This window comes from Phyllobacterium sp. 0TCS1.6A (assembly GCF_026420825.1).
GTDB lineage: Bacteria > Pseudomonadota > Alphaproteobacteria > Rhizobiales > Rhizobiaceae > Phyllobacterium.
This window is the reverse complement of record NZ_JAPMAB010000005.1, coordinates 66,343-122,345: the sequence shown is the minus strand read 5'-3', so window position 1 is coordinate 122,345 and position 56,003 is coordinate 66,343. Positions and strand designations below refer to the sequence as shown.

53 protein-coding genes and 1 tRNA gene (1 of these 54 running past the window's edge) are annotated in these 56,003 nt (G+C 62.7%); 25 read left to right on the top strand and 29 right to left on the bottom strand.

The features are described from left to right. Positions 1-805, top strand: partial view of a class II fumarate hydratase gene (gene fumC / locus OSJ75_RS12915; RefSeq protein WP_267228362.1) — the 3' portion only. 587 nt of this gene lie to the left of the window's left edge; the window shows 805 of its 1,392 coding nt (coding positions 588-1,392); its start codon lies beyond the left edge, outside the window; it ends in the stop codon at positions 803-805. 99 nt (positions 806-904) lie between these two features. Further along, positions 905-1,300 (top strand): DoxX family protein, encoded by a 396-nt coding sequence (locus tag OSJ75_RS12910; protein ID WP_250015189.1) that lies wholly within the window; start codon positions 905-907, stop codon positions 1,298-1,300. 51 nt (positions 1,301-1,351) lie between these two features. On the opposite strand, the gene msrA is transcribed toward OSJ75_RS12910, so the two are convergent. From msrA to OSJ75_RS12880, 6 genes are all read right to left on the bottom strand, one after another. Beyond that, positions 1,352-2,041, bottom strand: a complete 690-nt coding sequence (gene msrA, locus OSJ75_RS12905; protein WP_267228361.1) for a peptide-methionine (S)-S-oxide reductase MsrA — start codon at positions 2,039-2,041, stop codon at positions 1,352-1,354. Positions 2,042-2,045: 4 nt separating this feature from the next. Continuing rightward, entirely contained in the window at positions 2,046-2,564 is a 519-nt protein-coding gene (gene msrB / locus OSJ75_RS12900) for a peptide-methionine (R)-S-oxide reductase MsrB (RefSeq protein WP_267228360.1), read from the bottom strand. Positions 2,565-2,699: 135 nt separating this feature from the next. After that, positions 2,700-3,398: an ATP phosphoribosyltransferase gene (gene hisG, locus OSJ75_RS12895; RefSeq protein WP_267228359.1), complete on the bottom strand. Its 699-nt coding sequence runs from the start codon at positions 3,396-3,398 to the stop codon at positions 2,700-2,702. Further along, entirely contained in the window at positions 3,395-4,525 is a 1,131-nt protein-coding gene (locus tag OSJ75_RS12890) for an ATP phosphoribosyltransferase regulatory subunit (RefSeq protein ID WP_267228358.1), read from the bottom strand. The genes hisG and OSJ75_RS12890 overlap by 4 nt, the downstream gene beginning before the upstream one ends. A gap of 8 nt (positions 4,526-4,533) precedes the next feature. Beyond that, positions 4,534-6,042, bottom strand: a complete 1,509-nt coding sequence (hisS, locus tag OSJ75_RS12885) for a histidine--tRNA ligase (protein WP_267228357.1) — start codon at positions 6,040-6,042, stop codon at positions 4,534-4,536. A gap of 108 nt (positions 6,043-6,150) precedes the next feature. Beyond that, on the bottom strand, positions 6,151-6,798 hold the full coding sequence (locus OSJ75_RS12880) for a DNA-3-methyladenine glycosylase I (RefSeq protein WP_267228356.1): 648 nt from the start codon (positions 6,796-6,798) through the stop codon (positions 6,151-6,153). A 194-nt stretch (positions 6,799-6,992) separates the two neighbouring features. Between OSJ75_RS12880 and OSJ75_RS12875 the strand changes: the two genes are divergently transcribed. Next, positions 6,993-7,781 carry a L,D-transpeptidase gene (locus tag OSJ75_RS12875; RefSeq protein ID WP_416362561.1) on the top strand — a complete coding sequence of 263 codons (789 nt, stop codon included), beginning with the start codon at positions 6,993-6,995 and terminating at the stop codon, positions 7,779-7,781. 110 nt (positions 7,782-7,891) lie between these two features. On the opposite strand, the gene glcF is transcribed toward OSJ75_RS12875, so the two are convergent. From glcF to OSJ75_RS12860, 3 genes are read right to left on the bottom strand one after another with little or no spacing between them, the layout of a single operon-like run. Then, the gene (glcF, locus tag OSJ75_RS12870; RefSeq protein WP_267228355.1) at positions 7,892-9,208 is read right to left on the bottom strand and encodes a glycolate oxidase subunit GlcF; all 1,317 of its coding nucleotides are present in this window, start codon (positions 9,206-9,208) and stop codon (positions 7,892-7,894) included. A gap of 2 nt (positions 9,209-9,210) precedes the next feature. Beyond that, on the bottom strand, positions 9,211-10,422 hold the full coding sequence (glcE, locus tag OSJ75_RS12865; protein WP_267228354.1) for a glycolate oxidase subunit GlcE: 1,212 nt from the start codon (positions 10,420-10,422) through the stop codon (positions 9,211-9,213). Then, positions 10,422-11,918 carry an FAD-linked oxidase C-terminal domain-containing protein gene (locus OSJ75_RS12860; protein ID WP_267228353.1) on the bottom strand — a complete coding sequence of 499 codons (1,497 nt, stop codon included), beginning with the start codon at positions 11,916-11,918 and terminating at the stop codon, positions 10,422-10,424. The genes glcE and OSJ75_RS12860 overlap by 1 nt, the downstream gene beginning before the upstream one ends. An 81-nt stretch (positions 11,919-11,999) precedes the next feature. Between OSJ75_RS12860 and OSJ75_RS12855 the strand changes: the two genes are divergently transcribed. Beyond that, positions 12,000-12,734, top strand: coding sequence for a metallophosphoesterase (locus OSJ75_RS12855; protein WP_267228352.1), 735 nt, complete (start codon positions 12,000-12,002; stop codon positions 12,732-12,734). A gap of 11 nt (positions 12,735-12,745) precedes the next feature. Here the strand turns inward: OSJ75_RS12855 and OSJ75_RS12850 are convergent, their stop codons facing one another. Next, complete coding sequence (locus OSJ75_RS12850) at positions 12,746-12,886, bottom strand: hypothetical protein (protein ID WP_250015210.1); 141 nt, start codon at positions 12,884-12,886, stop codon at positions 12,746-12,748. 174 nt (positions 12,887-13,060) lie between these two features. After that, positions 13,061-13,759: a type 1 glutamine amidotransferase gene (locus OSJ75_RS12845; RefSeq protein ID WP_267228351.1), complete on the bottom strand. Its 699-nt coding sequence runs from the start codon at positions 13,757-13,759 to the stop codon at positions 13,061-13,063. 58 nt (positions 13,760-13,817) lie between these two features. Between OSJ75_RS12845 and OSJ75_RS12840 the strand changes: the two genes are divergently transcribed. Beyond that, positions 13,818-14,432, top strand: coding sequence for a hypothetical protein (locus OSJ75_RS12840; protein ID WP_267228463.1), 615 nt, complete (start codon positions 13,818-13,820; stop codon positions 14,430-14,432). Here the strand turns inward: OSJ75_RS12840 and OSJ75_RS12835 are convergent. Beyond that, entirely contained in the window at positions 14,422-15,312 is an 891-nt protein-coding gene (locus OSJ75_RS12835) for a DMT family transporter (protein ID WP_250015215.1), read from the bottom strand. The two genes, OSJ75_RS12840 and OSJ75_RS12835, sit on opposite strands and share 11 nt — an antisense overlap. Positions 15,313-15,451: 139 nt before the next feature. Here OSJ75_RS12835 and OSJ75_RS12830 point away from each other — a divergent pair, with 139 nt between their 5' ends. The 6 genes from OSJ75_RS12830 to OSJ75_RS12805 all read left to right on the top strand — a co-directional run bounded on the left by OSJ75_RS12830 (position 15,452) and on the right by OSJ75_RS12805 (position 21,014). Continuing rightward, on the top strand, positions 15,452-15,889 hold the full coding sequence (locus tag OSJ75_RS12830; protein ID WP_250015217.1) for an Lrp/AsnC family transcriptional regulator: 438 nt from the start codon (positions 15,452-15,454) through the stop codon (positions 15,887-15,889). Positions 15,890-15,907: 18 nt separating this feature from the next. After that, on the top strand, positions 15,908-16,642 hold the full coding sequence (locus OSJ75_RS12825; protein ID WP_250015219.1) for a 16S rRNA (uracil(1498)-N(3))-methyltransferase: 735 nt from the start codon (positions 15,908-15,910) through the stop codon (positions 16,640-16,642). A 103-nt stretch (positions 16,643-16,745) separates the two neighbouring features. After that, positions 16,746-18,119, top strand: coding sequence for a glutamate--cysteine ligase (locus tag OSJ75_RS12820; protein WP_267228350.1), 1,374 nt, complete (start codon positions 16,746-16,748; stop codon positions 18,117-18,119). Positions 18,120-18,189: 70 nt separating this feature from the next. Continuing rightward, positions 18,190-18,936: an SDR family oxidoreductase gene (locus tag OSJ75_RS12815; protein ID WP_250015224.1), complete on the top strand. Its 747-nt coding sequence runs from the start codon at positions 18,190-18,192 to the stop codon at positions 18,934-18,936. A gap of 69 nt (positions 18,937-19,005) precedes the next feature. After that, positions 19,006-19,944, top strand: coding sequence for a phosphoribosylaminoimidazolesuccinocarboxamide synthase (locus OSJ75_RS12810; RefSeq protein ID WP_267228349.1), 939 nt, complete (start codon positions 19,006-19,008; stop codon positions 19,942-19,944). 53 nt (positions 19,945-19,997) lie between these two features. Beyond that, on the top strand, positions 19,998-21,014 hold the full coding sequence (locus OSJ75_RS12805; protein WP_250015229.1) for a DUF937 domain-containing protein: 1,017 nt from the start codon (positions 19,998-20,000) through the stop codon (positions 21,012-21,014). Positions 21,015-21,117: 103 nt separating this feature from the next. On the opposite strand, the gene OSJ75_RS12800 is transcribed toward OSJ75_RS12805, so the two are convergent. Further along, positions 21,118-21,405: a DUF1127 domain-containing protein gene (locus tag OSJ75_RS12800; RefSeq protein WP_250015231.1), complete on the bottom strand. Its 288-nt coding sequence runs from the start codon at positions 21,403-21,405 to the stop codon at positions 21,118-21,120. 192 nt (positions 21,406-21,597) lie between these two features. Between OSJ75_RS12800 and OSJ75_RS12795 the strand changes: the two genes are divergently transcribed. After that, positions 21,598-22,554, top strand: coding sequence for a LysR substrate-binding domain-containing protein (locus tag OSJ75_RS12795; RefSeq protein ID WP_250015233.1), 957 nt, complete (start codon positions 21,598-21,600; stop codon positions 22,552-22,554). Here the strand turns inward: OSJ75_RS12795 and OSJ75_RS12790 are convergent, their stop codons facing one another. Beyond that, positions 22,555-23,145 (bottom strand): DUF2585 domain-containing protein, encoded by a 591-nt coding sequence (locus OSJ75_RS12790; RefSeq protein WP_267228347.1) that lies wholly within the window; start codon positions 23,143-23,145, stop codon positions 22,555-22,557. It lies immediately after the preceding gene. A gap of 112 nt (positions 23,146-23,257) precedes the next feature. Between OSJ75_RS12790 and xseA the strand changes: the two genes are divergently transcribed. Next, positions 23,258-24,835, top strand: a complete 1,578-nt coding sequence (gene xseA, locus OSJ75_RS12785) for an exodeoxyribonuclease VII large subunit (RefSeq protein ID WP_267228346.1) — start codon at positions 23,258-23,260, stop codon at positions 24,833-24,835. Positions 24,836-24,838: 3 nt separating this feature from the next. Here the strand turns inward: xseA and OSJ75_RS12780 are convergent, their stop codons facing one another. Genes OSJ75_RS12780 through OSJ75_RS12765 form a run of 4 tightly spaced genes read right to left on the bottom strand, consistent with a single transcriptional unit; the run spans position 24,839 to position 28,912 of the window. Continuing rightward, positions 24,839-25,939 carry an ABC transporter substrate-binding protein gene (locus OSJ75_RS12780; RefSeq protein ID WP_250015240.1) on the bottom strand — a complete coding sequence of 367 codons (1,101 nt, stop codon included), beginning with the start codon at positions 25,937-25,939 and terminating at the stop codon, positions 24,839-24,841. After that, positions 25,936-27,321 carry a sensor histidine kinase gene (locus OSJ75_RS12775; protein ID WP_323748431.1) on the bottom strand — a complete coding sequence of 462 codons (1,386 nt, stop codon included), beginning with the start codon at positions 27,319-27,321 and terminating at the stop codon, positions 25,936-25,938. Before OSJ75_RS12775 ends, OSJ75_RS12780 begins: the two co-directional genes overlap by 4 nt. Further along, positions 27,311-27,988 (bottom strand): response regulator transcription factor, encoded by a 678-nt coding sequence (locus OSJ75_RS12770; RefSeq protein WP_250015244.1) that lies wholly within the window; start codon positions 27,986-27,988, stop codon positions 27,311-27,313. The genes OSJ75_RS12775 and OSJ75_RS12770 overlap by 11 nt, the downstream gene beginning before the upstream one ends. 54 nt (positions 27,989-28,042) lie before the next feature. Then, entirely contained in the window at positions 28,043-28,912 is an 870-nt protein-coding gene (locus OSJ75_RS12765) for a LysR family transcriptional regulator (RefSeq protein ID WP_267228344.1), read from the bottom strand. A gap of 96 nt (positions 28,913-29,008) precedes the next feature. Between OSJ75_RS12765 and OSJ75_RS12760 the strand changes: the two genes are divergently transcribed. The 4 genes from OSJ75_RS12760 (at position 29,009) to OSJ75_RS12745 (ending at position 31,931) form a co-directional block, all read left to right on the top strand. After that, positions 29,009-29,155, top strand: coding sequence for a hypothetical protein (locus tag OSJ75_RS12760; protein ID WP_250015246.1), 147 nt, complete (start codon positions 29,009-29,011; stop codon positions 29,153-29,155). Between the two features lie 133 nt (positions 29,156-29,288). After that, positions 29,289-30,368, top strand: coding sequence for an AbrB family transcriptional regulator (locus OSJ75_RS12755; RefSeq protein ID WP_267228343.1), 1,080 nt, complete (start codon positions 29,289-29,291; stop codon positions 30,366-30,368). A gap of 124 nt (positions 30,369-30,492) precedes the next feature. Next, complete coding sequence (locus OSJ75_RS12750; RefSeq protein ID WP_267228342.1) at positions 30,493-31,233, top strand: glycosyltransferase family 25 protein; 741 nt, start codon at positions 30,493-30,495, stop codon at positions 31,231-31,233. Continuing rightward, positions 31,230-31,931, top strand: coding sequence for a polysaccharide deacetylase family protein (locus tag OSJ75_RS12745; RefSeq protein ID WP_267228341.1), 702 nt, complete (start codon positions 31,230-31,232; stop codon positions 31,929-31,931). The genes OSJ75_RS12750 and OSJ75_RS12745 overlap by 4 nt, the downstream gene beginning before the upstream one ends. 95 nt (positions 31,932-32,026) lie before the next feature. On the opposite strand, the gene OSJ75_RS12740 is transcribed toward OSJ75_RS12745, so the two are convergent. Then, positions 32,027-32,103: transfer RNA gene (locus OSJ75_RS12740), tRNA-His, on the bottom strand. A 219-nt stretch (positions 32,104-32,322) separates the two neighbouring features. Further along, positions 32,323-32,775 (bottom strand): phasin, encoded by a 453-nt coding sequence (locus tag OSJ75_RS12735; RefSeq protein WP_250015249.1) that lies wholly within the window; start codon positions 32,773-32,775, stop codon positions 32,323-32,325. Positions 32,776-33,060: 285 nt separating this feature from the next. Here OSJ75_RS12735 and OSJ75_RS12730 point away from each other — a divergent pair, with 285 nt between their 5' ends. Further along, positions 33,061-36,066, top strand: a complete 3,006-nt coding sequence (locus OSJ75_RS12730; protein WP_267228340.1) for a PAS domain S-box protein — start codon at positions 33,061-33,063, stop codon at positions 36,064-36,066. Between the two features lie 166 nt (positions 36,067-36,232). Next, a complete protein-coding gene (locus OSJ75_RS12725) occupies positions 36,233-38,113 on the top strand; it encodes an AsmA-like C-terminal region-containing protein (protein WP_267228339.1) in 1,881 nt (626 codons plus the stop codon). A gap of 26 nt (positions 38,114-38,139) precedes the next feature. Here the strand turns inward: OSJ75_RS12725 and OSJ75_RS12720 are convergent, their stop codons facing one another. The 5 genes from OSJ75_RS12720 to OSJ75_RS12700 form a co-directional block, all read right to left on the bottom strand. Then, complete coding sequence (locus OSJ75_RS12720) at positions 38,140-38,967, bottom strand: ABC transporter permease (RefSeq protein ID WP_250015256.1); 828 nt, start codon at positions 38,965-38,967, stop codon at positions 38,140-38,142. A 1-nt stretch (position 38,968) separates the two neighbouring features. Next, positions 38,969-39,877 carry an ABC transporter permease subunit gene (locus tag OSJ75_RS12715; protein WP_250015258.1) on the bottom strand — a complete coding sequence of 303 codons (909 nt, stop codon included), beginning with the start codon at positions 39,875-39,877 and terminating at the stop codon, positions 38,969-38,971. Positions 39,878-39,888: 11 nt separating this feature from the next. Beyond that, positions 39,889-41,034 carry an ABC transporter ATP-binding protein gene (locus OSJ75_RS12710; RefSeq protein WP_267228337.1) on the bottom strand — a complete coding sequence of 382 codons (1,146 nt, stop codon included), beginning with the start codon at positions 41,032-41,034 and terminating at the stop codon, positions 39,889-39,891. Between the two features lie 185 nt (positions 41,035-41,219). Further along, positions 41,220-42,305, bottom strand: coding sequence for a polyamine ABC transporter substrate-binding protein (locus tag OSJ75_RS12705; protein WP_250015467.1), 1,086 nt, complete (start codon positions 42,303-42,305; stop codon positions 41,220-41,222). A gap of 217 nt (positions 42,306-42,522) precedes the next feature. Further along, the gene (locus tag OSJ75_RS12700) at positions 42,523-43,962 is read right to left on the bottom strand and encodes a helix-turn-helix domain-containing protein (RefSeq protein ID WP_267228336.1); all 1,440 of its coding nucleotides are present in this window, start codon (positions 43,960-43,962) and stop codon (positions 42,523-42,525) included. A gap of 235 nt (positions 43,963-44,197) precedes the next feature. Between OSJ75_RS12700 and aceA the strand changes: the two genes are divergently transcribed. The 3 genes from aceA to OSJ75_RS12685 all read left to right on the top strand — a co-directional run bounded on the left by aceA (position 44,198) and on the right by OSJ75_RS12685 (position 47,030). Then, on the top strand, positions 44,198-45,487 hold the full coding sequence (gene aceA / locus OSJ75_RS12695; protein ID WP_267228335.1) for an isocitrate lyase: 1,290 nt from the start codon (positions 44,198-44,200) through the stop codon (positions 45,485-45,487). 15 nt (positions 45,488-45,502) lie between these two features. Continuing rightward, the gene (locus OSJ75_RS12690) at positions 45,503-45,736 is read left to right on the top strand and encodes a hypothetical protein (RefSeq protein WP_250015263.1); all 234 of its coding nucleotides are present in this window, start codon (positions 45,503-45,505) and stop codon (positions 45,734-45,736) included. Between the two features lie 169 nt (positions 45,737-45,905). Beyond that, a complete protein-coding gene (locus OSJ75_RS12685; protein ID WP_267228334.1) occupies positions 45,906-47,030 on the top strand; it encodes a beta-ketoacyl-ACP synthase III in 1,125 nt (374 codons plus the stop codon). 4 nt (positions 47,031-47,034) lie between these two features. On the opposite strand, the gene OSJ75_RS12680 is transcribed toward OSJ75_RS12685, so the two are convergent. The 4 genes from OSJ75_RS12680 to OSJ75_RS12665 form a co-directional block, all read right to left on the bottom strand. Next, on the bottom strand, positions 47,035-48,321 hold the full coding sequence (locus OSJ75_RS12680; protein ID WP_267228333.1) for an NAD(P)/FAD-dependent oxidoreductase: 1,287 nt from the start codon (positions 48,319-48,321) through the stop codon (positions 47,035-47,037). 51 nt (positions 48,322-48,372) lie between these two features. Further along, entirely contained in the window at positions 48,373-49,809 is a 1,437-nt protein-coding gene (locus OSJ75_RS12675) for a glutamine synthetase family protein (protein WP_250015266.1), read from the bottom strand. A 100-nt stretch (positions 49,810-49,909) separates the two neighbouring features. Continuing rightward, positions 49,910-50,752: an oxidoreductase gene (locus tag OSJ75_RS12670; RefSeq protein ID WP_267228332.1), complete on the bottom strand. Its 843-nt coding sequence runs from the start codon at positions 50,750-50,752 to the stop codon at positions 49,910-49,912. A 94-nt stretch (positions 50,753-50,846) separates the two neighbouring features. Next, the gene (locus OSJ75_RS12665) at positions 50,847-51,596 is read right to left on the bottom strand and encodes an SDR family oxidoreductase (protein ID WP_267228331.1); all 750 of its coding nucleotides are present in this window, start codon (positions 51,594-51,596) and stop codon (positions 50,847-50,849) included. A gap of 279 nt (positions 51,597-51,875) precedes the next feature. Here OSJ75_RS12665 and zwf point away from each other — a divergent pair, with 279 nt between their 5' ends. The 3 genes from zwf to edd all read left to right on the top strand — a co-directional run bounded on the left by zwf (position 51,876) and on the right by edd (position 55,950). Then, positions 51,876-53,348, top strand: coding sequence for a glucose-6-phosphate dehydrogenase (gene zwf / locus OSJ75_RS12660; protein WP_267228330.1), 1,473 nt, complete (start codon positions 51,876-51,878; stop codon positions 53,346-53,348). A gap of 10 nt (positions 53,349-53,358) precedes the next feature. After that, positions 53,359-54,063 carry a 6-phosphogluconolactonase gene (gene pgl, locus OSJ75_RS12655; protein WP_267228329.1) on the top strand — a complete coding sequence of 235 codons (705 nt, stop codon included), beginning with the start codon at positions 53,359-53,361 and terminating at the stop codon, positions 54,061-54,063. Between the two features lie 63 nt (positions 54,064-54,126). Continuing rightward, positions 54,127-55,950, top strand: a complete 1,824-nt coding sequence (edd, locus tag OSJ75_RS12650; RefSeq protein ID WP_250015274.1) for a phosphogluconate dehydratase — start codon at positions 54,127-54,129, stop codon at positions 55,948-55,950. Positions 55,951-56,003 lie beyond the last annotated feature (53 nt).

Here is a 56,003-nt window from a genome sequence, read left to right as displayed (position 1 = left end):
CCTCGGCCAGGAATTCTCCGGCTACCGGGCGGCGCTGGAATATGCGCGCAAGCGGATCGAGCAGAGCCTTGGCGACGTCTTCCTTCTCGCCCAGGGCGGCACCGCCGTCGGAACGGGACTGAATGCACCGGTCGGCTTCGACACCGGCTTTGCCGAAGCCGTGTCCGACATCACCGGCCTGCCCTTCAAGACGGCGCCCAACAAGTTCGAGGCACTCGCCAGCCATGGCGCGCTTGCCAATTTCCATGGCGCGCTCAACGCCCTTGCCGCCGATCTGTTCAAGATCGCCAATGATATCCGCTTCCTCGGCTCCGGGCCGCGTTCGGGTCTCGGCGAGTTGAAGCTTCCGGAAAACGAGCCGGGCTCCTCGATCATGCCGGGCAAGGTCAACCCGACACAGGCGGAGGCGCTCACCATGGTGGCGGCGCAGGTTTTCGGCAACCACACCACCGTGACCGTGGCCGCCAGCCAGGGCCATTTCGAACTCAACGTGTTCAAGCCGGTGATCGCCCTCAACGTCCTGCAATCGATACGGCTGCTTGCCGATGCCATGGTCTCGTTCGCCGATAATTGCGTCGAGGGCATCGAGGCCGACGAAGTGCGCATCACCGACCTGCTCGAACGGTCGCTGATGCTGGTAACGGCGCTCGCGCCCGCCATCGGCTACGACAATGCGGCGAAGATCGCCAAGACCGCGCACAAGAACGGCACCACCCTGCGCGAAGAAGCGCTGGCCAGCGGCCACGTCTCGGCGGAAGATTATGACCGCCTGGTAAGGCCCGAACGGATGATCGCACCTGAATAAACCAAGGATCCGTTGAACAATCTGTTGTCAAATACGCGTCTTTGGTAAACAGATAAAGTCGCGTATTGACCCACGGTCCTTTACTCAGGAGAAAGTCGTATGGCTAACAATAGCATACTGGTACTTATAGGTCGTATTCTACTATCGTTCATGTTCATCATGGCGGGATGGGGCAAGCTGACTGCCATTGGCGGCACGGCGGGCTATTTTGCCAGCCAGGGCCTGCCGGCTCCGACGATCGTCGCCGTTCTCGTCGGTCTCCTGGAGTTCTTCGGCGGCATCGCGGTGCTCGTCGGCTTCCAGACCCGGATCGCCGCCCTGCTTCTCGGCCTGTTCACCCTCGCCGCCACCGCGGTCGCCCACCTCGACTGGAGCGGCGATGCGGGCATGGCGCAATTCATGTTCTTCCAGAAGAATCTCGGCGTCGCCGGCGGCTTCTTCGTTCTTGCAGCCCATGGCGCCGGTGCTTTCTCGCTCGACGCACGTCGCGCGTAAGACCAGCGTTCGCAAAACAAGAAAAGGCCGCTTCCGCGGCCTTTTTCATTGTCAGTTGGTGGGCTTTCCATCCCCGACGAGCACCGGCTTTTCGCGATAGACCTCCGGGAACAGCTTGCTCAGGTTCTCGATCTTCGGCAGGTCATTATAGGCGATATAGGGCTGCGTCGGATGCAGCGTCGCATAGTCCTGATGATAGGCTTCCGCCGGATAGAACGCCGTCAGCTTCGATAGCTTCGTGACGATGGGCGCCGAATAGACCTTCGCCTTGTCGAGCTGGGCGATATATTCACGGGCGATGCGTTGCTGTTCGTCGGTCGTCGTGAATATGGCCGAGCGATATTGCGTGCCGACATCCGGCCCCTGGCGGTTCAGCTGCGTCGGGTCGTGCACGACGGAGAAATAGGCCTGCAACACCTTGCCGAGCGACACGACTTTCGGATCGAACGTCACCATGACGGCTTCGGCATGTCCGGTGTCGCCATTGCTGACGCGGTCATAGTCGGCGCTCTCCCTGGTGCCGCCGGAATAGCCAGAAACGGCGCTGGTGACGCCCTTCATATGCTGGTAGACGCCCTGCACGCCCCAGAAACAGCCGCCGGCGAGCACGATCGACTGCACGTCCAACGGCGTTGCCTGGTCCAGTGCCGGCGGCGGCGCCATCACCGCAGTCTCGGCCGCAATGGCCGGCGCTGCAAATCCGAGGCAGGCGGCCGCAAACAGAATTCGGGAAAGTCTCATCGGATTATCCTTTCACCTCGGCCGCTGCCGGATTGAACTTCATGGCAATGCCATTCATGCAATAGCGCAGGCCGGTCGGTTGCGGCCCGTCGTCGAAGACATGGCCGAGATGACCGCCGCAGCGCCGGCATTCCACCGCCGTGCGGATCATGCCCCAGGATGTGTCGGATTTCTCGATGACGGCATTCTGCAGCGGTTGCCAGAAGCTTGGCCAGCCGGTGCCGCTGTCGAATTTCGTCGCGCTGTCGAATAATGGAAGATCGCATCCGGCGCAGGCGAATATGCCCTTGCGCTTCTCGTGGTCGAGCGGGCTGGAAAAGGCGCGTTCCGTGCCCTCCTGCCGCAATACTTCATATTGATCCGGCGACAGCAGGGCCCGCCATTCGGCGTCCGTGCGCTCGATTTCAAACTTGCCTGCCGCCTTGCCTGCCGCTCGGGATGGGCTTGGGCCCATGAACCGCGAGAGCGCAGCGACTGCCACTCCCGTCAGCGCGGTTCCAAAAAGCATCCGCCGTGTCATCATCCTGGCTCTCCCTGCATGATCTTACCGCACTTGGCGGCGATATGCAGGAATACGTATCGGCGGGATAAAAGTTACAGATCGGGCTTGCCGTTCACGCAGACTTGATGGGCCCGGCCCGAGGACCATGGGAAAAGGTCAGGCCGATGCGAGGCTGGTCTTGATGCGCTCGGCCACCTCCGCGACACCCGCCGCGTCGCTGACGGCGCGCGAGGCGACAAGACAGGCCTCGGACCGCAGGATGACGCCGTCCTCCAGTATCTTCAGGTGGTTTGCCTGCAGGGTGGACCCCGTGGAGGTGATATCGACGATGATATCGGCGGCGCCCGAGGCCGGAGCGCCTTCGGTAGCGCCGAGGCTTTCGACGATGCGATAGACCTGGATGCCGTGCATCTGCGAGAAGAACTGCTGGGTCAGCCGCCAGTATTTCGTCGCTATGCGCAGGCGCCGTCCGTGGCGCTGGCGGAAATCGGCGGCGACATCGTCGAGGTCGGCCATCGTCGAAACATCGTACCAGACTTCCGGCACCGCCACGACGACATCCGCATGGCCGAAGCCGAGGCGCGCTTCGATGCCGACGCGCTCGTCGGCGGCGGCGAGTGTCTCGCGAACGAGGTCTTCCCCGGTCACGCCGAGGTCGACGCTGCCATAGCCGAGTTCGCGGGCGATCTCCGATGCCGAAAGGAACAGGATATCGATGCGGCTCTCGCCGCGCACGCTGGCGCGGTAATTGCGCTGGTCCTTGGGCAGGACGACTTCCAGGCCGGCTTTTTCAAGCACGGCGAGCGCCTGCTCCTTGAGGCGCCCCTTGGATGGCAAGGCGAGCGTGATCGTCATTCGGTCTCTCCCGCGATGCGCTCCAGCCGATCGAGCCAGATCGAAAACCCTACTCCGGGGATGGAGCCGACCGCGCCGAGCATCGTCAGCAGCCGGTCATAGCGGCCGCCGCCGACAATGGCGCCGATACCCGGCTTGCCGACGCAGACGACCTCGTAGACAAGGCCGGTGTAATAATCGAGCGGGCGCCCGAAGGCGGCGTCGTAGATGATCGTCTCATGCCCGATACCGGCTTCCATGATGGAGGCCGACCTTGCTTCGAACTGTTCGAGCGCCGGGCCGAGGTCGAAATCATTGGCGCGGGCAAAGCGCAGCAGATCGCCCGCGGCCGAGCGCAGCGGCACGCGGATGGCGAGGAAGGATTCCAGCGCCGAAAGTGCCCGCGCGGGCAGGCGGATCGAAGCGAGATCGGCCTTTTCGATCAGGCGCCGGGCAATTTCGAGCGGCGTGCGGCCCGCGCCGGGCGAAATGCCGGTATCCTGCATCTCCGTTTCCAGCCCGGTGGCGAGCGCAGCTTCGTCATGCTGCGCCACATGGCGGGCCAGATGCTCCGGCAGTTCGTCGCTGCGCCTGTCGGAGGCAAGGTCGGCGATGAGCGCCTTCAGCTGGCCGGGATTGCCGAAGGAGCGCGCAAGCCGCTTCTGCCAGCCGCGCGGCAGGCCGAGGGCGGCGAGAACCGCCTCGAATATGGCCTGGTCGCCGAGCAATGTCTCAAGCTCCGCCGCCGGTGCGACGAGACGGACGGCGGCAAGCGCATCGGCAAGCGAGCGGGCATCGGCGCGGGCGCGGTTGGCATCGCCAAGATCCTCTATGCCGGCCTGGAAGAACTCGCTGTCGCCCTCGCGCCGCTGCCGGAACACTTTGCCGAGATAGGCATAGCGCTTGGGCGTCTCGGCGTTGCGGTCGATATGGTCGCGGCAGACCGGAATGGTGAATTCGGGACGCAGACAGAGGCTTTGGCCGTTTTCGTTCTCGGTCAGGAAAATGCGCCGCCGCAGATCCTCGCCCGCCATGTCCAGGAACTGGTCGGCCGGCTGGATGACCGGAATATCCACGAGTTCGGCCTCCCGCGCGCTGATCAGCGCGGCAAGCTCATTGGCGAAGGCCGGGGCGCGGAAAGCGTTCACGTCTGACCTTATCCCAATCCGTTGGCGCGGTCTTCCGCCTGCGCCTGCAATATCTTGCGGACCTCGGCCACCAGTTCCGTCTCCCTGGCGGTAATCTGGGCCGGACGGCTTTCACGCCAGGTCGTATTGTCTTTGATCTGCGCGGCGAGGCGCGCGCCCTCGACGAGGTCCTTGATCTGGATTTCGCCGTTTTCACGCTCCTGCGAGCCCTGGATGACGACGCAGGGCGCGCCGCGACGGTCGGCATATTTCATCTGCGGCTTCATGCCGGAGCCACCGAGATACATTTCCGCCCGGATACCCGCCTGGCGCAGTTCGGCGACCATTTTCTGGTAGCGTCCGAGGCTCGCGGTATCGCGGTCCATCACCAGGACGACCACCGGCCCTGCCCCATCCGATAGACCGAGCTTGCCGAGGTTCTTCAACGCCGTCATCAACCGCGAAACGCCGATCGAGAACCCGGTTGCCGGCACCGGCTCACCACGGAAGCGGGAGACGAGGCCATCATAGCGGCCGCCGCCGCCGACGGAGCCGAACACCACCTTCTCGCCCTTCTCATTGGTCACGTCGAAGGTCAGCTCTGCCTCGAAGACGGGGCCGGTGTAATATTCCAGCCCACGCACGACCGAAGGGTCGATCCTGACGCGGCCTTCATAGCCGCCCGCCCGGCACAGCGCCTCGATCGTTTCGAGTTCCGCAACGCCTTCGCTGCCCTTTTCATTGCCGCTGACCACCTGCCGGAGGTTGGCGATCGTCTCTTCGCCGCTGGCGCCGCCAGCCGAGGTGAAGTCGAGCACCTTGCCGATCGCCTCGTCATCGAGCCCGGCACCCTTGGTGAAATCGCCGCTCTCGTCGAGCCGGCCCTTGCCGAGCAGTTCGCGCACGCCCTCGAGGCCGAACTTGTCGAGCTTGTCGATGGCCCGCAGCACGGTCAGGCGCCTGGCGATATTCTCATCGCCGGCAAGACCGATGGCATCGAGCACGCCGTCGAGGACCTTGCGGTTATTGACGCGGATGACGTAATCGCCGCGCTTGATCTCCAGCGCCTCCATGACATCCGCCATCATCATGCACATTTCGGCATCGGCGGAGACCGACGGCGCGCCTACCGTATCGGCGTCGAACTGCATGAATTGCCGGAACCGGCCGGGACCGGGCTTTTCGTTGCGGAAGACCCAGCCGGCGCGATAGCTGCGATAGGGCTTGGCGATGGTTTCGAAGTTTTCAGCGACATGGCGGGCAAGCGGCGCAGTCAGGTCGTAGCGCAGCGACAGCCATTGCTCGTCATCGTCCTGGAACGAGAACACGCCTTCGTTCGGCCGGTCCTGGTCGGGGAGGAACTTGCCCAGCGCGTCGGTATATTCGACGAGGGGCGTCTCGACCGGCTCGAAGCCATAGAGTTCGTAGACCTTGCGGATCTCGGCCATCATCTTTTCGGCGGCGCGCAGGTCCTCCGGGGCGCGGTCCACGAAACCGCGCGGAAGCCGCGCCTTAACCCTGTCCGCTTTCGTTGTCATGATGCTTGTCCGATATCCTGAAATGGGTACTCAATCTGAAATGCCGGCTGCGCCGGAACCTTCGGGGAAGGCTCTAGCGGATCACGCCCTGAAGGGCAAGGATCGAGACTAACGGGGCCGCCTGAACGCCGCGCGCAGATCCTCGACCTCCCGGCGGCATTTGCACCCCTCGATATGGTCGTTGACCAGCCCCATGGCCTGCATGTGGGCGTACATCGTGGTCGGCCCGACGAAGCTCCAGCCGCGCTTCTTCAGGTCCTTGGACAGCCGCACGGAGGTGGGCGACGTGGGATTGGCGACCAGTGTCGGATAATCGACCCGCTTCGGCCTTTCGCCTTCATCCGGTTCGAACGACCAGAAATAGGCGGCGAGACTGCCCTTTTCCTCGATGAGTTCGATGGCGCGCTTCGCATTGTTGATCGCCGAATTTATCTTGCCGCGGTGCCTTATGATGCCGGCATCGGCCAGTAGCCGCTCCACATCGGCCTCGCCATAGCGCGCCACCTTGCGAAAGTCGAAACCGTCGAAGGCCGCGCGGAAATTCTCGCGCTTGCGCAGGATCGTCAGCCATGAGAGGCCGGACTGGAAGCCTTCGAGGCAGATCTTCTCGAACAGCCTTGTATCGTCCGCAACCGGGCGGCCCCATTCATGATCGTGGTAGCGGATATATTCCGGCAGATTGCCGGGCCAGAAGCAGCGGGCAAGCCCGTCCTCGCCCGTCATCAAGCCTGTTTTCGCCGCCACTTCCGTGCTCATGCTCGACCCCGATCGTTAAAAATTAACCAATTGCGGCAAGAGACCGGTAACCATAACCGACAGTTCGGCCGCAGAATCGCCCATGCGGCCGATTTGTTCATCTTTTTCTACTGGAACCGGGGCAAACTCAACCCGAAACCTGACATGCGCCGTCAGCAGAGTGGGCTGTCAGCAGTGTTCCATCGAGAAAATCCATGATGATGCGTCCATTTCTCATCTGCCTGCTTGCCTCGGCGATTGGTTCCAACGCCTTTGCCAGCGAACGCTATGCCACGCGGCCTCCGGTAGTGCTGAGCCCGGACGTGTCGGCGCCCTGGGTCAAGCAATTGCGCCAGCGCCCGGTCGGCGGGCCAGCCAATTCGCGCCATGTCAATCCGCGCAATTATGTCGTTTTCGACGACGAGCCGGTGCGGCCGGTGAAGCCACGCCGCAGCAAGCGTGCGCCGGCCGCCAATTCCGCGGCGCGGGAAGTGTCGTTCCAGCGCCCGGAAGCACCGCCGAAGAGCGTGAAGAAAAAGCGCGAGATGGACCCGAAATTCCTGCCGCAGACGGTTGCCTATGACGGGCCCGAGCCAGCCGGCACGATCGTCATCGATACGGCGCAACGCTTTCTTTACCTGGTGGAGGCCGATGGCAACGCGCACCGCTACGGTGTCGGCGTCGGCAAGGAAGGCTTCGGCTGGTCCGGCACCAATACGATCAGCCGCAAGGCCGAATGGCCCTCCTGGCATCCGCCGGCCGAAATGATCAGGCGCGAGAAGCGCAAGGGACGCATATTGCCGGCCCATATGGAAGGCGGCGTCGCCAATCCGCTCGGAGCACGGGCGCTCTATCTCGGCTCGACGCTTTACCGCATCCATGGCACCAATGCGCCCTGGACCATCGGGCAATCCGTATCGAGCGGATGTATCCGGATGCGCAATGAAGACGTCATCGAGCTTTATGAGCGCGTGGGCGTCGGAACGAAAGTGATCGTGCGCTAGATTAGCGGCCAGTGCCGGGGGCCAGTGCTGGGGGCCAGTACCGGGGGACGGCGTCGGGGGACGCCGGAGAATGGGGATGGCGCGTTGCACCGCCGTCCCCATTCGACTGTTCAGTGCAGCCGCTGCGCCGGCAGATTGGCCGGCGGCGGCCCGCCATAGGCCCAGTCGAGCAACTGGACCGTGTGGACCAGCGGCAGTTTCGTGCCGCCCGCCAATTGCGTCATGCAGCCGATATTGCCGGTGGCGACCATAGCCGCACCGGTCGATTCGATGTTGGCGAGCTTCCGGTCGCGCAGGGTACGGGCAATCTCGGGTTGCATGATGTTGTAGGTGCCCGCCGATCCGCAGCAGAGATGGCCTTCCGCCGGTTCCTTCACCACGAAGCCGGCGGCCTTCAACAATTCCCTGGGCTGGCGGATGATCTTCTGGCCATGCTGCATCGAACAGGCCGAATGATAGGCGACGACCAGGCCCGGCGCGTGCTCCGGCGCGGGCAGCTCCAGGGCCGCGAGGAATTCGGTGACGTCCTTCGCCAGCGCCGACACGCGCGCCGCCTTTTCGGCATAGGCGGGATCGAGCCGCAGCATATAGCCGTAATCCTTGATCGTCGTGCCGCAGCCCGAGGCGGTGATGATGATGGCGTCGAGACCGGCCGATTCTATTTCCCTCGTCCAGACGTCGACGTTGCGGCGGGCATTGGCCAGCGCCTCGTCCTCGCGGCCCATATGATGGACGAGCGAGCCGCAACAGACTTCGCCGGCCGGCACGGCGACCTCCACGCCCAACCGCGTGAGGAGACGGATGGTCGCCGCATTGATCTCCGGATCGAGCACGGGCTGGGCGCAGCCGGTCAGCAATGCGACGCGGGCGCGGGGCGCCGATGCGGGCGAATGGACGGCGGGACGGGCGGAGGCGGAGACGGCCATGACGGTGCGGGGCGCGAGTTCCAGCATCGCCGCAAAGGGCCGCAACATACCGACCTTCCTGAGGAGCGGCGCCAATGGCCGGGCCAATCTGGCGGCCTTGAGCGCCACGCGGAAGCGCGCCGGAAAGGGCAGCACCTTCGCCAGCAAGGCCCGCGTCAGCCGGTCCGGCAGCGGCCGCCGATAGGTCTTTTCGATATGGGCGCGCGCATTGTCGACGAGGTGCATATAGTTGACGCCCGACGGGCACGTCGTCATGCAGGCGAGGCAGGACAGGCAGCGGTCGACATGCTTGACGATCTGCGCATCGGCGTCACGGCCGTTTTCGAGCATGTCCTTGATCAGGTAGATGCGGCCGCGCGGGCTGTCGAGTTCGTTGCCGAGCGTGACATAGGTCGGGCAGGTGGCGGTGCAGAAACCGCAATGGACGCATTTGCGCAGGATCTGTTCGGATTCTGCGACCCCGGGATCAAGCAATTGTTCGGGCGTGAAATTCGTCTGCAAGCTTAGACTCCTGCGACCATGCGGCCGGGATTGAGGATGTTTTCGGGATCGAACTGCTGTTTCAGCCGACGGGAAAGCGCCGCCAGCGCCTCTGCCTGCGGCTGGAACACCGCGGTCGATGCGCGGACCGCAACGGGCGCACGCACCAGCGTCGCATGGCCGCCGCCATATTTCGCGATGAGCGCGCGCACGGCTTCCGCCTCCGGATCGCCTTCCATGCGCAGCCAGACGAGGCCGCCCTGCCAATCGTAGAACGCATCGACAGCCGCGCCCATGCGCAGCGACGCCACCAGCTTCCAGGCCTCCATCGGCGTCATGGAAACGCGCCAGACCGGGCGCTCGGTGCCATCGGCGAAAGGCGTCACGTCGCGTATGTCGCGCCATATATCCGCCGAAGCGGCACCCGAGACATCGTCGATGTCGCCCGCCGCCACCAGAAGCTTGCGCAGCATTGCGGCACGGTCGGCGACGGATGGCGCGAAACCTTCAAGCCGCAGCAGCGTCGCGGCTTCGCCGCCCAGCGCGCCGTCGGCCACCCGCCCGGCCACATTGGCGGGCAAATGCGCGGCTGCCGATACTTCGCCGCTCGAGCCCATGGCGATGGCCATTGCCCGCGCCGCCGCTTCGTCGTCGAGCCCGCGCAGCACGAGCGTCGTTTCCGTTTCGGGCAAGGGCAGGACCTTGAAGGTGATTTCCGAGGCCACGCCGAGCGTGCCCCAGGAATTGGCCATGCCCTTGGAAAGATCGTAGCCGGTCACATTCTTGACCACGCGCCCGCCGGACTTGAACACTTCGCCGCGTCCGGAGACGACGCGGACGCCCAGCACGTGATCGCGCGCCGAGCCAGACTTCAAGCGGCGGGGGCCACAAAGGTTCGTCGCAAGCAGGCCGCCCAGCGTGCCCTGCCCCGCCGGCCCGCCGAGGAGCCGGCCATAATCCATGGGCTCGAACTGGAACGACTGGCCGTTCTCCGCCAGCAGCTTCTCGAGTTCGGCGACAGGCGTTCCCGCCCGCGCCGACAGCACGAGTTCGTCCGGCTCGTAGAAGATGACGCCGCCATAGGCCGCGAGCGAAACCGCATGTTCCGTCTGCACCGGCCGCCCAAGGCCGCGCTTCGAGCCCTGTCCGACTATCTCGATGGGCGTCGCGGCGCCGAGCGCCCATTGAACCGCATCGACGATCTCCGCCTCGGTGCCGGGAGTAAACACTGTCATCAGAATCTCGGCAGGTCGGGAAAGGGCAGCTTGCCGCGGTGGACGTGCATCCGCCCGAGTTCGGCGCAGCGGTGCAATTGCGGGAAGACCTTGCCCGGATTGAGGAGATGCCTGTCGTCAAAGGCGCATTTGACCCGGATCTGCTGGTTCAGGTCGGTTTCGTTGAACATTTCCGGCATGAGGTCGCGCTTTTCGATGCCGACGCCATGTTCGCCGGTCAGGACGCCGCCGACTTTTACGCATAGACGCAGGATATCCGCGCCAAAATCCTCCGCTTTCGCCAGTTCTTCGGGAATATTGGCATCATAAAGGATCAGCGGGTGGAGATTGCCATCCCCCGCATGGAAGACATTGGCGACCCGCAGGCCATACTGCTCCGACAGCGCGCGCATGCCGGCAAGGACGCCGGGCAAGGCCTTGCGGGGGATCGTGCCATCCATGCAGAGATAATCCGGCGAGATGCGTCCGACGGCCGGGAAGGCTGCCTTGCGCCCGGCCCAGAAGGCCATGCGCTGTTCCTCGCTCTGCGACACGATGCAGGTGGTCGCACCATTGTCGCGGCCGATGGCCTCCACCATCGTGATCAGGTGATCGACCTCCACCGCCGGACCGTCCAGCTCGATGATGAGCAGCGCTTCGACGTCGAGCGGATAGCCGGCATGGACATAATCCTCCGCCGCATGGATGGCGGGGCGATCCATCATTTCCATGCCGCCGGGTATGATGCCGGCGGCAATGATATCGGCCACGCACCGCCCGGCCTCCTCGCTGGTCGGGAACCCCACCATGAGCGCCCGCGCGGTTGCCGGCTTCTGCAGGATGCGCACCGTCACTTCGGTCACCACGCCGAGCAGGCCTTCCGATCCCGTCACCAGCCCGAGAAGGTCATAGCCTTCGCTGTCGAGGTGCTTGCCGCCGAGCCGGATGATCTCGCCGTTCATCAGCACCATTTCGAGGCCGAGCACATTATTGGCCGTAAGACCATATTTCAGGCAGTGCACCCCGCCGGAGTTTTCCGCGATATTGCCGCCGATCGAACAGGCGATCTGCGATGAGGGATCGGGCGCGTAGTAAAAGCCCTCATGCTCCACGGCGCGGGTGATGCCGAGATTGGTCACGCCCGGCTGCACGATCGCGGCGCGGTTGGGATAGTCGATCTCGAGGATGCGATTGAACCGGGACATGACCAGGAGCACGCCGTCCTCCAGCGGCAGCGCACCGCCGGAGAGCGATGTTCCTGATCCGCGCGGCACCACTTTGACATTGTTGTCATGGCAATATTTCAGGATGCGGGAGACCTGGGCGACTGTCTGGGGCAGCACGACCACCAGCGGCAATTGCCGATAGGCGGTCAGCGCGTCGGACTCGAAAGCGCGCATTTCGTTGACGGCATCGACAACGCCCTCCCCCGGCACGATGTCGCGCAGGGCGGCAACGATAGCCGCCCGCCGCGACAGCGTCGCCTCGTCCGCCTTCGGCATCACCAGACCAGACATCAAACCTCCCTAACGGCCTACCCGCCTTGCAAACAAACCGGTTCGGCCTCAGACTCCCATCACCGCATCTGGACGCTGATCATGACCACAGTCAACTTCAAACAGGCCCGCGGGCCGGACAAGCTGCGCATCTTCGCGATCGGCGACGTTCACGGCAGGCTCGACCTTCTGAAGGAAATGTACCGGCTCATCCAGGCAGAGAACGAGAAGACGCCGCCATTCGACTGGGTCATAGTGCATCTCGGCGACTATACGGATCGCGGGCCCGATTCCAAGGGTGTTCTCGATTTCCTCGTTGAGGCACAGCGGCGCAACCACCGCATCGTCGCGCTGGCCGGGAACCATGATGTCGGGCTGATCGATTTCGTCGAAACCGGCGATCCGGCCGGCATATTCGCGCTCAATGGCGGCCGGCAAACCGCGCTTTCCTATGGAATCGACATTGATTTCCGCAATGCGCGCTCGGTCGCGGAGGGCCATCGGGCGCTGGTGGCGGCCATGCCGCCCGCCCATCTCGCCTTCCTGCGGGGCCTGGCGCGTTCGATCACGTTCGGCGACTTCTTCTTCTGTCACGCGGGGATCAGGCCGGGCGTCGAGCTTTCACGCCAGGATGCGGAGGATCTCATCTGGATCAGGTCGCAATTCCTGAACGATGCCCGGCTTTATCCCAAGGTGATCGTCCATGGCCACACGCCTGCGACCAATGTCGAAATCAGGCCGAACCGCGTCAATCTCGATACCGGCGCCTATGCGAGCGGCCGTCTCAGCGCGCTCATGATCGACGGCGCGGAGAAAACGCTGCTGGAGGCGCGCTGACGGGCAAAAGTTCAGTGAAAGGAAGTGCTTACGCCATATCCATCCGAAGAGACCGTGTGTCCGCCGGCATCGACGGAGAACAGACCGACAGCCATGAACAATATTGCCGAAAGCATGAGGGCGGTCAAAAGGGCTGCATTTCTGGTGGTCATCGGAAGGGGTCCATCGTTTACTATCCTGGCGTGTGCCAGTTCGCTCGCCGCCAACTACAGGCCACACCTGTTACCAACTAGTGAATCAAGGACACGTTCCACACGAATCGGACAGGGCGCAGCGATTCGCAATTCAGCTGTTGCCCGGCTGCAACTATTCCGCGCTGCCGCAACCTAGATCAGCGCGACCCAGGCACGCGCCAATGCCAGCCCCGCTCTATCGGCCGCTGCGCCATTGCGCTGGCGGTGCATGGCATAGGCCTGCAGCCATTGCGGGTGGCCCGTTTCGATCTGATCGCGAAACGCCTCCGTCCATCGATCGACAAGCGCCACATCCGCCTCGAAATGAAACTGGATGCCATAGGCGGCCCGTCCGATCCGGAAGGCCTGGTTCGCGGTCTGGCCGCTGCTGGCAAGATGGATGGCGGACGGCGGCAGTGTAAAGCTGTCGCTGTGCCAGTGGAATATCGGGAAGCTGGCGCCGGCAGCGGCAAGAAACGGGTCGCGCAATCCCTCTTCGGTCAATGTGACGGGATGCCAGCCGAATTCGGGTGGCCGTCCGAGAATATTCGTGGCTCCATAGCCACGGGCGAGTACCTGGCTGCCGAGACAGATGCCGAGGACGGCCTTCCCGGCATCGCCGAACGCTGCCATCAGTTCGGCCAGTTGCGGCAGATAGGGGAAATCCTCGTCCGCCAGCGCGTTCTGGTCGCCGCCGAGGACGATCAGCGCGTCATGCCCGCCATGATCGGCGGGAAGCTCTTTGCCAAGATAGGGATGGCGATGGTCGATGCCGGCTTCCCGCTCGGACAACGCCAGCGCCACGGCGCCGAGACCGGTGTCGCGGTAGTTTTGAATGACGAGGACGCGCATGGTGATTCCCGCTGGTGAAGGCCGCTTCGGGATATCACGGGGCACGGAGGACAGGAAGATGCCGTTGCAGAACAGGGTGACGCCCTTTGGCGAGATCGTCGCGGTGCCCGATCGCGGCCAGTTCATGGGCAATCGCGGCATCATACACGACCCTTCCAGCCGCACCCTGCTGCGGCGGCGGTGGACGACGCGGGCATGGATCATCTGCGTCTGCTCGTTCAGGAATGTCAGGCGGGACGTCATGGCGCGGCGAAGCTGGACCGAACTGTTCTTCTTCGACGAAGCGACGGCGCTCGCCGCCGGTCATCGCCCGTGCTTCTACTGCCGGAGGGAGCGTGCCCGGGCCTTCCAGTCTGCCTGGGCCATCGGCAATGGCGACGATGCGCCGCCTCCCGCGCCCGCCATGGACAAGGTCCTGCACGCCCAGAGGCTGGAGGCTGGCGGCGTCAGGCGATATCATGATCTGCCCGGCCCTATCGAACGGCTCCCGGGCGGGACCATGATCGCCGCCGATGGCGAGGCATTCCTGGTGCGGGACGGCGCAATCTTCCGCTGGTCGTGGCAGGGCTACAGCCCGGCGGCCGCACCGGGCAATGCCCTTCTGCTCACCCCGCCGGCAACGGTGCTGGCGCTGCGGGCGGGATATCTTCCTTCCATCGGGCCTATGTCCTGAGCGATGCGGGCGTTGGCCGCAGGCTCCAGCCGAGGCTCGTTCCGGCCGCAGCCAGGAGAATGATGGCGGCGCCGATCAACTGGCTCGGCTGCAGGGCATGATCGAAGGCGACGTAATCGACGATGATCGCCGCAATCGGGTAGATGAAGGACAGCGCACCGGTGATATGGGTCGGCAGCCTCTGTATGGCGCTATAGAGCAGGATATACATGAGGCCCGTATGGATGATGCCGATGGCGACGATGCTCGCCCATTGCCGCGGCGATGCCGGCAGCGCATCGAATTGCGCAAAGGGAGCGAGCAGGACGACGCCGACCACGACCTGGATCAGGGCGATCAGATGCGGCGGCGTGCCGCGCAAATGCTTGGCGACGATGGACGCGATGGCATAGAGGAAGGCCGCGCCGAGCGCGAGGGCGATGCCCGTCAGGTAATCGGCGCCGTGCTGGCTGCCGCCCGGCTTTGCCTGCACGATGAGCACCATGCCGGCAAAGGCCAGGGACAGCCAGGCGAGCTTGCTGAAGGTGAGCTTTTCCTTGAAGAAGATCGCGCCAAGGCCGACCAGCATGAATGGCTGCACATTGTAGACCGTGGTGGCGATGGCGATGGAGGCGCGCGAATAGGCGGCGAAGAGCAGCACCCAGTTCAATACGATCGCGACGCCGCCGAGAACCGCGATGGCGAGCAGACGTGGCGGTATCGGCCGCAGCAGGCCCATATAGCCGCAAACCAGGAGCAGCGTCGCGGCGCCGATGGCGCAGCGCCAGAACACGACGGACGACACCGCCTGCCCCGACATCAGGACGAACCATCCTATCGTTCCCGAAATGAGCATGGCCGCCGTCATCTCGGCGCCGCCCCTGAAAATATCCCTGTCCATCGCATTTCTCCTTCTGTGCCCTGATATTATGCGGCGAACCGGGGTTTTGCCATGTCTGCACAAAAGTGATAGAGTTGGATGGCCTAATAAATTTAGGCTGCATGGGACAATCGCCTTATCTTACAAATGCAGGACAATCATGCTCGATCAGTTTGACAAGATCATCGTCGAGGCCCTGGCGGCGGATGCGAGAATTTCGCTGAAGGAACTGGCGAACAAGGCGGGGCTTTCCTCGCCCAGCGTCGCGGAGCGACTGAAGCGACTGGAGGAGCGCAAGGTCATCAGCGCCTTTACGGTCGAACTCGATCCCACGGCGCTCGGCTATAGTCTCTGCGCCATCGTCCGCGTCAGGCCATTGCCGGGCATGCTGCATATCGTCGAGCGCCTGATCCAGGAAACGCCGGAGATAACCGAGTGCGACAAGGTCACCGGCGATGATTGCTTCATCGGGAAACTGCATTTCCGGTCGATGCAGCAACTGGACTCCATCCTTGACCGCCTGGCGGAAAAAGCTGAAACCAACACGTCTATCGTCAAATCGACCACGGTGAAGCGCCGCCTGCCGCCGCTCGACTGACCCAGCCAGGAACGACCCATGCGTGCCAATTATCGAATGCAACGGCTCTATGTGACGGGCGATCTTGCCAAAGACGCGCGGATCGACGCCACGCCGGAGCAGGTCAACTACCTCGTGAACGTCCTGCGCATGGCGGAGGGAGACGAGGTTCTTCTCTTCAACGGGCGCGATGGCGAGTGGAAGGCCGTGCTGAAGCCGGAAACCCGGAAGAAGCTGGCGCTGGTGCCGGCGGAACCGGTTCGCGAGCAGCCGCCGCTGCCCGATCTGATCTATTGCTTTGCGCCGCTGAAGCAGGGACGCCTCGACTACATGGTGCAAAAGGCCGTGGAGATGGGTGCGGGCGTGCTGCAACCGGTGATCACCCAGCACACGCAGGTCTCGCGTATCGGTATCGACCGCATCAGGGCGAATGCGATCGAGGCAGCCGAGCAATGCGGCGTTCTCGCCATCCCGGCCGTCCATGAGCCGGTGAAGCTCGAACGGCTGCTGGATGACTGGGCGCCGGCGCGGCGCCTGATCTTCTGCGACGAAGGGCATGGCACGCACAATCCGCTGCCATTGCTGCAGGCGCTGCCGCGGCAACCGCTCGGCGTGATCATCGGGCCGGAAGGCGGCTTCTCGGAGCAGGAGCGGCAGGCCCTGCGCGCGCTGCCATTCGTGACGCCAATTCCGCTGGGGCAGCGCATATTGCGCGCCGATACGGCCGCGGTCGCCGCACTCGCCCTTATCCAGGCCACATTGGGAGACTGGTAGAAGCAACTTCTATTGATGGAAGCATCAGCGAAATTTGCTTGCGCTCAACCGCAAAAAATGGCCAATCACGCCCACGAATATTCAAGAATGGAAAACATCGTCCATGGCGCGCGACACGACCGACGAAACCGTCATCGATAATGAGGAAACACTGGCGGCCTACCTCGCCCAGGGCTGCAAACCGCAGGCCGCATGGCGCATCGGCACCGAACACGAAAAGTTTCCGTTCTATACCGAAGATCACAGTCCCGTTCCCTATGAGGGCGAGCGCGGCATACGCGCCATACTCGAAGGCATGCAGTCGAAGCTCGGCTGGGAGCCTATCATCGACGAAGGCAATATAATCGGCCTCGTCGAACCCACGGGACAAGGCGCCATTTCCCTGGAGCCGGGCGGCCAGTTCGAGCTCTCGGGCGCGCCGCTTGCCTCCATCCACCAGACCTGCCGCGAGACGAACGCCCATCTGGCGCAGGTGCGCGAGATCGCCGAGCCGCTGGGCATCCGCTTCCTCGGCCTCGGCGGCAGTCCGAAATGGACGCTGGCCGATACGCCGCGCATGCCGAAATCACGATACAAGATCATGACCGACTATATGCCGAAGGTCGGCACGGACGGCCTGAACATGATGTATCGCACCTGCACGATCCAGGTGAATCTCGACTTCGCTTCCGAGACCGACATGCGCCGCAAGATGCAGGTATCGATGAAGCTCCAATCGATCGCCACCGCGCTGTTCGCCATGTCTCCCTTCACCGAAGGCACGCCGAACGGGCTGCTGTCGTGGCGCTCCGACATCTGGCGCGATACGGACAATAATCGCTCCGGCGTCCTGCCCTTCGTGTTCAACGAGAATTTCGGCTTTGCCGATTATGTGGACTGGGCGCTCGACGTGCCGATGTATTTCGTCATGCGCCGCGGCCATTATTACGACTGCACCCATGTGACGTTCCGCCAGTTCATGAATGGCGCCCTGAAGGATTCGATCCCGGACGGCGTTCCGAACATGGGGGATTGGGCGAACCATCTTTCGACGCTCTTCCCCGAGGTGCGCCTCAAGCGCTTCCTCGAAATGCGCGGGGCGGACGGCGGCCCTTGGCGGCGCATCTGCGCCCTGCCCGCATTCTGGGTCGGGCTGCTCTACGATGCGGAAGCATTGAACGCAGCCGAGGCGCTGACGCGCGACTGGTCCTACGAGGCTGTGCAGGAACTGCGCGACGAGGTGCCGGCAAAGGGGCTGCAGGCAAGTCTCGGCAATCGTTCCGTGCTGGAGATTTCGCGCGATGTGATCGCAATTTCCCGCCTTGGCCTGAAGAATCGCGGCATTCTCAACAGCGAAGGCTTCGACGAGACGCATTATCTGGCATCGCTCGAGGAAGTGGTGGCGCGGGGAACGACTTCGGCGGAGCAGATGCTGTCGCAATATCGGACGGTCTGGGGCAACTCGGTCGAGCCGGCATTCCTCGAATATGCCTATTAGGGCTTTCGCATGATGATCGCGGAAGCCGACAGACAGGCGGATTGAACAGGGCGAGCAAGGAGGACTACGCATGACCAGAACCATTCTCATCACCGGCGGCAGCCGCGGCATCGGTCGATCGGCAGCGATCCTGGCGGGGCAAAGAGGATGGTCGGTCGGCGTGAACTATATCGGCAACAAGCAGGCGGCCGATGAAGTCGTCAAGGCCGTTGCGGATGCCGGCGGCAAGGCAATCGCCATCAAGGGCGACGTCGCCGACGAAGCCGACGTCGTCGCCATGTTCGAGCGCACGGTGGCGGAACTCGGTCCGCTCGACGGCGTCGTCGTCAATGCGGGCATCGTCGCTCCTCCGCAGCGGCTCATGGACATGAGCGCCGAGCGCATGCGGCGGATATTCGACGTCAATGTCCTTGGCGCCTATCTGTGCGCCCGCGAATCCGTACGCCGCCTCGCCCGCTCCAGCGGCGGCAAGGGCGGCTCGATCGTCCTATTGTCCTCGGCGGCGGCAAGGCTCGGCGCGCCGGGCGAATATGTCGACTATGCCGGGGCGAAAGGCGCTGTCGATACGCTGGCGATCGGCCTTTCCAAGGAGGTCGGGCCGGAGGGCATCCGCGTCAACGCCGTGCGGCCGGGGCTGATCGAAACCGATATCCATGCGAGCGGCGGCCAGCCGGACCGCGCCCGGCGTCTCGGCGTGACGGCTCCGCTCGGCCGGGCCGGAACCGCCGACGAAGTGGGCGAATCGATCGTCTGGCTGCTCGGCGATGCGTCATCCTACGTCACCGGCGCCATCATCGACGTGACGGGTGGCCGGTAAGACATTTTGAGTAGCGCCGCGCGGCTTCTGTGCTATGCGGGGAAAAACATTCACGCGGAACATCGAGCCATGGCAAAATACAAAGCGCTGTCGGAAGCCTTCATTCCCGAGCTTCCCAATTATTATCAGGGCAAGGTGCGGGAGAATTACGATCTCCCCGATGACCGGCGCATCATCATCGCCACCGACCGGATCAGCGCGTTCGACCGGATTCTCGCTTCCATCCCGCTCAAGGGCCGCGTGCTGACGCAGACGGCGCGCTATCAGTTCGAGAAGACCGCGGATATCTGCCCCAACCATGTGCTGGAATATCCGGACCCGAACGTCCTGGTCTGCCGGAAACTCGAAATCCTCCCGGTAGAGATCGTCGTGCGCGGCTATCTGGCCGGGACGACGAGCACCTCCGTCCTGACGCAGTACAAGGCCGGCAAACGGCAGATGTACGGTTTCACCCTGCCTGACGGCATGCAGGACAATGAAAAACTGCCGCATGCGATCATCACGCCGACCTCGAAGGCTTTCGACGGCGCACATGACGAGCCGCTGACGGCCGACGACATACTCCGGCAGGGCCTGCTCACCCCGCAACAATGGGAAATGGTTTCGGACTATGCCCTGCGGCTCTTCGAGCGCGGCCAGGCGATCGCGGCGGAGCGCGGCCTGATACTGGCCGATACGAAATACGAGTTCGGCACCGACAAGGACGGCCAGGTCGTCCTCGCCGACGAAATCCACACGCCGGATTCGAGCCGTTACTGGTTCGCCGACAGCTACCGGGCAGGCCAGCGGCCGGTCAGCTTCGACAAGGACTTCGTCCGCAACTGGGTGGTCGAGCGCTGCGACCCCTACAAGGACGACGTTCCGGAAATTCCCGAGGATGTGATCGACGCGACGACGAAGGTCTATGTCCAGGCCTACGAGACCATAACCGGCAACAGTTTTGACGCCGGCGATGCCTCGGTCGATCCGCTCGAACGCATTCGCGGCAATCTCCGTTCATACTTTTAAAGGCGACCGCATTGGTGCTACTCTCCGTTCATTGAGTTGGAGGAGGCATGGCAATGAATCTCGTCGATATGTTCCTGAAGGGTCAGGACGGTCAGAACATCGAAGCGCTGGCGCGGCAGTTCAATCTGTCGCAACAGCAGGCGCAGGATGCGATCGAGGCGCTGATGCCGGCCTTTTCACAAGGCCTGCGGCGCAATACCGCCGATCCGATGGGCATGGGCAGCTTCGTCCAGGCATTGTCGGGCGGCCAGCACGTCAATTATTTCGACAATCCGCAAGCCGCATTCAACCCATCGGGCGTAGCCGACGGCAATGCGGTACTCGGCCAGCTGTTCGGCTCGAAGGACCTGTCGCGGGCCGTGGCCGAACACGCTTCCAAAGTCACGGGCCTGACCACGGACACGCTCAAACAGATGCTGCCGGTCGTCGCCTCGATGCTGATGGGCGGCTTGTACAAGAAGTCCACCGGCCAGTTCGCCGCTGCCGGGCTTGGCGGCGGCAACGTCATCGGCGATCTTATCGAGCAGATGATGAAGCAGGCGGGCGGAGCAGCGGCACAGCCCGGAGGACAGGCGCAGAGCCCCGGCGGCGCGGCCAACCCCTCGGCAAATCCTTGGGGCGACCTCATCGAGGGCATGTTCGGCGGCAGTCGCGGCCAGGCGCCGGGCAATGCCGGTGGCGGCATGGCTGGTGGCGGCACCGCGGGCGACAACCCGCTCGGCAGGATATTCGAGGAGATGATGCGGGGCGGACAGCCGCCCGCCGCGCCTTCGCAGCCCACGGGGCCCAATGGCAGTGGCGGTGCCGGACAGAACCCGTTCGGGGACAGTCCTTTCGGCAAGATATTCGAGGAAATGATGAAGGGCGCGCAGCAGCGCCAGCCGGCCCCCGCGCCCTCGCCCGAACCGGAAGCACCGCAGCCCTCGGCAACGCCTTCGCCGGCGGACAATCCGTTGAAGGACATGCTCGACCAGATGTTCGAGAGCGGCCGGAAGACCAATGAAACCTATCAGAAGGGCGTCGAATCCATCTTCGACCAATATCTGCGCGGCATGGACCGCAACCGCTAAAGAAAAAGCCCGGCCATCTTGCGAGATGCAAAATGGGCCGGGCAGGAGGCAGGCGGGGCGCCGGGAGGGGATTCCGGCGTGAATGGGCGCCTGCTAGCTCTGGCTAGCTGATGGACCGGGCAGCGCGAATGCGATTTCGCATATCGGCAAGCGTGCCCAGCCTTTCGCTGGGATCTTCCAACATCGAAGTCCCGAGGGCCGAATGAAGATCGGCCCGCGTCAGTCCAATGTCATGCAGCATCTGATCGTTCCATTCGCCGAGGCTCATGATCGTGCGACGGTTGCGTTGGGCGACGACCAGGCGAATGACAAAGCGGTAAGCCTCGGACGCCGCTTTCGCGATCGTGCCCGTGAAGCCGGTTACTGCGGTTGTTTTCGTGATAGTCGTCATCGCCCATACTCCTTTTGAATGGCGATCAAGAAATTGAACTTGCGGAGAACCATTTCTCCGCCTTGCACGGACCTTTCGGCTCCATGCTTCCTGAACATCCGCAAAATGATACAGAAAGATTGATTATTCAAACGAATGTTTTTAATCTAAACCTTCAATATAAATGATGGATCATCAACCGGGATGCCCGCCATGAACGCACCGCTCGATCTAGATCAATTGCAGACATTTACCGCGATTGCCGATCTCGGCAGTTTCACCAAGGCCGCCGACAAGGTGAACAAGACCCAGTCTGCCGTTTCGATGCAGATGCGGCGGCTGGAGGAGCGTGTTTCAAAGCCGCTTTTCGAGCGCGACGGACGGATGAACCGCCTGACCGAGGATGGCGAGCGGCTCCTCGCCTATGCGCGCAGGATATTGCAGCTCAACAATGAAACGCTGGCGGCATTCGACGATACGCAGCTCCAGGGCCACATCCGCATCGGCACACCCGACGATTATGCCGACCGGTTCCTGCCCGAGATCATGGCGCGGTTTTCCCGCTCCAATCCGCGCGTGGAACTGTCGGTTGTGTGCGAACCGACCGTCAATCTCGACGAGATGATCCGCAAGGGCCAGCTCGACCTTGCCTTGGTCACGCAATGCGACGAGCAGCGCCGCTCCGAGGTGGTGCGCAGCGAGCAACTCCTGTGGGTGACTTCGGCCAACCACAATGTCCATGAGGAGGACGTGTTGCCGCTCGCGGTCGGACGGCCGACCTGCATCTGGCGCGCTGCCGCCATCGACGTCCTCGATTCGATGAACCACGACTATCGCATCCTGTTCACGAGCTGGTCCGCCACGGTTCTCGCCGCCGCCGTTCTCGCGGGCCTCGCGGTTTCGATCCTGCCGGAATGTGCGCTTCGCCCCGGGATGCGCGTGCTGACCGAGGCCGACGGTTTCGGCCGGTTGCCGGAATTCGGCATCGGCATCATGCGCGGCCATTCCAAGCCTTCGGCAATCGTCGATGCGCTGGTCCAGCACATCGTCGAGAGCCTGGACAATCTCTCGATGCCGACACCCGTCAGCATGGCGCAGAACGCCGTGCCGATGGCGGCGAACCAGCGCCTGCGGCAGGTGCGCTCTACGGAACTCGTCCCCGGCTGGTAGCTACATGCTGCCTTGCCAGGCCTTGATCGCCTCGAGCGGGTAAAGCAGCATGACGACATTGAGCGTGAGATTGTCGCGGATCACCCAGCCGGCGAGCAGCTCGAAGAATATGGCGAGGACAACCGTCAGCCAGACCGGCACGCGGGCGGCAAAGAAGAAGCCGAGGACCATGAACAGGATGTCGCTTACCGAATTCAGCACGCTGTCGCCCACATAGCCGAGCGCGATGGTGGCCTCGCGGTAGCGGTCGATCACCATGTCCGTGTTTTCGAAGATCTCCCAGGCCGCTTCGACGAATATGGCGCCGAGAAGCCGTTCGCCCAGCGGACGGCGCCGCGCCGCGACCCAGAGGATTCCATAGAAGATGAAACCGTGAATGATATGGGATAGCGTGTACCAATCGGCGATATGCTGCGAATTGTCAGCCGAATTCGTCTCGCCGACCCAGAATTTCACGGTGCCGCAGGTGCAGATGGGATTGCGGCCCATGAACAAGAGGATCGCGGCTGCGATGGCTATCATCAGCAATGCGAGGACGAGATAATGCCGCAAGGAAAGGCGTGAGGCAGCAATGGTTTCAGTGGCGGGCATCTAACACTCCTGTCCTTTCGCGATGCTGACCAGCGGTTATTCGCCTGGGGGCAATAAAGCAATCCCATAATGCGCCGCTTGACCTTCCTTCCGCTGCCGATAGGAATAGGACATGACCGAAAAGACCGACTCCACCTCCAATGTCGCCGAATTCACCGTTTCGGAAATCTCCGGCGCGCTCAAGCGGACCGTCGAGGAAGCATTCGGCCATGTCCGGGTGCGCGGGGAAATATCCGGCTATCGCGGTCCGCATTCGTCGGGCCATGCCTATTTCTCGTTGAAGGACGACAAGGCGCGGATCGAGGCCGTGATCTGGCGCGGATCGATGAGCCGCCTGCGCTTCCAGCCGGAAGAAGGCATGGAAGTCATCGCCACCGGCAAGCTCACCACCTATCCCGGGTCGTCCAAATACCAGATCGTCATCGAACAGATGGAGCCGGCAGGGGCCGGAGCGCTGATGGCGCTTCTGGAGGAACGCAAGCGCCGGCTCGGCGCGGAGGGGCTTTTCGACGCCGCCGCCAAGCAGCTCATCCCCTATATGCCGCACGTGATCGGGGTCGTCACCTCGCCGACCGGAGCGGTCATCCGCGACATCATCCATCGCATCACCGATCGCTTTCCAGTCCATGTCATCGTCTGGCCGGTGCGCGTGCAGGGCGAGACCTCCGGCATGGAAGTCGCCAATGCGATCAGCGGCTTCAACCAGTTCGGCGGATCGCCGGAACTGCCACGGCCCGATGTGCTGATCGTGGCGCGCGGCGGCGGCAGCCTCGAAGACCTTTGGGGCTTCAATGACGAAGCTGTCGTCCGCGCCGTGGCCGCGTCGCATATCCCGGTCATCTCGGCCGTCGGCCATGAGACGGATTGGACACTTATCGACCTTGCGGCGGATGTGCGCGCGCCGACGCCGACCGGAGCCGCGGAAATGGCGGTTCCGGTCAAGGCCGATCTCGAGGCCGCGGTGGCGGGGCTCGGCGCGCGCCTTTCCTCCGGCATGTCGCGCTACCTTTCACGGCGCAAGGATACGCAGCGGGCCCTCGCCCGCGCGCTGCCATCGGCCGACCAGCTGCTGGCATTGCCGCGGCGCCACTTCGACGAGACGGCCGCACGGCTCAGCCGTGCCCTTCTCGCCAATACGCAGAAGAAGCGCGGCGAATTCGATGGCTGCGCCCGCCTGCTTTCGCCAAGGCTGCTGCATCGCAGCTTCCGCGAGAGACGGCAGGAACTGGGTGCAGTGGGAAACCGCCTGCCCCGCTGTCTCGACGTCTTCCTCAGGGATCGCCGCGCATCATATCTGCGGCGTGCCGGGCGCCTGACGGTGGAGCCCATCGCCCGCACCGCCATGCGCGGACGGCACCATTGGCAACAACTCGACCGGCGCCAGACCAACGCCATCGATCAGGCCATCGAGCGCTTCAAGCAGCGCAGCGGCGAATTGCAGCGCCTGATGAAGACATTGTCGCATGAGAGTGTCCTGGAGCGGGGTTTTGCTCTCGTCCTCGATGCCGAAGGCGTGCCGGTCAAGCGCGCCGCTTCGATCGCCATCGGCGACGAGCTGCTGCTGAAATTCCAGGATGGCGACGTCGGGGCGACGGCAACGGGCGGCCGGACTGAAAAACCACGGCCGAAGCCGACGCCTCCGGCCAAGAAGGCCCCGGTGCCCGTCGGCTCGCAGGGCTCGTTGTTCTGAACCTTATTCCCTGGTCCAGCCGGGACTGTTGAGCTCGATGAGCGATTTCGACCAGTCGTCGATAAATCCCTGCCGCTGCGCCCTGTCCTGGACCGCAAGCAGGGCCGGACCGATGCGGATCGGCTGCGCCACGCCGGAGGCCTTGAGGTTCTGCGGCCCGTCCACCTCCGCCGGCAGGGCGCCATCTTCAGAGAAATAGAAACCGTTGGAGCGCGCCAGTTCCTGACCGCGATCCGACAGGAGATAATCGAGGAAGCGGGCGCCAAGCTCCGCAGCCACGGCATTCTTCGGGATGAGAGCACCCCGGCTGAGCACGAGCGTGTAGTCACGCGGCACCACCACCCGCAATTGCGGATGGCGCAGCGCCGCATCATAGGCGTAGGAACCGAGCATATTATAGCCGATATAGAGGTTTCCCTTGGCGACTTCCTCCAATATTTCCCCGGTGCAGCAGCGGGCCACCGTGGCGGCGCGGGCCATGCTCTCCAGCAGCCGCCCGAACACGGCGCTGGTCTGGCGCGCATCATTGAAGGCCAGCAGGTAACCAATGCCGGACAGGCGAATGTCGTAGGTGCCGACCTTGCCGCGATAGGTGTCGAGCTGTTCGCGCAGCAGATCGGCGAGTTCGAGATGCGTGCGCGGCACGTCGCGCGGCGGAACGCGCTCCGCATTGTAGACGAACACCGCAGGTTCGTAGGTGAAGCCGAAGACCTCGTCGCGCCAGTTGGCCCATTCGGCGACACGGGCCGTTTCGGGCGAGTTGTGCGGCCGCGCGCAACCGTCATTGGCAAGCTTCACCAATTGATCGACCGAGGATGACAGCAGAAGATCGCCAAGCGGTTCCTGCTTGCGGCAGGCTTCGGCGGCAAGCGCGTTCAGTTCGTTCGTCAGATATTCCTTGTATTCTATCGACGTGTCCGGCCAGATCGTCTGGAAATCGGCGATAAGGGATTTCATCGCCGCAAGATCGGTCGAGGAGTGAATGGTCAGCCTGCCCTCCTCCGGGCCAAGCGCCTTGAAGAAGGTCGTGCTTCCGCTGTCCGCCAACGCTGCCGTTGCCGAAAGTGCCACGGCCAGGACGACCGGCAGGATGCGGTTCATCATGGGCGCGCTCCCTCCAGCAATGGCAGTCCCAGCACGACCGTGAAACCGCCGACGTCGCCTGTACGGAACCGAAGGCTGCCGCCATGGGCCTTCGCCACTTCCTGGGCGATGGCAAAGCCGAGGCCGGTGCTGCCCTTGTCCGATTTCGACGTGGCGAAGCGCTGCGTCGCCTGTTCCCATTGTTCAGGTGGAATGCCCGGGCCATCATCCTCGACCTCGACATGGGCTTCGCCGTTCGCTGTCGTGACCCGCACCTCCAGGCGCTGGTCGACGCCATGGCGAAGCGCGTTGTCGATGACATTGACCACCGCCTCCCTGAGGCTCACCGCATCGCCGAGAACGAACGGGCGATCGTCCGGCGCCTCGAAAGAAATGACGATGTCCGGATCGACGGTGATCGGGATCGCCGCCCGATAGGCTCTCCTTGCGACATCGACGAGACTGACCGGCTCCAACTGCACGGAATCCGCCCGGTGGATGACCATGGCGTGGCTGAGCAGCTGGCTCGTCAGCCGCGACAGTTCATCGACCCGCTCGCGGGCGCGCTCGAAATGCTGGCGGTCCTTCTCCGGCAGCCTGGACGAGCCGACAATATCGAGCTGCGCCGCCAGCGCCGTAAGCGGGGTCCTGATCTGATGGGCCGCATCGGCAATGAAGCGCTGCAGCAGGTCGACCCGCTCGCTCAGCCGGCCCATGAAATGGTTGATCGAACCGACGAACGGATCGAGCTCGCGCGGCACCTGCACCGAAACCGGCGTCAGGTCATGCGGATCGCGCTTGCGTACCGCCTTTCCGAGACGCTCGACCGGTTGCAGCGCATAGCGGATGGCGAGCATGGCGCCGCCGAAGGCCAGGAGGCTCATGACGAGAACAAGGCCTGTCGCGCGCAAGGTGAGTTCCCAGGCGAGGCTCGATCGGGCCTCGTTGGTCTGCGCCACGATGACATAGGCGCGGCCGTTCACGGCGGGATCGGCCAATGGGCGAACGGCGCGCGCAATGCGCACCGGCTCGCCCCTGTAGACGCCGGCCTGGACATTCGGCACATCCGCGGGCTCGCGCGGCGGCATCTGCATTTCGAGGTCGTCATAGCCGGTCAATGTCCGCCCATGGGTATCTATGACGCGGTAGTAGATCCGGTCCCGCTCCGCCAGGCCCAGCAGTTCGAACGCCGATGCCGGAAGCCGCACCGCAAGCTTGCCGTCCTCGACGGCGAGGCTCTCGGCCATCTGCAGGGCAGCGCCCACCAGCAACCTGTCATAGGCCTTGTTCGCCGCAGTCTCGGCATAATACCAGGCAGCGGTGACGAGCAGGGCGACGCCTATGCCGAGAACCAGCGATATGCGCCGCGCCAGGCGGGAGAAAAGCGATGGTTCATGCCCCATCATCGGACACCAGCTGATAGCCAAGGCCGCGGACGGTGACGATACGCGCCCGGGCGCCTTCCAGCTTCTTGCGCAGCCGGCCGATATAAAGCTCGATGGCATTGGCATTGGCGGCTTCGTCGAAGCCGAATATCTGGTCGAGAAGCTCGTCCTTGCTGAAAACCCGGCCCGGCCGCGCCACAAGCACTTCGAGCAAGGTCAATTCGCGGCGCTTCAGCTGCACCTCGCGCTTGCCGACATGGACGGATCGGGCCGCGCGGTCGAGAGCGATATCGCCACATCTGATCAGGTTCGTGGCCTCGCCGCCGGTATGGCGCCGCATCAGCACCCGGGCCCGTGCCTCCAGTTCGCGAAAGTCGAAGGGCTTTACGAGGTAATCATCCGCGCCATGGTCGAGCGCGCTGACGCGATCGTCGATCTCCGACCTTGCGGTCAGGATCAGCACCGGAACCGATTTTCCGGCCTTGCGGATCTGCTTGAGAATCTCGAACCCGTCCATGCCCGGCAGCATCACATCGAGGATGATGAGCGCGTAGTCGGTAAAATCTATGATCTCGGCGGCGCTGCGCCCGTTCGTCTCCCAGTCGACGGCATGTCCCATCGCTTCGAAACGTTTGGCGATCGCCTCCCCCACATCATGCGTATCTTCAACCAGCAATATCCGCATCCGGCTTCATTGGCATGAATCCCCGACACCCGCAAACGCTATGTGGCGCCGGCCCTAGCTGCGCGGTCTTTGCCCGAGAAACAAGGGCTGCTGCCCCTCGACCAGATGGGCTATGCGATCGATGACAGTGCGGACCTCAGGCCGATGACGATCCTCATTGTGCATCACCAGCCATTGGCGATGGTGCAGATCGCCGATGGCCTCGCCGGCGCGCAGCAGGGCGGGATCGCTGTCACCGACAAAGCAGGGCAGCACGCCGCGCCCGGCACCGCTGCGCAGCAGATCATGCAGCATGCGCGGGGTATTCGCCCATATGGTGATCCAGAAATCGGTCTGTTGCAGCAGCCAGCGGGCCGACGGCGTCACGGCATCGTCGGCGCCGATCCCCACCCAGTTGCAATCGCGCACGATGTTGAAATGATTGGCGCAGAACGGCGCATAGGCCACATCGCCTATCGGCCGTGCCGCCAGAGTATCGCCTTCCGGATAGCGGTTGCGAATGCCGATCTCCGCCTCCCGGTGCGCGATGTCGAGACGGAGCTCCGCCGTCTTGAAGCAGAGCCTGAACGGATCGTCGGGCGACCAGATATGCGAAAGGTTCACCGCGAGGAAATGCGACATCCAGCTGCCTGCGGATATGCGCACGGTCGGCAGCTCGCTGGCACCGGCGTTCCAGGCCTGGATCGATTGCGACGCCTCGCCCATCGCGGTGACATGCGCCAGCAGGGCGTGGCCGTCCTTGGTCAGGGAATAGCCCGTCTGCTGGCGTATGAAGAGGCTGCGCCGCAGCCGGCGCTCGAGAGCAAGCAATCGCCGACTGATCGTCGCGGGGCTGGCCCCTGCCTTTTCCGCCGCGCCGGTCAGCCCGCCTTCCCTGGCGACATGAAGAAACAGCCGCAGATCGTCCCAGTTATCGTTTTTCAATTCTGAAAAGCCCGTTGCGTCCATGTTTGTAGAAAACCGCATAAAACCTGACCATTTTTCCAGATCAAAGCAATGTGTTTTTCGTCTGGAGAAGAAATGGACATTTATTTGTTCTGGATCGTGGCGCAACAGCAGATCAGGTTGAATGGCCGAAGCCGCATCTCGGAAGATGTATTCTACGAGAGCTTCACCCCATGGCGCGCGCGGCTCGGTGCATTCTGGCCGTTTGGACGACGCCGATGATTGATTTCGCCACTGCAGTCGATACGGCGACAGAATTTGCGTTGTACTATGTATTATTTGATGGGTTCCGGCTCTAGACGCGGCTGACGATAGGATTATTCTGCCGCCAGATGTCACAAGAGAGCAATCAGCCATGACAATAAATCTGGCCGGCCGCGCACCCGCGCTGCAATGGCTGATCCTTGTCGCCCTTTCATTCCTGTTTTTTCTTGGCTTGCAGGCGCTTCATATTCCCGCCGCCTTGCTGCTCGGGCCGATGGCTGCGGCGATTGTCGTGGCCTCGGCGGAGGGAACAGTGCGCGTCCCTGTTCGCCCCTTCGTTCTGGCGCAAGGTGCCATCGGCTGCCTCATCGCCGGTTCCATAGCGCCATCGACATTGACGGAAATGGCGCGGGACTGGCCGATTTTTCTCGCCGTCATCGCCTCGGTCATCGTCGTGAGCAACACGCTTGGCTGGTTCCTGGCACGCTGGCAGGTCCTGCCGGGCACCACCGCCGTATGGGGTTCCTCGCCCGGCGCCGCCGCTGCCATGACCCTGATGGCCGAGGCCTATGGCGCCGATATCCGTCTCGTCGCCTTCATGCAGTATCTGCGCGTCGTCTTCGTCGCCGTCGTCGCCTCGCTCGTTTCGCGCATATGGGCGAGCGGTCCCTTGCACACCGCCGAGTTTCAATGGTTTCCACCGCTCGACTGGCTCGGCCTTGCGCAGACGCTGCTATTGATCGGCCTCGGCTCATGGCTTTCGGTGCGCCTGCGGGTCCCTGCCGGCCCCATGCTGGTGCCGATGATTGCCGGCATCGTCCTCCACAATGCCGGGCTGATGACCATCGTCCTGCCGCCATGGCTGCTTGCCTTGAGCTACGCCCTGATCGGCTGGAATATCGGCTCGCGGTTCACGCGGCAGATCCTCGTGCACGCAGCGCGCGCCCTGCCCCGGGTCGTCGCCTCGATCATGATCCTGATCTCCCTCTGCGGCGGCATAGCCGCGATACTCGTCTTTGTCGCCGATGTCGATCCGCTGACGGCCTATCTCGCGACGAGCCCCGGAGGAGCCGATTCCATCGCCATCATCGCGGCATCAAGCAATGTTGATCTGCCATTCGTCATGGCCATGCAGACGGCGCGTTTTCTCATCGTCCTCATTACCGGACCGGCCATCGCCCGTTTCATTGCCAAGCATACCGGCCTCAGCAATATTCAGCGCCGGGACTGAACGGCACCGCTGCAGGTGCTTGCATTTCAATGGCGGGTTCACTATGGTTTGAAGCGTATTTAATCGATTTATATGCCCTGATTTCATCCGTATCTTATCGGCGTGTCGCCCAACCTGTTTCAGCATGACATCAAAACCCAATCTGCGCGCATTGATCGTGCATTCCGGCAAAGCCGAAAGTTCATACGTCCGGACGCTTATGCGTGAACTGCCGCTTCCAGCGCAGATCGTCGATGGCTTCGACGGCGCCGACCTGTGCTGCAAGCTTGCCAGCTCTCACTATCACCGTGATCTCCACATGCCGCGCTATCCGTTCGAGCTCTCGCGCTGCGAGGTTGCCTGTTTCATGTCGCACCGGCGTGCCTGGCAGACGATTCTCGAACAGAGACTGGATGCCGGTCTCATCATCGAGAGCGAAATTGCCCTCACGGCGCAGTTCCCCGCTGCATTCGCGGCCGCCCTCGAGCACCTGAAGCCCGATGATTTCATCCGTTTTCCGCTCCGCGACGACAAGGAGAGAGGCAGCACGATCCACGAAGCGGACGGCGTTCGCATCATCAAGCCAGTGCCCGTTGGCCTTGGCATGGCGGCGCAGCTCGTCGGCCGACAGGCAGCCGCACGGCTGCTTGCGGTAACGCAGCAGTTCGACCGGCCTGTCGATGCCATGCTGCAGATGACCTGGGTGACGGTCCTGTTCCCTTCGGCGGTAATACCGGGAGGCGTGGCGCAAGCTGCAACACCTTCCGACATGAGCGGCAATCGACACCGCAGGCCCCTGACCGAGACGCTCCGCCGCCAGTTGATGACGCCATTTTACCGGCGGCAAGTGATGCGCTATTCGCAAGAAACCTGGGATGGACAATGAAGGTGCCGATCCTGCTCTATCACCAGATCGCCACTCCGCCGGCGAAAGGTGCTCCATTTCGCAGCATGTATGTCAGCCCCGCCAGCTTCCGTCGCCAGATGTGGCTGCTGAGACGGCTGGGGTTCAAGGGTCTTTCCCTGAGGGAGGCAATGCCCTTCATCCGCGGCGAGAAAACCGGAAAGGTGGCGGCGATAACCTTCGATGACGGTTTTTGCAATGTACACGCCAATGCGCTGCCGGTCCTGCAGGAATTCGGCTTTACAGCCACCAATTTCTTCGTCGCGAACCAGATCGGCGGTTCGAATGAATGGGATCGGCCACTTGGCATCGCCCATGCCGCCTGCATGGACGAGCGCCAGATCGAAGACTGGCTGGCGGCAGGAAATGAAGTCGGCTCGCACAGCCTGGACCACCGGCACCTCACCGCGTTGGGCGCGGAAGAAGCGCGGCGGCAGATCCTTTCAAGCAAGTTCCGGCTCGAACAGATCACCCGCCAGCCCGTGACATCATTTTCCTATCCCTATGGCGACTGCAGCCCTTCCGTCCGCAGCATGGTCAAGGATGCGGGCTACGCCGTCGCCACGGGCACCGACAAACGTCGCGCCCAGGCGCAGGACGATATGACCGAGCTGCCACGCTGGACGATACGCCGAGGCGACACGCTGCTGCACTTCCTGCTGAAATGTTTGGTCCGATAGGAACTACCCCGCGATAGGGCGACAATGCTTGCCTGCACCGGCAAGGCGAACGCATGTGCTGTCGGACGGGAGGTGATGAGGGGGGCTTGCGGAAATGGTACGGTCGGGTGGGCTCGAACCACCGACCTCAGGAGCCACAATCCTGCGCTCTAACCAACTGAGCTACGACCGCGTACCAGCCAAAAATTTGACACGCGTCACATACGGAGGATTGACGCTTTTTGCAAGCATGCTCTTGCAACAAATCACTTTAACGAACGGAAAAAGAAAAAAGGCCGGGGGAGGAGCCGGCCTTTTTCTACGATTGCGAGACTGGAGTGGGAGGAACCCCGTCTCGCGCCCGGACGGCTGGGAGGAGGAGTGCCGTCGGGGATTCTGTTGTCTTATCGGCTCAGGCGACCTTGACGTCCTTGATGGCCTTCTCGACAGCGGACTTGACCGGAGCGGAGATTTCCTCGACGGCCTTCGAAGCCACAGCCTGGAATTCCTTGGCCTGGCCGGTGAAAGCCTCTGCCTGCTTGCGCACGAAAGCGGACTGGAGCTCGATAACTTCACCGAACGACTTCACGCCGAGCAGAGCTTCGATGTGAGCGAAACCAGCTTCGGTGTTGGTGCGCAGGGCAGCCAGGGCCTTGAGCGAAATGGCAGTGCCATTGCTCTGGGCGGTTTCGAAAGTGGTCTCGAGGGTCTTCTGTGCCGTCTCGGCCTGATCCTTCAGCTTGGCGTAAACTTCCTTCGACTGGGCAACGCCCTTCTCGGTGAATTCGCGAACCTGATCGGTTACAGTGGAAGCATCAAATGCAGGCATGGCAAACGCATCATTCTGTTTTGCAGTCTTGCTCATAATCGGCCCTTCCTTGGTGCAGATATCGTTGATCTGCGCGTTGTTTGATGAACCCAATATAGCGCGCCTTATTGTGCATTGCAACATTTTTCTCGCATTGCAACATTCTGGCCCGACGAGGCGGCTGTTTTATCGTCCCGACCGTTAAAAACTGCGCGCCGGGATTAACTAAAACCAGAGAAAGACCTGCCACAAAAGCCGACATACATGGACGCATGCGCGCCGGATCATTATTAATGAACTATTAAGAACAGCCATCGGGGTCTGTTTGCCGTGGAGTAGCTAGTGGCGTCCGGAACCTATCCGTTCATCGATATCGCAGTTCTCGATGAGATCCGGGAACGTTTCGCCAATGGCGACGCGCTGATCGTATTCTCGCCCGATCTCGCGAATGTCATCTGGGCCAATGGCGAAGGCGCGGCAGCGCTCGGCTATTCGTCGGTCGACGACGTTCTGGGCAGCGAGACCGTGCTAGGCGTCCAGGCGCGGCGGCAATTGATGGCGCTCGACAATTTTCCGGCGATCGGCCATGGCCGGACCGTCTCGCTCCGGCTCGATTTCGGCCTTTCGAGCCGCATGCACACATTCCAGGCCAGCGACCTCACCTTGCCGCGCGGCGAATCCGCCATCCTGCTTTCCATCGCCAAAGGGCAACGCGATGCGTCCATGGCGCAGAATGCCAGCCTCGCCATCAGGGGTTTCGGCGACGAGACGACCCATGCCGCCATGATCGACGGCCAGGGCACCGTCCTTGCCTCGACGCGCCAGTTCGCCAGGCTGGGCTTCAGCGACAAGAGCCTCGCCGATCTGGTGCGCGAAGTGCGGCTGGAGCGCAACAGGCTCGTCAAGCGGCCGGTTTCCACCCCGCGTGGCGCTATCCCGACCGGAATAGCACGGCTGACGGACAGCCCTGCCCTGCATCTGCTGTTCGCCATCGACGACAGGGCGGTGGAGGCAGACGCCTCCGGCCCCGAGAGCAACCCGGTGCGCAGCGAAGCGGCAGCTCCGACCACGCCCGCGTCGCAGGCTTCACTGCCGCTGGATGACATGGCCGGACCACCGGCGGCGCCCGTTTCCGAACCAGACCAGCCCTTGCCCGATCAGCACAACGAGCCAACCGCGCGGTTCGTCTGGAAGGTCGATGCCAATGGCGCGTTCACTGAAATCTCGCCGGAATTCGCCCGGGCTGTCGGCCCCGCCGCAGCGGATGTCATCGGCAAGACCTTCCGCGAAATCTGCATGCTGCACGCGATCGAGGACAAGGAGCGCGTCGCCGAATTGCTGGAGCGCCGCGATACGTGGTCGGGTCGAACCGTATTCTGGCCCATGGAAAACGGCGACAAGCGGGTGCCCGTGGAACTCGCAGCCCTCCCCATCTATTCCCGGGAGCGGGAATTCCTCGGGTTTCGCGGCTTTGGCATCGTCCGCCTGAGCGAAGCCGTGCAGGCGCAATGGCCGCTGACCGAGCCGGAGGACGCTGCCGAGACGATAGTCGAAGAGCCCGCAGCTCTCGAGGAGATTGCCCGCGAGGCTGCGGAGCCCTCGCCCACCGATGGCGAACTCAGCAATGTGGTGACGCTGAAGGGCCAGCGCCTGCCGCGTGACGAGGGGCGGCTGAACGAAGCCGAACGCAATGCCTTCCGCGAGATCGCCGAACGACTGCGCCGCGAAGTCCTGGCCGAGCCGACACCGCCGGAGAATGCTGTTCCCGAGGTGCCGGATGCTGAAATCGTGGGACCCGGCTTCGACAAGCCTGCGGCATCGGAGCCGAAACAGGATTTCGCCGAAGAAATCCGTCATCACGCGCGGCGCGGCGTCGATACGACCGTATTGGCAGCCCTGCCGCTGCCCGTCCTGATTCACCGCGAGGGCAATGTCGTCTATGCCAACCGCGCCATGCTCGATCTGACGGGCTATGAAAGCCCTGAGGCCGTCAATGCGGCGGGCGGGCTGAGCGCGCTCTTTGCAGAAAATGCAGAGGGGCATGGCGATCCGCACGAAATCGGCGGCATGCCGCTTCGGCGCAGCGATGGTTCAGTGTCACGGGTGGAGGCGCATCTCCAGGCCGTGCAATGGTCCGGCGAAGACGGTGAAAAGGAACATCGGGCGCTGCTTCTCGCGCTTTCGCCGCATCAGGAAGGCGGCGAGCTTGCCGAAGACGAGCGCCGGTCGCTGCAAACCAGGATCGACGAGCTTTCCACCATACTCGACACGGCGACCGACGGCGTGATCCTGCTGGATTCGTCCGGCTCGATCCGGTCGGTGAACCATTCCGCCGCCGCTCTCTTCGCCTATGAGCCGGATGAAATCGTCGGCAAGAACTTCTCGCTGCTGTTTGCCGTCGAAAGCCAGCGCGCCGCGATGGATTATCTCAACAGCCTTTCCGACAATGGCGTTGCCAGCCTGCTCAATGATGGGCGCGAAGTCATCGGGCGGGAAAGCCGCGGGCGGTTCATTCCGCTGTTCATGACGATTGGCCGGCTGGATGCCTCCAAGGGATATTGCGTCGTTCTGCGCGACATCACGCACTGGAAGCGGGCCGAGGAGGAACTCGTCAACGCCACGAAGGAAGCCGAGCGTACCTCGGCACAGAAAAGCGAATTTCTGGCCCGCATCAGCCATGAAATCCGCACCCCGCTCAACGCGATCATCGGTTTCTCCGAACTGATGGCGGATGAGAAATTCGGCCCCATCGGGAGCGAGCGCTACCGGGATTACCTGCACGACATCAGCCGTTCGGGCAATCATGTCCTGTCCCTCGTCAACGATCTCCTCGATATTTCGAAGATCGAGGCCGGCGCGGTCGAGATGAATTTCGAGGCCGTGCCCCTGAACGACGTCCTGACCGAAGCCGTGGCTATCATGCAGCCGCAAGCCAACCGCGAGCGGGTCATCATCCGCTCCAGCCTGATGTCGCGGCTTCCCGATATCGTCGCCGATCATCGCTCCATCACGCAGATCGCGCTCAATCTTCTGTCCAATGCCGTCCGGTTCACCGGCCCCGGCGGTCAGGTCATCGTCTCGACGAGCTATGAGCCGGGCGGCGACGTGCTGCTGCGGGTTCGCGATACGGGCATCGGCATGACGCGGCAGGAAGTCGAGCAGGCATTGCGGCCATACAAGCAGATCACCACTCCGGCCAATGTCAGGCCGGGCGGCACCGGTCTTGGCCTGCCGCTGACGAAGGCGATGGCGGAAGCCAATCGTGCCAGCTTCAACATCGATTCCAGCCCCGGGCGCGGCACGATGGTCGAAATAAGCTTCCCTTCAACGCGCGTCCTCGCCGAATAGAGCCAGGGCCATCCGCGGACGGTCACTACATGACAGACGGCTGCCGGCTGTCCATAAAGTTGCTATAACGGCTTGAAATGCCACAGATGATCGCTAAACGGTTAAGCAGTGAAAAAAATGGCGGTGACTGTGCGGCGGTCATTGCAACTCAATATCGGAAACGCTCATGTCCTGGTACAGGCCGAGAAACCTTCTCGTCGCGTTCGCTGTCATGGCGATCGTCGCTGGTGGTATCCTCGTGGCGCTGCCTTCGCTCGTCAGCACGGAAGTCATCCGTGCCCGGCTCGTACAGGAGATCAGCAATTGGACGGGCTATGAAGTCGAGGCCCGCCAGCCGGCCAATATTTCGTTCTTCCCGGTCTTCAGCGCCTCGATCGGCGATGTGACGATCCGCAATCCCTGGCAGAAAGAGGGCCCGGCCTTCATGCAGGCGGAGCGGATCGACGTCGAACTGTCGTTGCTCTCGGCACTCATGGGCGATGTGGAATTCACGCAGACGCGGGTGATCCGGCCCCGTTTCGTTCTCGATGAACCGATCAAGAGCCTTTCCGAGATCGGCGACGCCCTCGCCCGCAGCGATGGGCGGATCGGCGACGTCATGCGCGAGGCGCGCGCCGCGATCGAGGCCAATCCCGCCAAGCCCGACATGAGCACCGTCTCCTCTCAGCCTTTCGGCCGGGTTCGGCTGGAAGATGCAATGGTGACATTCAAGCGGCCGATCAATGGCACCGAGGAACAGATTTCCAGCATTACCGGGGTGTTCGACTGGCCCCAGACCTCCGGCGTCGCGAGCTTTCAGGGCAAGGCGATCTGGCATGGCGAGGAAACGGAGATCGACAGTTCGGCGACCAAGGCGATCCTGCTCCTCGCCGGCGGAACCAGCCCGCTCCAGATCAATCTCAGCTCGACGCCGCTGACGCTCGCCTTCAACGGCTCGGCCAATATCGCCAAGGATCAGTTCTTCGAAGGCACCATCTCCCTCACCTCGCCCTCGCTCCGGCGCACGCTGGAATGGTCGCGCATGGCGGAGATTCCGGGTGCTCCCATCGGCAGTTTCACGCTCGATGCCTCCGTCGCCGGTTCGGGTACGCGGGTCAAGTTCGACGGGATGACGGCGACGCTGAACGACAATCCGGCCAAGGGCGTCATCGAGGTCGTGCTCAACCGCGACGCCCCGAGCATCAGCGGCACGCTGGCTTTCGAGACGCTCGACCTTCACTCGGTGTTTTCCGGTCTCATGCCGCTGCCCAATGGTTCGGCGGAGAGCGACAGGATGATCGGAACCGAGTTCCTCAAGCAGCTCAATCTCGATCTGCGCGTTTCGACCCAGAAGGCGACCGCCGGCAGCGTCAATCTTTCCGACGTGGCGGCGACGGCGCAGATCAGAAACGGCCGCGCCATGTTCGACATCGGCGATGCGGCGGCGTTCGGCGGCGCGGTGGCGGCAAGCTTTCAGCTTGCAGACGAAGGCGACGGCGCGACCATTGGCGAAATGCGGTTCAACGGCACCGACGTCAACAGCGCGCCGATCATCGCCCTGCTCGGCCTCGGCAACCGCTTCGAGCTCGGCAAGGGCTCGGTTTCCCTCGTTCTGAAGGGCCCGCTTACCCGGTGGTCCTCCGTCCTCGCCGACGCCAAGGGCACGCTCAGCATGCGCTTCGGCAGCGGTCAGATTCGCAGCCTCGATGTCGAGCGGCTTCTCGGCAAGGCCAAGACCGAGCGGTTCTACAGCCTCAACGAGAAGACGGACGCGCTGCTGGCGTTCGACCGGCTGGAGATCAAGGCAAACATCGCCGACGGCGTGGCAGCGCTGGATGCCGCCCGCATGGAGAACAAGTCCGGGACGTTCAGCTTCGCGGGGATCGTCACCCTGATGAGCAAGAGCCTTGCCCTCACCGGCGATTTTGCTGCGCCCGTGCCGGCACCGGAACCGCCCGAGGGTACGCCGGCCGACGCGCCGAAGCCGGAACCTGCGCTCAATCACACCCGGTTCTTCATCGGCGGTTCCTGGGACAATCCCTTTATCTCACCGATCGTTTCGCAATAGCCGGACCAGCGCGCGACGCAACCAGCCTAGGCAATAAGGTTGCGTGCCGCTGCCTGCTCGTCGCGCAGCCGTTGCACCTCGCGGCGCTTGTTGACGATCGAGGCGATGATCACTCCGACGGCGACGATGGCAATGAGCATGGTGCAGGCTGCATTGATCTCCGGCGTCACCCCGAGGCGAACCTGCGAATATATCCGCATCGGCAGCGTGGTCGCTCCCGGGCCGGAGGTAAAACTCGAAATGACCAGATCGTCCAGGGACAGGGTGAATGCCAGCATCCAGCCGGAAACAACGGCTGGCAGGATGACCGGCAGCGTTACCTTGAAGAAGGTCGTCACTGGCGTCGCACCGAGATCCATTGCCGCCTCTTCAAGCGAGCGGTCGAAACTCACGAGGCGTGACTGGATGACCACCGCGACGAAGCACATCGAAAAGGTGATGTGCGCCAAAGTCACCGTCCAGATGCCCCTGTCCATGCCGATCGCGACGAAGAGCAGCAGCAATGACAGGCCGGTGATGACTTCCGGCATGACCAGCGGCGCATAGATCATCGCGGAGAAGAGCAGCCGGCCGCGAAACCTGGTGTAGCGGTTCAAAGCGAGCGCCCCTAGCGTGCCGAGCACGGTTGCGACCGTGGCTGAAATCAACCCGACGCGGATCGTCACCCATGCCGCATCGATGAAGCTCTGATTGCTGAACAGCGAAACATACCATTTCGTCGAGAAGCCGGCCCATACGGTGACCAGCCTCGACTCATTGAAGGAATAGATCACCAGCAGGACGATGGGCAGATAGAGGAACGCAAAGCCAAGGACCAGCGATACGATGTTGAAGCGGGACCATTGTGTATTCATCTCATCTCTCGCCTTGCGCTTTGGCCTCGGACCGCTGGAACAGCACGATCGGCACAACCAGCAGCAGCAACAGCACCACCGCCACGGCGGAGGAAACCGGCCAGTCGCGGTTGTTGAAGAATTCGCTCCACAATGTCTTGCCGATCATCAGCGTCGACGAACCGCCGAGAAGATCCGGAATGACGAACTCGCCGACTGCGGGAATGAATACGAGGAAACAACCTGCGATCACGCCCGGCAGCGACAGCGGGAAGGTAATCTTCCAGAATGCCGATATCGGCGGGCAGCCAAGGTCTTCCGCCGCCTCGACCAGCGAATAATCCATCTTTTCGAGGGACGAATAGATCGGCAGGACCAGGAACGGCAGATAGGAATAGACGATGCCGATGAAGACCGCCGTGTTGGTGTTGAGAATATTGAGCGGCGTGTCGATGACATTCGCCCACAGCAGGAACTGGTTCAACAGCCCTTCCGGCTTCAATATGCCGATCCAGGCATAAACGCGGATCAGAAAGCTGGTCCAGAACGGCAGAATGACCAGCATCAGCAGCGTCGGGCGGATCGTCGCCGGCGCGCGCGCCATGCCATAGGCGATCGGATAGCCGACGATGAGCGTCAATATGGTCGAGACGGCAGCGATCAGCAGGCTCGACAGATAGGCCTTGTAATAAAGCGGGTCTTCGGTGAGCCAGACGTAATTGTCCCAGGAGAACTGGCCGAATGCCTGCTTGACCGCCTCCCAGCCGCCGGCGAGATCGATCGCGGGGGCATAGGGCGGGATTGCCATCGCCACTTCGGAAAGCGAGATCTTGAAGACGATGATGAACGGGATCAGGAAGAACACCAGCAGCCAGGCATAGGGCACCAGGATGACGAGGCGGCTGGAAATGGAGGCTATCAGTTTCTGCACGTTGGCTCTCCTCAGGCCGTCAAAACGATGCCGGCATCCGTGTCGAAGCTTACCCAGACCACATCATCATAGCCGAGCGGGTCTTCGACCGTGCGAACCGCATTGAGGCTTGCCGCCTTGATGATCCGCCCGCTTGCGAGCTTGACGTGGAACACCGTCATGTCGCCGAAATAGGCGATGTCATAGAGTTCGCCCTGCGCGGCATTGACGGATTTGTCCGCCGGTGGCTTGCGGCTCAGGCGTATCTTCTCTGGCCGGATCGCGAAATTCACCTTTTGGCCGATAGTGCAGCTGCGCGAGGCATCGGTGCGGATCACCAGATCATCCGCGCCGGTGTCGATATCCATCTTGCCGTCATCGATGGCCGTGGCCGTGCCTTCGAACATGTTCACATTGCCGATGAAATCCGCAACGAACTTCGAATTCGGCGCCTCATAGACCTCGGCGGGTGTCGCCACCTGCATCACCTTGCCCTTGTCCATGATCGCGATACGGTCGGCCATGGTCATGGCCTCCTCCTGATCATGCGTCACCACGACGAAGGTCAGGCCGAGCTCATATTGCAGGTCCATCAGTTCGAACTGCGTTTCCTCGCGAAGTTTCTTGTCGAGCGCGCCGAGCGGCTCGTCCAGCAGGAGCACCTTCGGCCGCTTGGCCACGCATCGCGCCAGGGCGACGCGCTGCCGCTGGCCGCCGGAGAGCTGATGCGGCTTGCGCTTGGCGAACTGCTCCAGCTTGACCAGCTTGAGCATTTCGGCGACGCGGGTTTCGATATCGCCCTTGGGCATGCCGTCCTGCTTCAGGCCGAAGGCGATATTGGCCTCCACGGTCATGTGCGGGAACAGGGCATAGGATTGGAACATCATGTTGACCGGGCGGCGATAGGGCGGGATGCCTTTCATGTCCTGGCCGTCGATGAGGATACGGCCGGAAGTCGGCTCCTCGAAGCCCGCAAGCATGCGCAGAAGCGTGGACTTGCCACAGCCCGAGGCGCCCAGCAGGGCGAAGAATTCACGATTGTAGATGGTCAGCGACAGGTCGTCGACGGCAGTGAAATTGCCGAAAATCTTGGTAACGTTCTCGATAGAGATAAAAGCGGTTGCCTGCGGATCGGTCCATGGGGCGAATTTGCGGCGAAAACTACCCAATGATTTCATGATATATCCCAATTATCAGCCCGGCGGCTTGGTTTCAGAAGGCCTGCGGACGCTCCGGCCACCACAATTACTCTATACATTCAACGCTGCTTCAAGGTGACAACCGGAACAATCGCGCATGGCTGCGTATGGCTGCCGGTCGTCCCAGTGAAAACCCCGGCGCTGGGCCGGGGCTTTGAAGAAGATTACTGACCCGTCACCACCTTGGTCCACAGGCGCGTCACCACCCGTTGCACCTTGGTATCATAGGGTGCGACGGTGAAGAGCTTCTCGAGAACTTCCGGTGTCGGGTAGATCGCCGGATCCTCCAGGATTTCCTTGTCGATGAACTGCTGAGATGCCTTGTTGCCATTGGCGTAGAACACGACATTGGATGCCTTGGCGATGACTTCGGGCTTCATCATGTAGTTGATGAATTCATGAGCCTCGGCCACATGTGGCGCATCTGCCGGGACCGCCATCAGGTCGAACCACATCTGCGCGCCCTGGGCCGGGATCGCGTAATCGACGGTCACGCCGGCCTTTGCTTCGGCGGCACGGTCCCTCGCCTGGAAAATGTCGCCCGAATAGCCGAGTGCAAGGCAGATGTCGCCATTGGCCAGGCCGTTGATGTATTCGGAAGAATGGAACTTGCGCACATAGGGCCGGATCGACGTCAGGAGATCGGCGGCTTTCGCCAGTTCGTCCGGATCATGGCTGTCGGGGTTGAGGCCGAGATAGGCAAGTGCAGACGGCATGACATCCGAGGCGGAATCGAGAACATGGATGCCGCAATCCTTGAATTTCGCCGCCAATTCCGGCTTGAAGAGCACGTCCCATGTCGGCTTTTCGTCCGATCCGAGGATTTCCTTCATCTTTTCGACATTGTAGCCGAGGCCGGTGGTGCCCCACATGTAATCGACCGCATACTGGTTGCCGGGATCGTATTTTTCGACGCGCTGGTTGATGACGTCCCAGGTATTTGAAAGGTTCGGCAATTTGGACTTGTCGAGCTTCTGGAAGACGCCGGCGGCAATCTGCCTCTGCAGGAAATTGGCGGTCGGGACGACGACGTCGTAGCCGGTGCCGCCCGCAAGCAGCTTGGTCTCGAGGATCTCATTGGAATCGAAGGTGTCGTAGACGACCTTGATGCCGGTCTCCTTGGTGAAATCGGTCAATATCTGGGCGTCGATATAGTCGGACCAGTTATAGACGTTGACGACGCGCTCCTGCGCCGTCGCCGAACCGGCCAGGCCCAGCACCAGCGCAGCGGTCAAAATAGCGGATTTCATTCCCATTTATTGTCTCCATTCAGCCGGCATCCGACAGGTGCCGTTCAAACCCCAGATCGACGTTTCGCCGTATCCCCATTACCCACGCAGGACTGCTTTGCGCAACGGTCTTTTCCCACCTTTTTAGATTGCGGCAGCTTCGTCAACTGGCTTGATGCGCCGAGCGCAGGAAATTCCGATGCAGCGGGCGTTTTTGCGGTCGCAAGGACCATCAGGACTACTGAAAATCGAAGGCGCTCAGGCCCGAAACCATCTCATCGAGCCCGAGCGGGCGCGTAATGGGCGGTTCCGCGCGCGAGAGGCATGCGACGCGCTCGCACAGGCGGCAAGCGGGCCCGACCGGCGTCGCAGCCAGACCCTTGCCGCCCTGCGAATTCTGGCCCCTGCTTGCCGCAACGGCGCCATAGACGGTTTCATCGGCAAATCCGATGTCGCAGCCAAGAAGCAAGGCAGTGCGCCGCGGCCGCTCATTGAATGCGCCCTGCGGCCCCTCCTGGGTGCGGGCGAGCGTCAGGAACTCCGCGCCATCGGGCATTTCGACCGCCTCGACCAGGATCTGGCCCGGCTGGGAGAATGCCGCATGCACAGGCAGCCGCGGGCATTCGCCGCCGAAGCGGGAGAGCGGAAATCCCTGCGCGCCGGCGCGGCGGAGCCGGTTGCCGGCATTGTCGATCTCGAGCAGGAAGAACGGTATCGCCGCCTGGGCCGGCATGGTCGTCAGCCGGTTGGCGACCTGTTCGAACGAAACGTTGAAGCGCGCGCGCAGGATGTCGATGTCGTAGCGCGTACGGATGGCAGCAGCCTGGAATGGCTGATAGGGCATCATCAGCGCATGGGCAGCATAGCGGCCAAGCTCGAAGCGGGCGATCCGCCGCGCTTCGTCGGAGGAGAGCTTCAGATCTTCGACTTCTGCCGCGATGATCACCTGCATCCGCGTCAGCGCCGCCTCCATCGCGATCTCGCGCAGTTGATCGAAGGGCGACAACCGTTCCGAGATGAACAGGCGCTGCGAATGGCGATCGTAGCGGCGACGCCAGTTCGGCATGGTCGCAACCGGGAGTATGCGAACGGAGATACCATGCTCGCTCTTGAGCCACGCCTTGAGCGCGCCTGAAAGATCATCGCCCGGGCGCAGCAGACCGAGGAAGCTTTCGGCTTCGCCCTCGATGCGCGGAAAGTGGTTGGAACGCCGCTCAAGCACCTCGCGCACTTCATTGAGGGGAAGACGGGTTGCCGACAGCGAAGGCGCACGCCCTTCCCGCGCCAGGAGTTCGGAAAGGTCCGACAGTCTTTCCTGCTGCTCGCGATAGGCCCGGTAGAGCTTGATGACCCCCGCCGCAGCATTCGGCGCGGCATTGCTGATCTCTATCAGTTCCTGGTCGCCCGGAAGTTCCCCGGACAGCAGCGGATCGGAGAACACCTCCTTCAGCGCTGCCATGGAGGAACCGGTCTCGAGTTGCAGCGTATCAAGCTCGATACGATAGGTTGCCGCAAGCTTCAGCAGCAGTTGCACCGTCAGCGGCCGCTGATTGCGCTCGATCAGATTGAGATAGGATGGAGAAATGCCCAGCGCCTCGGCCATGGCGGTCTGCGTCAGGCCGCGTTCATTGCGCAATCTGCGGATGCGCGGTCCGGCGAATATCTTGCCTTCCGCCATGGGTCCCCTCTCGCGACTGTGACAAGCTTTACATCGTATGTCGCTACGACAGCCTATTACAGAATTTACAAATTTACAATCTGGCTCTGTCAAACACACAACAGCATGACCCGAAGTTTGCGCGTGAAATGGCGATATTCCTAGGGGTATTTTGCAGCGCAATGTAAATTCCGTCACATCGACAAGACGCTGATCTGCGACTTGCTGAGCCTAAATCATCCGAATGGAGAGAATGATGACTGATTTTTACAATCTAGTTCCGAGTGCGCCCGCAGACCGTTTCGAGGGCATTCAGCGCCCTTACACGCCAGAAGACGTGAAACGCCTGCGCGGTTCGGTCCAGATCAGGCACACGCTGGCGGAGAATGGTGCAAACCGGCTCTGGCAGCTCATCCATGAGGAAGGTTTCGTCAATGCACTGGGTGCCCTTTCGGGCAATCAGGCGATGCAAATGGTGCGGGCGGGCCTGAAGGCGATCTATCTGTCCGGCTGGCAGGTTGCCGCCGATGCCAACACGGCTTCGGCCATGTATCCGGACCAGTCGCTCTATCCTGCCAATGCCGCGCCGGAATTGACCAAGCGGATCAACCGCACCTTGCAGCGCGCCGACCAGATCGAAACGGCCGAGGGAAAAGGCCTTTCCGTCGACACATGGTTCGCGCCCATCGTTGCCGATGCGGAAGCGGGCTTCGGCGGGCCATTGAACGCCTTCGAGATCATGAAGGCCTTCATCGAGGCGGGCGCGGCCGGCGTTCATTACGAGGACCAGCTCGCATCGGAGAAGAAGTGCGGGCATCTCGGCGGCAAGGTTCTCATTCCGACCGCGGCCCATATCCGCAACCTCAACGCGGCGCGGCTGGCAGCGGACGTCATGGGAACGCCGACGCTGGTCATCGCGCGCACCGATGCCGAGGCGGCCAAGCTCCTGACTTCGGATATTGACGAGCGCGACCGGCCATTCGTCGATTACGATGCCGGCAGGACGACGGAGGGCTTCTACCAGGTCAAGAACGGCATCGAACCCTGCATTGCGCGGGCCATCGCCTATGCTCCGCATGCGGACCTGATCTGGTGCGAGACCTCGAAGCCGGATCTCGAACAGGCACGGCGTTTCGCCGAGGGCGTGCGCAAGGAACACCCGAACAAGCTCCTTGCCTATAATTGCTCGCCTTCCTTCAACTGGAAGAAGCATCTGGACGAGGCGACGATCGCCAAGTTCCAGCGCGAGCTCGGGGCGATGGGCTACAAGTTCCAGTTCATCACGCTGGCGGGCTTCCATCAGCTCAACTTCGGCATGTTCGAGCTGGCGCGAGGCTACAAGGACAGGCAGATGTCGGCCTATTCGGAGCTCCAGGAGGCGGAATTTGCGGCGGAAGCCAATGGCTACACCGCGACCAAACATCAGCGGGAAGTCGGCACGGGCTATTTCGATGCGGTCTCGATGGCCATAACCGGAGGACAGTCTTCCACGACAGCAATGAAGGAATCGACCGAAACCGCACAATTCCGTCCGGCAGCCGAGTAAAGGAGGTACACGATCATGGCACCGCAGACACGCGTAAAGGAACGGGCCGAAGAACAGGCCTCGCTTATGAATACCGACCAGCAGGCTGTCATCCGCATGGTGGCGAATGATCTGCACCGGCTGAACCAGTCCGTGATGAAGGCCGTCGATGCCGGCGTTTCGGTGGAACTCGTCCGCTCGGCCCGTCACCATGGCGGCGATGGCAACTGGGGAGACCTGCTCATACCGGTGGTCGTTACAAGGCAATAGTGCGGCGTCGCCTTCTCTGGTTCGGTCTGGGCCAGCCACGACGCACTGAACCGCCCGCGAGCAATCGCGGGCGGTTTTGCCTGTGCCTGCCTTTGCTGTCCGTGCACGGGTTCCCTTTGCCCGTTCTTTGCTCTATCGCTTGGCAAAGGCATCAAATCCGGAAAACGCCATGCACAAGGTCGTCATCAGCGGTACAGGCGTATTCACGCCCGAACAAACCATCAGCAATGCGGAACTGGTGAAGGCTTTCAACAGCTACGCGGAAAACGAGAACCGGCGCTACGCCGACGAAATCGCCGCCGGAACCCGCCAGGCCATCGCCATGTCCGACGAGGATTTCATCGTGCGAGCCTCGGGTATCGAGCGGCGCCACGTCCTCGACAAGAAGGGCATTCTCGATCCGCAGATCATGCATCCTGTCCTGCCGGAACGCAGCGACGAGGAACTTTCGGTGATGGCGGAAATGGCCCTGTCCGCCGCCGGCATTGCTCTCAAGCGCGCCGGGCGGGTTCCGGCACAGGTCGATGCGGTCATCTGCGCCGCCTCCAACCATGAGCGCGCCTATCCGGCCATCGCCATCGAGGTCCAGCAGGCGCTCGGGATCGGCGGGTTCGGCTTCGACATGAATGTCGCCTGCTCCTCGGCGACCTTCGCCATACAGGCCGCGGCCGACATGATCCGTTCCGGCTCGGCGCGAGCGATCCTGATCGTGAACCCCGAGATCTGCTCGGCACATCTCGAATGGCGCGACCGCGATTGCCATTTCATTTTCGGCGACGTCTGTACCGCATTGCTGCTGGAGCGCGCCGATCTCGCCGAAGCGCAAGGCAGCTTCGAGATCCTGTCCACCCGCTGCATCACGCAGTTCTCCAACAATATCCGCAACAATAACGGCTTCCTCCGCCGCACGCGCGAGGGACATATGACGGACCGGCGCGACATGCTGTTCCGCCAGGAGGGCCGCAAGGTCTTCAAGCAGGTCGTGCCGATGGTCGCGGAGCTGATCCTGACCCATCTCGCCGACGAGAACATCGCACCGGCGCATCTTTCCCGGCTTTGGCTGCACCAGGCCAATAAGGGGATGAACGACCTGATCGGCGTCAAGGTGCTCGGACGGCAGCCGGAACCGGGCGAGCAGCCGAACATCCTGCAGGACTATGCCAATACGTCCTCGGCCGGCTCCATCATCGCCTTCTCGAAATATTCCGACGACCTGGCCAATGGCAGCATCGGCGTCATCTGCTCGTTCGGCGCCGGCTATTCGGCGGGAAGCGTCATCCTGCGGAAAGTCTGATCCACTAGATCCGGTCCATCAGGGCGTACCAGCTCAGAGCCAGGAACAGCAGCGGCGCGCGGAATGTCCGCCCGCCCGGGAAAGCCGGGACCTTCAGCTCTTCAAACAGTTTCAGCCGATCGCGATTGCCGGCCACCGTCTCCGCGTAGAGCTTGCCGACGAAATTGGACAGCATCACGCCATGGCCGGAATATCCGCCTGCGGAGATCACATTGGGCATGACTTCGCGGACGAAGGGCTGCCGTGGCATGGTTATCCCGACCGAGCCGCCCCAGGCCTCGGTCATCTCGACATCGGCGAGCTGCGGGTAGATCTCGGCGATCTGGCGGCGGATATGGGTGCTGATGTCGCGCGGATTGTCGGCGGTATAGGCCTCGCGGCCGCCGAAAAGCAGCCGGCCGTCCTTCGCCCGGCGGAAATAGCGTACGACAAAGCGGGAATCGTCGACGCTCTCGCCGCCCGGCAGCACCGGACTATCGTCACCCAGCGGCACCGTCGCGCCGATAAAGGAACGGATGGGCATGACATGCGCTGCGCTGACCGGTTCGAGCTTGCCGCCATGGGCATTGACGGCGAGCAGGCATTTGTCGGCAGTTACCGTGCCGTAGCCGGTCTCGACCGTCACGCCCGCCGGCCCTGACGCCATGTTCGTGACCGGCGTCTCCTCGTGGATGGCCGCGCCCGCGGCGGCTGCCGCCCGCGCGGTACCGATAACCAGCTTCATCGGCTGGATATGGCCCGTATTGGCATCATAGAGACCGCCGAGATAGCGCGTCGATCCGAGCCTGCGCGCCGTTTCGTCCGCGTCCATGTAATGAATATGGCGATAGCCGAACTGCTCGGCCATGATTTCGGCGTGCGCGCGGTAATGTTTCAGATAGCGCGGCTTGTGCACCACCGACATCTGGCCCGGCACATATTCGATGTCGATCGACCGGCTTTGCGCGAATTCGAGCAGATGCGCCTTGGCCTCTTCCGCCAGATCGAACAGCATCCGGGCGCGGGTCAGCCCATATTGCGCTTCAAGTTCCTCCGCCCAGGCGCGCTGGCCGGTGCCGAGCTGGCCGCCATTGCGGCCCGACGCGCCATCGCCGACGCGATGGGCCTCGAGCAGGACCACATCGGCGCCGGCCTCGGCAAGATGCACCGCCGCGGAAAGACCGGTAAAGCCGCCACCGACAATCACGACATCCGCCCGGCGCGACCCGTCCAGCCTCGGATAGCGCGGCCGGTCGGCGATTGTCGCTTCATACCATGAGACGCCAGGGGAGATCGGTGACTGATAGGGCATGGTCAAAACTTCCGTCTCGATTTCCGGCGCGGCGTCATGCGTCTGGAACGGTCAGACGTTCAGCAGCAGGAATTCGCGTTCCCAGGGGCTGATGACCTCCATGAACGTCTCGAATTCCGCCCGTTTGATCGCCGCGTAGGTCGTGGCGAAGGATTGACCGAGCACGGCAAGCAGGTCGCTGTCCTGTTCGAACAGCAGCGTCGCCTCGATCAGTCCGCGCGGCAGTTCTATCAGGCTGTCATTGACGGTGATGGAAGCCGGCGCATCCGGCTCGATGCGGTTTTCCATGCCGATCAGGCCGCAGGCAAGCGATGCCGCCAGTGCCAGATAGGGGTTGGCATCGGACGACGGGATACGGTTTTCGACGCGCCGCGCCGCCGGGTCCGAACGTGGGACGCGAAAGGCGGTGGTGCGATTGTCATAGCCCCATTTGACGTTGACCGGGGCCGAAGCCGCCGGTGTCAGGCGCCGATAGGAGTTCACATAAGGCGCGAACATGACGAGCGCCGAGGGCACATGTTTCTGCATGCCGCCGATGAAGTGGCGGAACGCTTCGCTCTCGGAGCCGTCGGCATTGGAGAACACATTGCGGCCGGTCTTCTTCTCGACGATCGACTGGTGGATGTGCATGGCCGACCCCGGCTGGCCCTGGATGGGCTTGGCCATGAAGGTCGCATACATGTCGTGCTTGAGGGCCGCCTCGCGGATCGTCCGCTTGAACAGGAAAACCTGGTCGGCGAGTTCGATCGGATCGCCATGGCGCAGGTTGATCTCGAGCTGCGCCGCGCCCTCCTCGTGGATCAGCGTATCGATCTCGAGGCCCTGGCTTTCGGAAAAGTGGTAGATGTCGTCGATCAGTTCGTCGAATTCGTTGACGCCCGCGATCGAATAGCCCTGCCCGCCGCCGATGGCGCGTCCGGAGCGGCCCACGGGCGGCGTCAACGGATAATCGGGGTCGGGATTCTTGCGCACCAGGTAGAATTCGATCTCGGGTGCGACGACGGGTTTCAGGCCCTTCCTGTTATAGGCCGCGACGACGCGCTTCAGCACGTTGCGCGGGGTAAACTCGACCGCCTGGCCCTCCTTGTTGACGAGGTCGCAGATCACCTGCGCCGTCGGATCGCTCTCCCAGGGCACCACCGACAGCGTCGACAGGTCAGGCATGAGCTTCAGATCGCCATCATCTTCCGGATAGGCGAAACCGTGGCCATCCTCCGGATAGGAGCCGGAAATCGTCGCCATGAATACGGCCGACGGCAGGGCGAGCGACGTGTTTGAGGTGAATTTCTTCGACGGCATCATCTTGCCGCGCGCAACGCCCGCCTGGTCGGGCGTGATGCACTCGATGTCCTCGATATCCCGCCAGGCCAGCCATTCGGCGGCCTCGCGCCAGTTCCTTACACCGCGTGTTGCCTTGACATAGGCGGGCGTGCGCCGCCGAACTGCCGGAGTGCGCAGGGGCTTCTTGTCAGGAGTTTGGGAAGGCATCAATCACCAGTTTTTATTGCGGTGACAGGATGATAGCGCATATTCCGGGCCGATGGGAGGCGGGGCGGCGAAAATTGTGCATGTTCGCCGCCCGCGCGGATCAGGCCTTCGGCGCGTCGGCTCCGACGCTGGTTTCCGCCCATGCCTCGAAGTCACGCTGCATCTCGGCGATCTTCTCATGCGCTCCATCGAACGCCATCTTGCCCAGCAACAGGCGCAGCGGCGGCTTGTCCGCCTCCACGGCCTTGACGATCGCCTGCGCCGCCCGCACCGGATCACCCGGCTGGTTGCCGCTCTGTTCGCGCAGCGCCTTCATGCGCTCGCCGGCGGACGCCTTGTAGTCATCGATGGTCTGGGGCGCTTCATTTGCCGAGCGCCCCGCCCAATCCGTGCGGAAACCGCTCGGTTCGACGATCAGCACCTTGATGCCCAGATGCGCGACTTCCTTCGACAAGGATTCCGACAGCCCCTCGACGGCGAATTTGGTGCCATTGTAGAAGCCGACGGCCGGAAAGCCGCGGAGCCCGCCGATCGATGAAATATTGACGACGGTCCCGGAGCGCTGCCTGCGCATGAGCGGCAGCACCGCGCGGGTCATGTCCATGAGGCCCCAGACATTGATGTCGAACATCTTGCGGGCTTCGGCGATGTCGCTCTCTTCCAGCGAGCCGAAATAGCCGATTCCGGCATTGTTGACGAGCACGTCGATGCGGCCGAAACGCTCTTCCGCCTGCCTGACGGCAGCCCGGACCTCGTCGGGATTGGTGACATCGAGTTTGAGAACGAGGGCGTTTTCGCCGTGCCTTGCGGCAATATCCTCGACCTGCGCCGGGTTGCGCGCGGTTACCACCGTCGGGTAGCCGAGCGAAAGCGTGTGGAGGGCAAGCTCCCGGCCAAAGCCGGTCGAGCAGCCCGTGATGAACCATACGGGTTTTGAAGTCATGGGAATTTCCTTTAGCCTGGTGCCCAAGGGGTGGGGTAAGGAGCTACGACCTCAATGTAGACCACGGAGCGCGCTATTCAAGAATGGCGGGGGCTCAGATGCAGCGGCCGCCATCGACCTCCATCGCCACGCCGGTCACGTAGGAAGCTTCGTCGGAAGCAAGGTATAGCGCCGCATTTGCCACATCCTGCGGCATGGCAAAGCGGCCGAGCGGGATCGACGCCTTGAACTGCGCCCGGCGCTCCGGCGTATCCTCGCCGAGGAAGAGACCAAGCATCGGCGTTTCGCTGACGGCCGGGCAGAGGCAATTGACGCGGATGCCCTTCGGGGCGAGTTCCACGCCCATCGATTTGGTCACATTGATCACCCAACCCTTGGAGGCGCTGTACCAGGCGAGGCCGGGCCGCGGACGCAGGCCGGCGGTCGAGGCGATATTGATGATATTGCCGCTTCCCTGCCGCTCCATGATCGGCACGACGGCCTGGGTCGAATAGTAGATCGATTTCATGTTCACGGCGCCTATGAGATCGAATGTCTCCTCGTCGACGCCGAGCATCGAGCCGTTGCGGTGCGAGAAGCCGGCATTGTTGACGAGGATGTCGATCTGGCCGAAGCGCTGCATCGCCGCTTCGACCATGGTGTCGATATCGTCCTTGCGCGTCACATCGGCGTGAACGGCAAGCGCCTTCCCGCCAAGGTCGCCGGCGACCGTCTCGGCGCCGAGCAGATTGCGGTCCGCCACCACGACACTGGCACCCTCCTCCGCGAAACGCCGCGCCATGGCCTCGCCAAATCCGGAGGCCGCGCCGGTTATGATCGCGGTTTTTCCTGCCAGCCGGGTCATTTTTCCTGTCTCCTTCATGCTTTCTGACACTGAACCTTTATCGTGCAGCGCTAAAACGTTCCCATGGCGGCCGGCACGAATGCGCTTGTCCTGCGGGGCTGGTTCTGTACCATCGCCACCATGATCGCTCGAATCGTAGACGGAATGGTGAATGAAGCAAATCCATTTTGACGCAGGAGACCAATTCGGGTCTGGTCATTTTAAATCGATTAGATTATATAGGCCGCGTGGCGGAGCGCGGCATTCGGCAACGTAAATCAGGCATAGCGAGACCTATCCATGACTAGTCAGATTATCCCGGTCGACCCTTTCGATTGCATCGTGTTCGGCGGCACCGGCGATCTAGCCGAGCGCAAGCTCATCCCGGCCCTCTACCAGCGCCAGCGCGACGGCCAGCTCTCGGAGCCGACCCGCATCATCGGGGCATCGCGCACGCCGATGTCGGACGAGGAATATCGCAAGTTCGCGCAGGCGGCGATCAAGGAATTCGTCAAGGCCGACGAGTATAACAAGCAGCAGGTGGATCAATTCATCAAGCGCCTGTCCTATGTCGCTGTCGATGCCACTTCCGAAAATGGCTGGGAAGAGCTGAAGGCAGCGATCGGCAATGACAATAAGCGTATTCGTGCGTTCTATCTGGCCGTCAGCCCCTCGCTCTTCGGCGATATTGCGAGCCGCCTGAAGAGCTACAAGCTCGTGACCGACAATACGCGCATCATCGTCGAAAAGCCGATCGGCCGCGACCTCGAATCCGCCATCGCGCTCAACGATACGATCGGTCACGTGTTCAACGAGCAGCAGATTTTCCGCATCGACCACTATCTCGGCAAGGAAACGGTGCAGAACCTCATGGCCCTGCGCTTTGCCAATGCGTTCTACGAGCCGCTGTGGAATTCGGCCCATATCGACCATGTGCAGATAACCGTGGCGGAGTCGGTGGGCCTCGAGGGCCGCGCCGGCTATTACGACAAGGCGGGGGCGCTTCGTGACATGGTGCAGAACCATATCATGCAGTTGCTCTGCCTCGTGGCGATGGAGCCGCCCGCATCGATGGATGCGGATGCGGTCCGCGACGAGAAGCTGAAGGTGCTTCGCTCGCTCAGCCCGATCAATTCCACCAATGCGGATGTTCTCACCGTGCGCGGCCAGTATCGGGCCGGCGCCTCGGCGGGCGGTGCGGTGAAAGGCTATCTGGATGAGCTCGGAAGCGCCAGCAATACCGAGACTTTCGTCGCCATAAAAGCCGAAATCGCCAATTGGCGCTGGGCCGGCGTGCCCTTCTATTTGCGCACCGGCAAGCGTCTTGGCACCCGCGCGTCGGAGATCGTGGTTTCGTTCAAGCCGATCCCCCATTCGATATTCGGCGAGAGCGCCGGCCGCGTCGTCGCGAACCAGCTGGTGATCCGCCTGCAACCGGATGAAGGCGTGAAGCAGTGGATGATGATCAAGGACCCGGGCCCGGGTGGAATGCGGCTGCGCCATGTACCGCTCGACATGAGCTTTGCCGAGTCGTTCAAGGTGCGCAATCCCGATGCCTATGAACGGCTGCTGATGGATGTGGTGCGCGGCAACCAGACCCTGTTCATGCGCCGGGACGAAGTCGTCGCCGCATGGCGCTGGATCGACCCGATCCTCAAGGCCTGGGCGGAAACGGAACAGCCGCCGGCCACCTATACGGCCGGCACATGGGGGCCGTCCGCGTCGATCGCCCTGATCGAGCGCGACAGCCGCACCTGGCATGAACCGGAGTGAGACGAGACCGATGACGAGCGATCCGCGATTGAAGAGCTTTTCCGATGGCGATGCGCTGGCAGATGCCCTGGCGGTTTCCGTCGCGGACCGGCTGACCGCCGCCTGCAGGGACCATGGCGAGGCCGTCATCGCCGTATCGGGCGGCTCCACCCCGGCGCGTTTCTTCCGCAGGCTGTCCGAGAAGGACGTCCCCTGGAGCAAGGTCACGGTGACGCTGGTCGACGAGCGATTTGTCGCTCCGGACAGCGACCGGTCGAATCAGAAGCTCGTCAGTGATACATTGCTGCAGAACAGGGCGGCGCAGGCTGGTTTCGTTGGCCTCTACAATCCCGCAGCCGATATTGCCGCCGGCGCGAAAGCCGCGGCGGAGGCCATTGGCCGGATCAGGCGGCCGTTCGACGTCGTGATCCTCGGCATGGGCAATGACGGCCACACGGCCTCGTTCTTTCCCGGCGGCGACCGGCTCGCGGATGCGATCGCAGCGGACCAGCAAGCGCCGGTACTGCCGATGCAGGCGAGCGGTGCGGAAGAGCCGCGGCTGACACTGACGCTGCCGCTGATCGTCAGCGCCGGGCTTGTCGTTCTGCATATCGAGGGCGACGGGAAGATGACGACGCTGGATCGGGCGCTGGGCGAAGGCAGAACGGAAGAGATGCCCATTCGCGCGGTTTTGCGGCACGAGCCCGTCAATCTCGAAATTTTCTGGGCGCCATAGGCGCCAGCAGCGTGAATGCCCGGAATGCTCCCAACGTCCGGGCAACACCACTAGGAGCCGACCATGACCGTTACACAGCGGATAAAGAGCATTACCAACCGCATCCGGGAACAATCGAAACCGACGCGGGACACCTATCTCGATCATTTGCGTGAGGCGGCGTCGCGCAAGCCCAAGCGCACGGCCCTCGCCTGCGCCAATCTTGCCCATGGTTTTGCCGCCTGCAGCCCTTCCGACAAGGCTGCGCTGGCGGGCGATGTCGTGCCCAATCTCGGCATCATCACCTCCTATAATGACATGCTCTCGGCGCATCAGCCCTTCGAGACCTATCCGCGACTGATCAAGGAGGCGGCCAAGGAAGCCGGCGGCGTCGCACAGGTTGCAGGTGGCGTGCCGGCCATGTGCGACGGCGTTACCCAGGGGCAGCCCGGCATGGAACTGTCGCTGTTTTCGCGCGACGTCATCGCCATGGCGACGGCTATCGGGCTTTCGCATGATATGTTCGACGCGGCGGTCTATCTCGGCGTCTGCGACAAGATCGTGCCCGGCCTCGTCATCGGCGCCTTGTCGTTCGGCCATGTGCCGGCGGTTTTCATACCGGCGGGGCCAATGACGACCGGGCTGCCGAACGACGAGAAGGCGAAGACGCGCCAGCTCTACGCCGAAGGCAAGGTTGGCCGCGACGCCTTGCTGGAATCGGAGTCGAAGTCCTATCACGGCCCCGGTACCTGCACATTCTACGGCACCGCCAATTCGAACCAGATGCTGATGGAGATCATGGGCCTGCACATGCCTGGCGCGTCGTTCGTCAATCCGGGCACGCCGCTGCGCGATGCCCTGACCCGCGAGGCGGCGAAGCGGGCGCTGGCCATCACGGCGCTCGGCAATGAATTCACGCCAGTCGGGGAGATGATCGACGAGCGCAGTGTCGTCAACGGCGTTGTCGGCCTGCACGCGACGGGCGGCTCGACCAATCACACGATGCACCTCGTCGCCATGGCGGCGGCTGCCGGCATCAAGCTGACCTGGCAGGACATTTCCGACCTTTCCGACGTCGTGCCGCTGCTGGCGCGCGTCTATCCGAACGGCCTTGCCGATGTGAACCATTTCCACGCTGCCGGCGGCATGGGCTACATCATCCGCGAATTGCTGGATGCCGGCCTGCTGCATGAGGACGTGAAGACGGTCTGGGGCGGCAATGAAGGCCTGCGCGCCTATACGATCGAAGCCAAGCTCGGCGAGAATGGCGGCGTGATCCGCGTCCCTATTCCGAAGGAAAGCGCCGACAAGAAGGTCCTCTCCACCTGTGCCGAGCCGTTCCAGGCGACGGGCGGGCTGAAGATGCTGAGGGGCAATCTCGGCACCGCCGTCATAAAGACCTCGGCCGTCAAGGCGGAACGCCATGTGATCGAGGCGCCGGCGCTCGTATTCGAGAGCCAGGCGGCGCTGCAGGATGCCTTCAAGGAAGGCAGGCTCGAACGCGATTTCGTCGCCGTCGTCCGCTTCCAGGGGCCGCGCGCCAATGGCATGCCCGAACTGCACAAGCTGACGCCCGCGCTCGGCGTGCTCCAGGATCGCGGCTATCGGGTCGCGCTCGTCACCGATGGGCGCATGTCGGGCGCATCAGGCAAGGTGCCGGCGGCGATCCACGTAACGCCGGAAGCGCTCGATGGCGGCCTCATCGGCCGGATACGCGACGGCGATCTCATCCGGCTCGACGCCGAGACCGGCACGCTGGAGGTGCTGGAATCTGTCGAGGTGCTGACGGCCCGACCGCTGCCGGAACCCGACCTCAGCCATAACAGCTATGGCATGGGCCGCGAGCTTTTCGCCACCTTCCGCAATGCGGTGGGACGCGCGGATGCCGGCGCATCGGTGTTCGGCTAGTGACCCGAATCTGAAGTTCACTACATTATTGCAGCAGCGTCAGATGAACTTCA

Excerpts from the sequence above, each read along its gene's own strand:
- OSJ75_RS12720 (WP_250015256.1), bottom strand. The coding sequence starts at position 38,967 with ATGAATACACAATGGTCCCGCTTCAACATCGTATCGCTGGTCCTTGGC.
- OSJ75_RS12845 (WP_267228351.1), bottom strand. The coding sequence starts at position 13,759 with ATGCGCGTCCTCGTCATTCAAAACTACCGCGACACCGGTCTCGGCGCC.
- xseA (WP_267228346.1), top strand. The coding sequence starts at position 23,258 with ATGACCGAAAAGACCGACTCCACCTCCAATGTCGCCGAATTCACCGTT.
- zwf (WP_267228330.1), top strand. The coding sequence starts at position 51,876 with ATGACTAGTCAGATTATCCCGGTCGACCCTTTCGATTGCATCGTGTTC.
- OSJ75_RS12725 (WP_267228339.1), top strand. The coding sequence starts at position 36,233 with ATGTCCTGGTACAGGCCGAGAAACCTTCTCGTCGCGTTCGCTGTCATG.
- OSJ75_RS12835 (WP_250015215.1), bottom strand. The coding sequence starts at position 15,312 with ATGGACAGGGATATTTTCAGGGGCGGCGCCGAGATGACGGCGGCCATG.
- OSJ75_RS12770 (WP_250015244.1), bottom strand. The coding sequence starts at position 27,988 with ATGCGGATATTGCTGGTTGAAGATACGCATGATGTGGGGGAGGCGATC.
- hisS (WP_267228357.1), bottom strand. The coding sequence starts at position 6,042 with ATGACAACGAAAGCGGACAGGGTTAAGGCGCGGCTTCCGCGCGGTTTC.
- OSJ75_RS12690 (WP_250015263.1), top strand. The coding sequence starts at position 45,503 with ATGGCACCGCAGACACGCGTAAAGGAACGGGCCGAAGAACAGGCCTCG.
- OSJ75_RS12790 (WP_267228347.1), bottom strand. The coding sequence starts at position 23,145 with ATGCCCGCCACTGAAACCATTGCTGCCTCACGCCTTTCCTTGCGGCAT.
- OSJ75_RS12855 (WP_267228352.1), top strand. The coding sequence starts at position 12,000 with ATGACCACAGTCAACTTCAAACAGGCCCGCGGGCCGGACAAGCTGCGC.
- OSJ75_RS12700 (WP_267228336.1), bottom strand. The coding sequence starts at position 43,962 with ATGGCGGAAGGCAAGATATTCGCCGGACCGCGCATCCGCAGATTGCGC.
- OSJ75_RS12910 (WP_250015189.1), top strand. The coding sequence starts at position 905 with ATGGCTAACAATAGCATACTGGTACTTATAGGTCGTATTCTACTATCG.
- OSJ75_RS12775 (WP_323748431.1), bottom strand. The coding sequence starts at position 27,321 with ATGGGGCATGAACCATCGCTTTTCTCCCGCCTGGCGCGGCGCATATCG.
- pgl (WP_267228329.1), top strand. The coding sequence starts at position 53,359 with ATGACGAGCGATCCGCGATTGAAGAGCTTTTCCGATGGCGATGCGCTG.
- OSJ75_RS12800 (WP_250015231.1), bottom strand. The coding sequence starts at position 21,405 with ATGACGACTATCACGAAAACAACCGCAGTAACCGGCTTCACGGGCACG.
- OSJ75_RS12705 (WP_250015467.1), bottom strand. The coding sequence starts at position 42,305 with ATGAAATCCGCTATTTTGACCGCTGCGCTGGTGCTGGGCCTGGCCGGT.
- OSJ75_RS12755 (WP_267228343.1), top strand. The coding sequence starts at position 29,289 with ATGACAATAAATCTGGCCGGCCGCGCACCCGCGCTGCAATGGCTGATC.
- OSJ75_RS12805 (WP_250015229.1), top strand. The coding sequence starts at position 19,998 with ATGAATCTCGTCGATATGTTCCTGAAGGGTCAGGACGGTCAGAACATC.
- aceA (WP_267228335.1), top strand. The coding sequence starts at position 44,198 with ATGACTGATTTTTACAATCTAGTTCCGAGTGCGCCCGCAGACCGTTTC.
- OSJ75_RS12880 (WP_267228356.1), bottom strand. The coding sequence starts at position 6,798 with ATGAGCACGGAAGTGGCGGCGAAAACAGGCTTGATGACGGGCGAGGAC.
- OSJ75_RS12780 (WP_250015240.1), bottom strand. The coding sequence starts at position 25,939 with ATGATGAACCGCATCCTGCCGGTCGTCCTGGCCGTGGCACTTTCGGCA.
- OSJ75_RS12840 (WP_267228463.1), top strand. The coding sequence starts at position 13,818 with ATGCCGTTGCAGAACAGGGTGACGCCCTTTGGCGAGATCGTCGCGGTG.
- OSJ75_RS12760 (WP_250015246.1), top strand. The coding sequence starts at position 29,009 with ATGGACATTTATTTGTTCTGGATCGTGGCGCAACAGCAGATCAGGTTG.
- OSJ75_RS12795 (WP_250015233.1), top strand. The coding sequence starts at position 21,598 with ATGAACGCACCGCTCGATCTAGATCAATTGCAGACATTTACCGCGATT.
- OSJ75_RS12750 (WP_267228342.1), top strand. The coding sequence starts at position 30,493 with ATGACATCAAAACCCAATCTGCGCGCATTGATCGTGCATTCCGGCAAA.
- OSJ75_RS12825 (WP_250015219.1), top strand. The coding sequence starts at position 15,908 with ATGCGTGCCAATTATCGAATGCAACGGCTCTATGTGACGGGCGATCTT.
- OSJ75_RS12850 (WP_250015210.1), bottom strand. The coding sequence starts at position 12,886 with ATGACCACCAGAAATGCAGCCCTTTTGACCGCCCTCATGCTTTCGGCA.
- msrA (WP_267228361.1), bottom strand. The coding sequence starts at position 2,041 with ATGAGACTTTCCCGAATTCTGTTTGCGGCCGCCTGCCTCGGATTTGCA.
- msrB (WP_267228360.1), bottom strand. The coding sequence starts at position 2,564 with ATGATGACACGGCGGATGCTTTTTGGAACCGCGCTGACGGGAGTGGCA.
- OSJ75_RS12875 (WP_416362561.1), top strand. The coding sequence starts at position 6,993 with ATGATGATGCGTCCATTTCTCATCTGCCTGCTTGCCTCGGCGATTGGT.
- OSJ75_RS12830 (WP_250015217.1), top strand. The coding sequence starts at position 15,452 with ATGCTCGATCAGTTTGACAAGATCATCGTCGAGGCCCTGGCGGCGGAT.
- OSJ75_RS12745 (WP_267228341.1), top strand. The coding sequence starts at position 31,230 with ATGAAGGTGCCGATCCTGCTCTATCACCAGATCGCCACTCCGCCGGCG.
- glcE (WP_267228354.1), bottom strand. The coding sequence starts at position 10,422 with ATGACAGTGTTTACTCCCGGCACCGAGGCGGAGATCGTCGATGCGGTT.
- OSJ75_RS12665 (WP_267228331.1), bottom strand. The coding sequence starts at position 51,596 with ATGACCCGGCTGGCAGGAAAAACCGCGATCATAACCGGCGCGGCCTCC.
- OSJ75_RS12810 (WP_267228349.1), top strand. The coding sequence starts at position 19,006 with ATGGCAAAATACAAAGCGCTGTCGGAAGCCTTCATTCCCGAGCTTCCC.
- OSJ75_RS12710 (WP_267228337.1), bottom strand. The coding sequence starts at position 41,034 with ATGAAATCATTGGGTAGTTTTCGCCGCAAATTCGCCCCATGGACCGAT.
- OSJ75_RS12815 (WP_250015224.1), top strand. The coding sequence starts at position 18,190 with ATGACCAGAACCATTCTCATCACCGGCGGCAGCCGCGGCATCGGTCGA.
- OSJ75_RS12675 (WP_250015266.1), bottom strand. The coding sequence starts at position 49,809 with ATGCCTTCCCAAACTCCTGACAAGAAGCCCCTGCGCACTCCGGCAGTT.
- OSJ75_RS12860 (WP_267228353.1), bottom strand. The coding sequence starts at position 11,918 with ATGTCTGGTCTGGTGATGCCGAAGGCGGACGAGGCGACGCTGTCGCGG.
- hisG (WP_267228359.1), bottom strand. The coding sequence starts at position 3,398 with ATGACGATCACGCTCGCCTTGCCATCCAAGGGGCGCCTCAAGGAGCAG.
- OSJ75_RS12820 (WP_267228350.1), top strand. The coding sequence starts at position 16,746 with ATGGCGCGCGACACGACCGACGAAACCGTCATCGATAATGAGGAAACA.
- OSJ75_RS12670 (WP_267228332.1), bottom strand. The coding sequence starts at position 50,752 with ATGACTTCAAAACCCGTATGGTTCATCACGGGCTGCTCGACCGGCTTT.
- OSJ75_RS12735 (WP_250015249.1), bottom strand. The coding sequence starts at position 32,775 with ATGAGCAAGACTGCAAAACAGAATGATGCGTTTGCCATGCCTGCATTT.
- edd (WP_250015274.1), top strand. The coding sequence starts at position 54,127 with ATGACCGTTACACAGCGGATAAAGAGCATTACCAACCGCATCCGGGAA.
- OSJ75_RS12685 (WP_267228334.1), top strand. The coding sequence starts at position 45,906 with ATGCACAAGGTCGTCATCAGCGGTACAGGCGTATTCACGCCCGAACAA.
- OSJ75_RS12680 (WP_267228333.1), bottom strand. The coding sequence starts at position 48,321 with ATGCCCTATCAGTCACCGATCTCCCCTGGCGTCTCATGGTATGAAGCG.